The sequence below is a fragment of the Azospirillum sp. OGB3 genome, assembly GCF_014192915.1.
Lineage (GTDB): Bacteria > Pseudomonadota > Alphaproteobacteria > Azospirillales > Azospirillaceae > Azospirillum.
Genome location: NZ_JACHYN010000014.1, coordinates 1 through 56,030, shown reverse-complemented (window position 1 = coordinate 56,030; position 56,030 = coordinate 1). Strand labels below are relative to the sequence as shown.

49 protein-coding genes (1 of these 49 running past the window's edge) are annotated in these 56,030 nt (G+C 69.9%); 21 read left to right on the top strand and 28 right to left on the bottom strand.

All coding sequences use genetic code 11. The features are described from left to right. From FHW79_RS23520 to FHW79_RS23495, 6 genes are all read right to left on the bottom strand, one after another. Positions 1–2,589: the 5' portion of a formate dehydrogenase subunit alpha gene (locus tag FHW79_RS23520; protein WP_183181145.1), read on the bottom strand. The gene continues 330 nt to the left of window position 1, outside the view; only the first 2,589 of its 2,919 coding nucleotides appear in the window; its start codon is at positions 2,587–2,589; its stop codon lies beyond the left edge, outside the window. Positions 2,590–2,620: 31 nt separating this feature from the next. Next, on the bottom strand, positions 2,621–2,830 hold the full coding sequence (locus FHW79_RS23515; RefSeq protein ID WP_183181144.1) for a twin-arginine translocation signal domain-containing protein: 210 nt from the start codon (positions 2,828–2,830) through the stop codon (positions 2,621–2,623). Further along, entirely contained in the window at positions 2,820–3,500 is a 681-nt protein-coding gene (locus tag FHW79_RS23510; protein WP_183181143.1) for a molecular chaperone TorD family protein, read from the bottom strand. The genes FHW79_RS23515 and FHW79_RS23510 overlap by 11 nt, the downstream gene beginning before the upstream one ends. Positions 3,501–3,634: 134 nt before the next feature. Beyond that, entirely contained in the window at positions 3,635–4,213 is a 579-nt protein-coding gene (locus tag FHW79_RS23505) for a DUF3306 domain-containing protein (protein ID WP_183181142.1), read from the bottom strand. Further along, on the bottom strand, positions 4,206–4,730 hold the full coding sequence (locus tag FHW79_RS23500) for a DUF3305 domain-containing protein (protein ID WP_183181141.1): 525 nt from the start codon (positions 4,728–4,730) through the stop codon (positions 4,206–4,208). Before FHW79_RS23500 ends, FHW79_RS23505 begins: the two co-directional genes overlap by 8 nt. After that, on the bottom strand, positions 4,727–5,332 hold the full coding sequence (locus FHW79_RS23495; protein WP_183181140.1) for a biotin/lipoate--protein ligase family protein: 606 nt from the start codon (positions 5,330–5,332) through the stop codon (positions 4,727–4,729). The genes FHW79_RS23500 and FHW79_RS23495 overlap by 4 nt, the downstream gene beginning before the upstream one ends. A 94-nt stretch (positions 5,333–5,426) precedes the next feature. Between FHW79_RS23495 and FHW79_RS23490 the strand changes: the two genes are divergently transcribed. The 4 genes from FHW79_RS23490 to nadC all read left to right on the top strand — a co-directional run bounded on the left by FHW79_RS23490 (position 5,427) and on the right by nadC (position 9,536). Next, positions 5,427–5,789: a hypothetical protein gene (locus FHW79_RS23490; protein WP_183181139.1), complete on the top strand. Its 363-nt coding sequence runs from the start codon at positions 5,427–5,429 to the stop codon at positions 5,787–5,789. A gap of 101 nt (positions 5,790–5,890) precedes the next feature. Beyond that, a complete protein-coding gene (gene nadA, locus FHW79_RS23485) occupies positions 5,891–6,901 on the top strand; it encodes a quinolinate synthase NadA (protein ID WP_183181138.1) in 1,011 nt (336 codons plus the stop codon). 194 nt (positions 6,902–7,095) lie between these two features. Further along, positions 7,096–8,718 carry an L-aspartate oxidase gene (locus FHW79_RS23480; protein WP_183181137.1) on the top strand — a complete coding sequence of 541 codons (1,623 nt, stop codon included), beginning with the start codon at positions 7,096–7,098 and terminating at the stop codon, positions 8,716–8,718. After that, positions 8,703–9,536, top strand: coding sequence for a carboxylating nicotinate-nucleotide diphosphorylase (gene nadC / locus FHW79_RS23475; RefSeq protein ID WP_183181136.1), 834 nt, complete (start codon positions 8,703–8,705; stop codon positions 9,534–9,536). Before FHW79_RS23480 ends, nadC begins: the two co-directional genes overlap by 16 nt. A 51-nt stretch (positions 9,537–9,587) precedes the next feature. On the opposite strand, the gene FHW79_RS23470 is transcribed toward nadC, so the two are convergent. The 6 genes from FHW79_RS23470 to uraD all read right to left on the bottom strand — a co-directional run bounded on the left by FHW79_RS23470 (position 9,588) and on the right by uraD (position 15,369). After that, complete coding sequence (locus FHW79_RS23470) at positions 9,588–9,755, bottom strand: hypothetical protein (RefSeq protein WP_183181135.1); 168 nt, start codon at positions 9,753–9,755, stop codon at positions 9,588–9,590. Beyond that, positions 9,752–11,020 carry a UDP-galactopyranose mutase gene (gene glf, locus FHW79_RS23465; protein WP_183181134.1) on the bottom strand — a complete coding sequence of 423 codons (1,269 nt, stop codon included), beginning with the start codon at positions 11,018–11,020 and terminating at the stop codon, positions 9,752–9,754. Before glf ends, FHW79_RS23470 begins: the two co-directional genes overlap by 4 nt. A 157-nt stretch (positions 11,021–11,177) precedes the next feature. Beyond that, complete coding sequence (locus tag FHW79_RS23460; protein WP_183181133.1) at positions 11,178–12,221, bottom strand: GMP reductase; 1,044 nt, start codon at positions 12,219–12,221, stop codon at positions 11,178–11,180. Between the two features lie 153 nt (positions 12,222–12,374). Continuing rightward, on the bottom strand, positions 12,375–13,622 hold the full coding sequence (locus tag FHW79_RS23455; RefSeq protein WP_183181132.1) for a M20/M25/M40 family metallo-hydrolase: 1,248 nt from the start codon (positions 13,620–13,622) through the stop codon (positions 12,375–12,377). Beyond that, positions 13,619–14,875, bottom strand: a complete 1,257-nt coding sequence (locus tag FHW79_RS23450; protein ID WP_183181131.1) for an allantoate amidohydrolase — start codon at positions 14,873–14,875, stop codon at positions 13,619–13,621. Before FHW79_RS23450 ends, FHW79_RS23455 begins: the two co-directional genes overlap by 4 nt. Continuing rightward, positions 14,872–15,369, bottom strand: a complete 498-nt coding sequence (gene uraD, locus FHW79_RS23445) for a 2-oxo-4-hydroxy-4-carboxy-5-ureidoimidazoline decarboxylase (protein ID WP_247884569.1) — start codon at positions 15,367–15,369, stop codon at positions 14,872–14,874. The genes FHW79_RS23450 and uraD overlap by 4 nt, the downstream gene beginning before the upstream one ends. A 178-nt stretch (positions 15,370–15,547) precedes the next feature. On the opposite strand from uraD, the gene uraH reads away from it, so the two are divergent. Then, positions 15,548–15,910 carry a hydroxyisourate hydrolase gene (uraH, locus tag FHW79_RS23440; RefSeq protein WP_183181129.1) on the top strand — a complete coding sequence of 121 codons (363 nt, stop codon included), beginning with the start codon at positions 15,548–15,550 and terminating at the stop codon, positions 15,908–15,910. Here the strand turns inward: uraH and FHW79_RS23435 are convergent. Next, entirely contained in the window at positions 15,895–17,085 is a 1,191-nt protein-coding gene (locus FHW79_RS23435; RefSeq protein WP_183181128.1) for a urate hydroxylase PuuD, read from the bottom strand. The genes uraH and FHW79_RS23435 overlap by 16 nt on opposite strands. A 147-nt stretch (positions 17,086–17,232) precedes the next feature. Here FHW79_RS23435 and FHW79_RS23430 point away from each other — a divergent pair, with 147 nt between their 5' ends. The 4 genes from FHW79_RS23430 to FHW79_RS23415 all read left to right on the top strand — a co-directional run bounded on the left by FHW79_RS23430 (position 17,233) and on the right by FHW79_RS23415 (position 21,704). Then, entirely contained in the window at positions 17,233–18,168 is a 936-nt protein-coding gene (locus FHW79_RS23430; RefSeq protein WP_183181127.1) for a LysR family transcriptional regulator, read from the top strand. Between the two features lie 87 nt (positions 18,169–18,255). Beyond that, the gene (locus tag FHW79_RS23425; protein WP_183181126.1) at positions 18,256–19,380 is read left to right on the top strand and encodes a LacI family DNA-binding transcriptional regulator; all 1,125 of its coding nucleotides are present in this window, start codon (positions 18,256–18,258) and stop codon (positions 19,378–19,380) included. A 99-nt stretch (positions 19,381–19,479) separates the two neighbouring features. Then, complete coding sequence (gene uvrC, locus FHW79_RS23420) at positions 19,480–21,324, top strand: excinuclease ABC subunit UvrC (RefSeq protein ID WP_183181125.1); 1,845 nt, start codon at positions 19,480–19,482, stop codon at positions 21,322–21,324. Positions 21,325–21,473: 149 nt separating this feature from the next. Continuing rightward, positions 21,474–21,704 (top strand): hypothetical protein, encoded by a 231-nt coding sequence (locus FHW79_RS23415; RefSeq protein ID WP_236778257.1) that lies wholly within the window; start codon positions 21,474–21,476, stop codon positions 21,702–21,704. Between the two features lie 97 nt (positions 21,705–21,801). On the opposite strand, the gene FHW79_RS23410 is transcribed toward FHW79_RS23415, so the two are convergent. The 3 genes from FHW79_RS23410 to FHW79_RS23400 form a co-directional block, all read right to left on the bottom strand. Next, positions 21,802–22,026 carry a hypothetical protein gene (locus tag FHW79_RS23410; RefSeq protein WP_247884568.1) on the bottom strand — a complete coding sequence of 75 codons (225 nt, stop codon included), beginning with the start codon at positions 22,024–22,026 and terminating at the stop codon, positions 21,802–21,804. Positions 22,027–22,073: 47 nt separating this feature from the next. Continuing rightward, positions 22,074–22,268 carry a hypothetical protein gene (locus tag FHW79_RS23405; protein ID WP_183181124.1) on the bottom strand — a complete coding sequence of 65 codons (195 nt, stop codon included), beginning with the start codon at positions 22,266–22,268 and terminating at the stop codon, positions 22,074–22,076. Positions 22,269–22,514: 246 nt separating this feature from the next. Then, a complete protein-coding gene (locus FHW79_RS23400) occupies positions 22,515–23,066 on the bottom strand; it encodes a DUF882 domain-containing protein (RefSeq protein ID WP_183181123.1) in 552 nt (183 codons plus the stop codon). A gap of 578 nt (positions 23,067–23,644) precedes the next feature. Here FHW79_RS23400 and FHW79_RS23395 point away from each other — a divergent pair. Continuing rightward, positions 23,645–25,462 carry a hypothetical protein gene (locus FHW79_RS23395; RefSeq protein ID WP_247884567.1) on the top strand — a complete coding sequence of 606 codons (1,818 nt, stop codon included), beginning with the start codon at positions 23,645–23,647 and terminating at the stop codon, positions 25,460–25,462. 46 nt (positions 25,463–25,508) lie between these two features. On the opposite strand, the gene FHW79_RS23390 is transcribed toward FHW79_RS23395, so the two are convergent. Further along, positions 25,509–25,697 (bottom strand): hypothetical protein, encoded by a 189-nt coding sequence (locus FHW79_RS23390; RefSeq protein WP_183181122.1) that lies wholly within the window; start codon positions 25,695–25,697, stop codon positions 25,509–25,511. 62 nt (positions 25,698–25,759) lie between these two features. Beyond that, the gene (locus FHW79_RS23385; protein WP_183181121.1) at positions 25,760–25,945 is read right to left on the bottom strand and encodes a hypothetical protein; all 186 of its coding nucleotides are present in this window, start codon (positions 25,943–25,945) and stop codon (positions 25,760–25,762) included. 402 nt (positions 25,946–26,347) lie between these two features. Between FHW79_RS23385 and FHW79_RS23380 the strand changes: the two genes are divergently transcribed. Next, entirely contained in the window at positions 26,348–28,339 is a 1,992-nt protein-coding gene (locus FHW79_RS23380; protein WP_348984259.1) for a YgiQ family radical SAM protein, read from the top strand. A gap of 161 nt (positions 28,340–28,500) precedes the next feature. Here FHW79_RS23380 and FHW79_RS32845 read toward each other — a convergent pair whose 3' ends face one another. Then, complete coding sequence (locus FHW79_RS32845) at positions 28,501–28,800, bottom strand: hypothetical protein (RefSeq protein WP_247884566.1); 300 nt, start codon at positions 28,798–28,800, stop codon at positions 28,501–28,503. 453 nt (positions 28,801–29,253) lie between these two features. On the opposite strand from FHW79_RS32845, the gene FHW79_RS23370 reads away from it, so the two are divergent. After that, positions 29,254–30,033: an NlpC/P60 family protein gene (locus FHW79_RS23370; RefSeq protein ID WP_183181118.1), complete on the top strand. Its 780-nt coding sequence runs from the start codon at positions 29,254–29,256 to the stop codon at positions 30,031–30,033. Here FHW79_RS23370 and cobA read toward each other — a convergent pair. The 4 genes from cobA to nirB all read right to left on the bottom strand — a co-directional run bounded on the left by cobA (position 29,956) and on the right by nirB (position 36,485). Further along, entirely contained in the window at positions 29,956–30,888 is a 933-nt protein-coding gene (gene cobA / locus FHW79_RS23365) for a uroporphyrinogen-III C-methyltransferase (RefSeq protein ID WP_348984253.1), read from the bottom strand. The two genes, FHW79_RS23370 and cobA, sit on opposite strands and share 78 nt — an antisense overlap. Next, complete coding sequence (locus FHW79_RS23360; RefSeq protein ID WP_348984252.1) at positions 30,863–33,457, bottom strand: molybdopterin-dependent oxidoreductase; 2,595 nt, start codon at positions 33,455–33,457, stop codon at positions 30,863–30,865. The genes cobA and FHW79_RS23360 overlap by 26 nt, the downstream gene beginning before the upstream one ends. 199 nt (positions 33,458–33,656) lie before the next feature. Next, positions 33,657–34,013: a nitrite reductase small subunit NirD gene (nirD, locus tag FHW79_RS23355; protein ID WP_035677835.1), complete on the bottom strand. Its 357-nt coding sequence runs from the start codon at positions 34,011–34,013 to the stop codon at positions 33,657–33,659. A 6-nt stretch (positions 34,014–34,019) separates the two neighbouring features. After that, positions 34,020–36,485, bottom strand: a complete 2,466-nt coding sequence (nirB, locus tag FHW79_RS23350; protein ID WP_183181115.1) for a nitrite reductase large subunit NirB — start codon at positions 36,483–36,485, stop codon at positions 34,020–34,022. A gap of 645 nt (positions 36,486–37,130) precedes the next feature. On the opposite strand from nirB, the gene FHW79_RS23345 reads away from it, so the two are divergent. From FHW79_RS23345 to FHW79_RS23330, 4 genes are all read left to right on the top strand, one after another. Then, complete coding sequence (locus FHW79_RS23345) at positions 37,131–38,519, top strand: CmpA/NrtA family ABC transporter substrate-binding protein (protein ID WP_183181114.1); 1,389 nt, start codon at positions 37,131–37,133, stop codon at positions 38,517–38,519. A gap of 170 nt (positions 38,520–38,689) precedes the next feature. Beyond that, entirely contained in the window at positions 38,690–39,781 is a 1,092-nt protein-coding gene (locus FHW79_RS23340) for an ABC transporter permease (protein WP_183181113.1), read from the top strand. Between the two features lie 13 nt (positions 39,782–39,794). Next, positions 39,795–41,459: a nitrate ABC transporter ATP-binding protein gene (locus FHW79_RS23335; RefSeq protein WP_183181112.1), complete on the top strand. Its 1,665-nt coding sequence runs from the start codon at positions 39,795–39,797 to the stop codon at positions 41,457–41,459. 75 nt (positions 41,460–41,534) lie between these two features. Continuing rightward, positions 41,535–42,125, top strand: coding sequence for an ANTAR domain-containing protein (locus FHW79_RS23330; RefSeq protein WP_183181111.1), 591 nt, complete (start codon positions 41,535–41,537; stop codon positions 42,123–42,125). A 194-nt stretch (positions 42,126–42,319) separates the two neighbouring features. Here the strand turns inward: FHW79_RS23330 and FHW79_RS23325 are convergent, their stop codons facing one another. Continuing rightward, positions 42,320–42,718, bottom strand: a complete 399-nt coding sequence (locus FHW79_RS23325; RefSeq protein ID WP_183181110.1) for a RidA family protein — start codon at positions 42,716–42,718, stop codon at positions 42,320–42,322. A gap of 102 nt (positions 42,719–42,820) precedes the next feature. Here FHW79_RS23325 and FHW79_RS23320 point away from each other — a divergent pair, with 102 nt between their 5' ends. The 3 genes from FHW79_RS23320 (at position 42,821) to FHW79_RS23310 (ending at position 45,113) form a co-directional block, all read left to right on the top strand. Beyond that, on the top strand, positions 42,821–43,729 hold the full coding sequence (locus tag FHW79_RS23320; RefSeq protein ID WP_183181109.1) for a LysR family transcriptional regulator: 909 nt from the start codon (positions 42,821–42,823) through the stop codon (positions 43,727–43,729). 78 nt (positions 43,730–43,807) lie between these two features. After that, positions 43,808–44,524 carry a YoaK family protein gene (locus tag FHW79_RS23315; protein ID WP_183181108.1) on the top strand — a complete coding sequence of 239 codons (717 nt, stop codon included), beginning with the start codon at positions 43,808–43,810 and terminating at the stop codon, positions 44,522–44,524. 52 nt (positions 44,525–44,576) lie between these two features. Next, entirely contained in the window at positions 44,577–45,113 is a 537-nt protein-coding gene (locus tag FHW79_RS23310) for a mismatch-specific DNA-glycosylase (RefSeq protein ID WP_183181107.1), read from the top strand. 40 nt (positions 45,114–45,153) lie between these two features. On the opposite strand, the gene FHW79_RS23305 is transcribed toward FHW79_RS23310, so the two are convergent. Together FHW79_RS23305 and FHW79_RS23300 are read right to left on the bottom strand one after the other, a co-directional pair. Beyond that, a complete protein-coding gene (locus tag FHW79_RS23305; protein WP_109069209.1) occupies positions 45,154–46,035 on the bottom strand; it encodes a ParB/RepB/Spo0J family partition protein in 882 nt (293 codons plus the stop codon). Further along, entirely contained in the window at positions 46,025–47,044 is a 1,020-nt protein-coding gene (locus FHW79_RS23300; protein WP_145678675.1) for an AAA family ATPase, read from the bottom strand. Before FHW79_RS23300 ends, FHW79_RS23305 begins: the two co-directional genes overlap by 11 nt. 1,080 nt (positions 47,045–48,124) lie before the next feature. On the opposite strand from FHW79_RS23300, the gene FHW79_RS23295 reads away from it, so the two are divergent. Both FHW79_RS23295 and FHW79_RS33330 read left to right on the top strand, forming a co-directional pair. Beyond that, positions 48,125–49,096: a replication protein RepA gene (locus FHW79_RS23295; RefSeq protein ID WP_014197970.1), complete on the top strand. Its 972-nt coding sequence runs from the start codon at positions 48,125–48,127 to the stop codon at positions 49,094–49,096. Positions 49,097–49,241: 145 nt separating this feature from the next. After that, positions 49,242–50,477, top strand: a complete 1,236-nt coding sequence (locus tag FHW79_RS33330; protein WP_183181106.1) for a trypsin-like peptidase domain-containing protein — start codon at positions 49,242–49,244, stop codon at positions 50,475–50,477. 106 nt (positions 50,478–50,583) lie between these two features. Here FHW79_RS33330 and FHW79_RS23285 read toward each other — a convergent pair whose 3' ends face one another. Together FHW79_RS23285 and FHW79_RS23280 are read right to left on the bottom strand one after the other, a co-directional pair. Beyond that, entirely contained in the window at positions 50,584–54,351 is a 3,768-nt protein-coding gene (locus tag FHW79_RS23285) for an AAA family ATPase (protein ID WP_183181245.1), read from the bottom strand. Beyond that, positions 54,351–55,607, bottom strand: a complete 1,257-nt coding sequence (locus FHW79_RS23280) for an exonuclease SbcCD subunit D C-terminal domain-containing protein (RefSeq protein ID WP_183181105.1) — start codon at positions 55,605–55,607, stop codon at positions 54,351–54,353. The genes FHW79_RS23285 and FHW79_RS23280 overlap by 1 nt, the downstream gene beginning before the upstream one ends. Between the last annotated feature and the right edge of the window lie 423 nt (positions 55,608–56,030).

The window sequence follows — 56,030 nt, the reverse complement described above, 5'->3', positions numbered from 1 at the left end:
CAGCTCGGCCAGCCAGGGGTTGGAGCGGGTCTCCTCGCCGCCGCCCTCATACTCGACCAGCCGTCCGGAGGTCAGGATGAAGGGGAAGCGCTGGCGGATGTCGCTGTCCGCGATCTTGAACTGGAGCGAGCGGGCGAGCTGCGGCAGGCGGTAGTCGCGCCGGTCCTCGATCGCCGGATACTCCTTCACCAGCTCCGGCCGCGGCGAGTAGATCGGCTCGCGGTGCAGCGGCACCGGGTCGGGCAGGTTCCAGGCGACGGCGCGCGCCTTGGCGTTGCCGTGCGGCACGCAGCCGTGCTTCATCGCGACGCGGATGATGCCCATGGACAGGTCGGTCTGCCAGCTCACCTCGTCCACCTTGTCGCCGCCGATGGCCTGGATGACGCGCATCTCCTCCGCCGTCAGGTCCTTGTCCCAGCCCAGCTTGCGCAGCATCGCCATGGTGAATTCGGGATAGCCGTCCTCGATCTCCGACCCCTTGGAGTAGGAGCCGTCGGCGAGCAGGCTGACGCCGTTGCGCTCCACCCCGAAGCGGGCGCGGAAGACGCCGCCGCCCTCCATCACATGCTTGGAAGTGTCGTAGAGGACGGCGCAGCCGGGGTGGCGAAGCTCCGGATGGCCCCAGCAGGGCCAGGGCAGGCCGTAATACTCGCCCTTCAGCGGGCCGCTGGTCGCCTGCATGGTGATCTTGTCGAAGTCGGCCTGATGCTTCATGTGCATCTTCAGCCGCTCCGGCGACTGGCCGGTGTAGCCGGTGGACAGGCAGCCGCGGTTGATCTCGCGCAGAATGTCCTCCGGCACCGGGCGGGTCTCCTCCACCGTGATGTGCTTGAACATCTCGTCGGCGAAGCCGAACTTGCGGGCCAGCAGATAGATGATCGTGTAGTCGTCCTTGGACTCGAAGATCGGCTCCACGACCTTCTCGCCCCACTGCATCGACCGGTTGGAGCAGGTGCGCGAACCGTCCGTCTCGAACTGGGTGCAGGCCGGCAGGATGTAGGTGCCGTTCCGGCGCTCCTTGAAGGCGGCGAAGGTGGTCGGGTGCGGGTCGGCGATGACGAGCAGGGACAGCTGCTCCAGCCCCTTCAGCATCTCCGGCATCCGGGTCACGGTGTTGCCGCCGTGGCCGAAGACGACCATCGCCTTCAGCGGCGACGGCTGCTGGATCTCCTCCGGCTTGTAGGTGACGCCGTCGAACCAGCGGGTGGTCGGGATGCCCTTGGCCTCCATCAGCTCCTTTGAGGAGAAGCGGGCCTTCATCCAGTCGTAATCGACGTCCCAGACGCGGCAGAAATGCTTCCACGCCCCCTCGGCCAGCCCGTAGTAGGAGGGCAGCGTGGAGACGTCGAGCCCGAAGTCGGTGGCGCCCTGCACGTTGCAGTGGCCGCGGTAGATGTTCGCCCCGCCGCCGGCCGTGCCGATGTTGCCCAGCGCCAGTTGCAGGATCGACAGGGCGCGGACGTTGGCGGTGCCGGTGGTCTTCTGGGTGATGCCCATGCACCAGATGACGGTGGACGGCCGGTTCTTCGCCAGCGCCTCCGCCACGCGGTAGAGCTGCTCGCCGGGCACGCCGCTGACCCGCTCCACCGTGGCGGGGTCCCACTTCTTCACCTCGGCGCGGATCTCGTCCATGCCGTAGACGCGCTGGCGGATGTATTCCTTGTCCTCCCAGCCGTTCTCGAAGATGTGCCAGAGGATGCCCCAGGTGACCGGGATGTCGGTGCCGGGGCGGATGCGCACATAGTCGGTGGCGTGGGCGGCGGTGCGGGTGAAGCGCGGATCGATGACGATGAAGGGCGCGCGGTTGTGCTCCTTCCCGCGCAGCATGTGCGGCAGCGAGACGGGGTGGGCCTCCGCCGGGTTGCCGCCGATGATCAGCAGCGCCTTGGAATTCTGGATGTCGTTGTAGCTGTTGGTCATCGCGCCGTAGCCCCAGGTGTTCGCCACCCCGGCGACCGTGGTGCTGTGGCAGATGCGCGCCTGATGATCGACGTTGTTGGTTCCCCAGAAGGCCGCCAGCTTGCGGAACAGATAGGCCCCCTCGTTGGAGAATTTGGCGGAGCCGAGCCAGAAGGTGGCGTCCGGCCCGGACTGCTCGCGGATCTCCAGCAGCTTGGTCCCGATCTCCTCGATGGCCTGGTCCCAGGAGATGCGCTGCCACTGGCCATCCACCAGCTTCATCGGGTATTTCACCCGCCGCTCGCCCTTGGTCAGCTCGCGCACCGAGGCGCCCTTCGCGCAATGCGCGCCCTGGCTGATCGGGCTTTCCCAGCCCGGCTCCTGCCCGGTCCACACGCCGTTCTGCACCTCCGCGATCACCGTGCAGCCGACGGAGCAGTGGGTGCAGACGTTCTTGCGGGTGACGACCTCGACGTTGGGCAGGGTCGGCCCGGCCTCGGCCTTCTGGATCATCGCGGCGGGCAGCGCACCCAGCGCCGCCATGCCCCCGGCGGCGAGGCCGGAGGTTTTCAGGAAGCCGCGGCGGTCGACGGTTTCTCCCAGCCCGGCGGTGCCCGCGGACAGTCCGTTCAGGCGGCGGGACAGGGAGGCGCGGGTGGCGGCGGTTCCGGCGTTGCGCTTGACGAGCATGGGGCGGCCCTTTGGATAAGAAACGTCGCGGTCAGAGTCGGTTCAGCGCGTAGAAACGCTTCACATGTTCGGTCTCGCGGTAGCGGGACTTCACCTGCTCCTGCCGCGATTCCATCGCTTCCGCCGGAGCGGCGCGCAGGGTCGCGGCCGCGGCGGCGGCCCCCGCCGCACCGAGCCCGAGGCCCTTCAGCAGGCTGCGGCGTTCCAGCCCGGTTTTCTTCTGGCTGTCATCACGGTGCATGGATCGTGCCCTCCCGCTGGTCGGCCCCGCGCGGCGCGCCCGAAGGGGCGGACGCGATCATCGCGAAGGCGTTGGTCTCGATGTCCAGGAACAGCCGCCCGAAGGTGCCCAGGGGCCGGTAGAGGTGCGCCGCCGACGCCTCCTCCAGGTCCTGGAAGAAGCGCCCCGCCCAGGGGGCGAGGTGGCGCTCAAAGAAGCGCTTCTGGAGCGGCAGGTCCGGCTCGCCGTCCGCCGTTCCGACGGTTCCGGCGGCCAGCGCGCCCATGATCTCGGCGATGGCGGCGATGTGGTCTTCGGGCTCGCTGACGCCGGGGGCGCGCTCGATGCCCAGCGCCTGCATGTCCTCGCGCAGGCGGGCGAGCGGCCGGTCGATCAGGAAGCCGGTGCGGTAGTAGGAGGCGAAGGGAACCAGCTCGCCGCGCGTCACCCCGAGGAACAGTTCATGGTACTCGCGCTCGGCCCGGCGTTCGCCGTCCGGGTCGTCGGCGAGCGTACGGGCGCGTACGGCCAGATCGCTGATGGCCCGCCCCAGCGGCGAGCCGTCGCCGGCCAGCGCGCCGATCGTGCCCAGCAGGTCTCGCGACGGCGGACGCGCCAACAGGTGGGCCAGCAGGCCGTACGCCTGCGCCCGCAGCCGATCCGCGTCGTCGATGATGGCCGTTTCCGCCATTCCCTTGCCCCGCTTCGCCTTTTCCGTGGCCGGTTAAGGTCCGGCTCATCAGCGACAACAGCGGGATTGCTCAAAGGTTGCGCAGTCCAGGCGGGGTGGTGGGGTTGTCTTCGTGCTTGGGTGCTGCCCCCACCCTAACCCTCCCCCGCTTTCGCAGGGGAGGGGACTGCCGCCGCTTCGCAATCATCCCCCTCCCCTGCGCAGCGGGGGAGGGCCGGGGTGGGGGCAAGTGCATCCTCCCCCTCAACCTCATCCACCCCAGCAACCACCACCTCCTCCGCCTTCTCCTCCTCCGGCGGTTTCTCATCGGTGGCGATGCGGTCCAGCAGGTCGGCGATGCGGTCGGTGTCGAGCAGCTTGCCGTAACCGGGGGCGTTGCAGTCCCAATCATACTCGGCGAAGCCGCGGAAGCCCGCGATCACCGGGTCGCTGGTCCAAGCCTTGCGCAGGGCCAGCCGTTTCAGCTCCTGCGGGACGTTGCTCGCGAGAAAGCCGGTGTAGTCGCTGTCCGCGCCCAGGCTCTCCACCGGCGGCAGGCTCTCCGGGTCGAAGGGTTCCGGCGGCGGAACGGCGGCGGCCTGCGGCTTCACCACCGCATCCCGCTCCGCCTGCGGCTCGGGGGTTTCGACGGGAAGCGCGCGCGCCTCCTGCTTGCGGCGGGACCAGCGGGACAGGAAGCCTTCGGACCCGTCCTCCACGGCACGGTCATCCATGGCGCCGATCCTTTCCAGACTGAGCAACGGGGGCGCGGCGGGCCAGCGCCTCCGGGTCGGCGCGGTCGCGCTGGCGCTTGTAGAAGGGCCGTTCGGTGTGGTGGCGGGCGACGAAATCGCGCATCCACGCCGCGAGATCGGGCGGCAGGGGAATCGCTTCGATCAGGTCGTCACCCGCGTCGGAATGGGCGTCGACCTCGCCGGGATCGACGGTGACGGCGAGCAGCCGCAGCCCCGGTTCCTCTGCGCAACGGCGCAGGATGACGTAGAGCATCGGGTGGCCGCCCTTCAGATTCTCGACATAGTTCTCCGTTTCGCCGGGATGGAGCACGATCTCCGCCGCACCCGCGTAATAGCCGGTGCGCTCACCGTCCTGCGCCAGCACGGTCCAGGGCGCGCGGTCGGGCAGCGCCGGCAGGGCACCGGTCACCCGCCAGCGCGCGTCCACCCACGGGTTGTCGATGCGCTGGCGCTCCACCGTGATGCCGACGCCGCGCCGTTCGGCCTGTCCGGTCATGGCCGCGTCTCCTCTGCCTTGCGGACCAGCCGCTGTTCCCAGACCCGCCGCACCGGCTCGAAGCCCGCATCCATCCAGCGGTCGATCCAGGTCAGGAGATGCCGGGTGAAGCTCTCCAGCACCGCCACGGCGTCGGTGTCGCCGAAACCCTCCTCGCGCAGCGCCGTGCGGTCGGGGTGGCGCCCCGGGTCGGGATCGTCCGGATCGCCGAGAACCTCCAGCTCCGCGCCGACCACGGCCCAGGCGGGAAGCCCGTCCTCGGCGCCGGGGCCCAGCGCGACGGTCACGCCGCCGGCCACCGCGCCGTTCAGCAGCAGGCGGCCCGCGCCATCGAAGCGGATGGTCTGGTTTGGCGGCCCCAGCGCCTCCAGCGCGTCGGCCAGCGCGACCAGGGTGACGGCGGCGAGGCCGTCGCCGGCGTCCGGCCGGTCGGGAACCAGCACCACCGCCACATCCAGCCGGTCGCGCCGGCCGTTGTGGACAAGCGTGCCAGGCGCCGCCCCCTCCGCGGCGAAGCGGCGGGCGGTGGCGAGGGGGCCGTCCGCCTCGGCGGGCCAAGGCCGGAAAATGGGCGGCAGGGTTGGGGTATCGGTCGGGTCCATACCCCTGATAACGCGTGAACGGGAGGGTTGGTGCCAACGCCTGTTGGTGGGTGGGACGGCCTTGTCCCCCCTTTGCCCAGAGGAGTCCGCCACCTTGCTCGCCGCTTTCATGTCCACCGGCCTCATTTCCTCCGGTCTGATCGCCGGTCTGCTGATGACCGGCAACGTCATCGCCCAGGAAGCCACCAAGGAGTCGCTGTCCAACGACATCAAGGTGCAGCAGAGCCAGGAGCCGCCGCCCAACCAGCAGGGTGTCCGCGCGCCCAAGGCCACCACCAGCGGGGAAACCCAGGGGGCGGAGCTTCAGCAGGCCCTGGCCGACGTCCGCCGGGCGCCGCCCGACCTCCAGGGCAACCCGGTGCCGCGGCCGAACCAATGGGCCAGCGAGCCCGACATGGGGCACGAGCCGACCCGCTCCGAGAACCCCTCGGACCTGAGCAGCCAGGAAGCCAAGTAGGACGAATCACCGACGTTCCGCGCAACGCACTCTTTTCTTCTTGATATGCTCTGATCGAGCATTTATGGTTTTGCTCACAACGAGCATTAAAGGACTGCGCCATGCGCGACACCGCCGGCCTTGCCTACACGCCCGACATCGCCGCGGCGACGCAGCCGATCTACGAGCGCCTGAAGCGCGTGATGCCCGCCGTCGAATGGCCGTTCCACGCCCCGCTGGTCCATGAGATCAACCGCCTGAAGCGCGAGCGCAACGCGGTGATCCTCGCCCACAACTACCAGACGCCGGAGATCTTCCACGGCGTAGCCGACATCGTCGGCGACAGCCTGGCGCTGGCCGCGCGGGCGACCGAGACCGACGCCGACGTGATCGTGCTCGCCGGCGTGCATTTCATGGCGGAGACGGCGAAGCTGCTGAACCCGGCCAAGACGGTGCTGATCCCCGACACCGGGGCGGGCTGCTCGCTGGCCGAATCGATCACCGCCGCCGACGTGCGGCTGCTGCGCGAGCGCTATCCGGGCGTGCCGGTGGTCGCCTACGTCAACACCTCGGCCGACGTGAAGGCGGAGGTGGACATCTGCTGCACCTCCGGCAACGCGGTGGAGGTGGTGGAATCGCTGGGCGCGCCGCGCGTCATCATGCTGCCCGACGAGTATCTGGCGAAATACGTCGCCACCCAGACCAGTGTCGAGATCATCGCCTGGAAGGGCCATTGCGAGGTGCACGAGCGGTTCACCGGCGACGAGATCCGCGAGTTCCGCGGACGCTTCGACGAGCTGATCGTCATCGCCCACCCGGAATGCCCGCCCGACGTCCTGGAGGCGGCGGACTTCGTCGGCTCCACCGCCCGCATGGTTGATTTCGTGACGGACCGCCGCCCGCCGCGCGTGCTGATGGTCACCGAATGCTCGATGAGCGACAACGTCGCCGCCGCCTCGCCGGAGACGGAGTTCGTGCGGCCCTGCAACCTGTGCCCGCATATGAAGAAGATCACGCTGGCGAACATCCTGCACAGCCTGCGCACGCTGGAACCGCAGGTGACCATCGCGCCGGAGGTGGCCGACCGCGCCCGCCGTTCGGTGGAACGGATGCTGGCGGTGAAGCCGCGCTGATCCTCCATCGTCCATCCCCTCTCCCGTCCCGGGAGAGGGTGGCCCGCAGGGCCGGGTGAGGGTCGCGCGAGGATCAGGGCGCTGATCCTTGCCGGTACCCTCACCCTCCCGCCGCGTCGCGGCGGGCCCCTCCCTCTCCCGGGACGGGAGAGGGGATGCTCTCGTCATAATTCCCTCTCGTCGGGAGGCTTTCCATGCCCACCCCTTACACGGTCCGCGATTCGGAGGTGGTCGTCATCGGCTCCGGCATGGCTGGGCTGACCGCCGCCCTGCATCTGGCGCCGCGCGCCGTCACGCTGCTGACCAAGACCCCGGACCTGCCGGGCGGCTCCAGCAACCACGCCCAGGGCGGCATTGCCGCCGCCATCGGTCCCGGCGACGGGCCGGAGGCGCACGCCGCCGACACGGTGGCCGCCGGCGCCGGCTTCGTCGACGCGAACCGCGCCCTGCTGCTGACCCGCGAGGGGGCGGAGCGGGTGCGGGCACTGCTTCTCGCCGGGCTGCCCTTCGACCGCGCCGCCGACGGCGCGCCCCTGCTGGGGCGGGAGGCGGCGCACGGGGCGGCGCGCATCGTCCATGCCGGCGGCGACGCCACCGGGGCGACCCTGGTCGCCGCCCTGGCCGAGCGGGTGCGCGCCACCCCGTCGATCCGGGTGGAGAGCAACGCCTTCGCCGTCGATCTGGCGGTGCGCCATGGGCGGGTCTGCGGCGTGCTGGCCTGCCATTCCGAAGGCTGGGTGTTCCACCGCGCGCCGCGCGTGGTGCTGGCGACCGGCGGGGTCGGCGGGGCCTACGCCCGCACCACCAACCCGCCGGAGGCGACCGGCGACGGGTTGGCGCTGGCCGCGCGGGCCGGGGCGCTGCTCGCCGACGTGGAGTTCGTGCAGTTCCACCCCACGGCGCTCGCCGTGGACGCCGACCCTGCCCCCCTGCTGACCGAGGCGTTGCGCGGCGCCGGAGCGGTGCTGCTCGACCGCCGCGGCACCCGCTTCATGGCGGCGGAGCACCCGCTGGCCGAACTGGCCCCGCGCGACGTCGTGGCCCGCGCCATCGGCGCCCGCGTCGCGGCGGGCGAGCCGGTGCGGCTGGATCTGCGTCCGGCGCTGGCCGGCAAGCCGGACGGTTTTCCCACCGTGCTGGCGCTCTGCGCCGCCCATGGGCTGGACCCGTGGCAGGAGCCGGTGCCGGTCGCCCCGGCGGCGCATTACCACATGGGCGGGGTGGTCACCGATTCGGCCGGGCGGACCAGCCTGGACGGGCTGTGGGCCTGCGGCGAGGCCGCCTGCACCGGCGTCCACGGCGCCAACCGGCTGGCCAGCAATTCCCTGCTGGAGGCGCTGGTGTTCGGTGCGCGGGTGGCCCGCGACGTGGCCGGGCGGGACCTGCCACCCCTGCCGCCTTTCGCCCTGCCCGATGCCCCGGCCGTCGCCGGGGAGATCGGGGCCGGCCTGCTCGACGCCATCACCGATGAATCCCGCCGCACGCTCTACCAGGGCGCCGGGCTGGTGCGCGACGGGGTGGGGCTGTGGACCGCCCGGCGCAAGCTGGACCGGCTCGCCGTGGCGCTCGACGCGCTGTGCGGCGGCGGCCCGGCGGACCTCGCCGCCGTCCGCCGCTGGGGCGAGACGCGCAACCGCCTGCTGGCCGGGCGGCTGATCGTCCACGCAGCACTCGCCCGCAGCGAAAGCCGCGGGGCGCATTTCCGCACCGACTTCCCGCAGGAGGACCCGGCGGCGCAGCGCCATCGCTTCACCCTCACCGATCTGACCGGGGCCGCCGCCCCGCTTTCCGGAGACGCCGCATGCTCCATCCTCTGACCTATGAACCGATCGTCCGCGCCGCTCTGGCGGAGGACCTCGGGCGGGCCGGCGACATCACGACCGACAGCATCGTCCCGGCGGACGCCGTGGCGACGGCGCGGGTGGCCGCGCGCAAGGACGGGCGAGTCGCCGGGCTGGAGGTCGCCCTGTCCGCCTTCCGCATGCTCGACCCGGCGGCGGAGCTGCGGGTGGAGCATGGCGACGGCGCCGACGTGGCCCCCGGCGCCACCATCGCCACCGTGACGGCCCGCGCCCGCGCCCTGCTGACGGCGGAGCGCACGGCGCTGAACCTCCTGGGCCGCCTGTCCGGCATCGCCACCGCCACCCGCGCGCTGGTGCGTGAGGTCGAGGGGACCCGCGCCCGCATCGTCTGCACCCGCAAGACCACCCCCGGCCTGCGAGTCCTTGAAAAGCAGGCGGTGCGGCTGGGCGGCGGCTTCAACCACCGCTTCGGGCTCGACGACGCGGTGCTGGTCAAGGACAACCACATCGCCGTGGCCGGCGGCATCCGCCCGGCGGTCGAGCGCGTCCGCGCCGCCATCGGCCACATGGTGAAAGTGGAGGTCGAGGTGGACACTCTGGCACAGTTGGAGGAACTGCTGACCCTGCCGGTCGACGTCGTCCTGCTCGACAACATGGACCCGCAGACGCTGCGCCGCGCCGTCGCCATGGTCGACGGCCGCATGGTGACGGAGGCGTCGGGCAACGTCACCCTGTCCACCGTGCGGGCCATCGCGGAGGCGGGCGTGGACATGATCTCGGTCGGCTGGTTGACCCACAGCGCGCCGAACCTGGACGTCGGGCTGGACATGTAAGGGACTGAATGGGGAGGGGACGCGCTGTCCCCTCCTCCCGAAACGCAGCCCTCAATGACCCATGAAGTTCCGGTGCTGCACCGTGTTGTCCTCGCTCAGCCGGACCGAGGGGGCGGCGAAAGTCTCGTCGGCGGTGCGGCCCAGCGTGCCTTCCAGGATCACGCTGGCGCCGATGGCGAGGACGACGGCGGCGGCCAGGGCCATTCCGAACGCTTTCATGACGCTTCCCTCCTGCTGTGGACCGGAGCGGACGATGGTGCGGCCGGCGAAGCGGCGCCGATCCCGGAAATGCCGCGCGCACCCTCCGCCACGGCGCCCTCGGCCTTGGCGATGCGGGTGTAGAGCGCCAGCGCCTGCGCCACCACCTGATCCATGTTGTAGTAGCGGTAGGTCGCCAGCCGCCCGACGAAATGGACGTTCGGCGTCGCGTCGGCCAGCTCCTGGTACTTGCGGTACAAGGCGGCGTTCTCCGCGCGGGGGATCGGATAGTAGGGGTCGCCCTCCGCCGACGGGTATTCGTAGGTCAGGCTGGTCCGCGGGTTCGTCTGGCCGGTCAGGTGCTTGTATTCGGTGATGCGGGTGTGCGGCACCTCCTCGCCGGGGTAGTTCACCACGGCGACGGGCTGGAACCATTCCTGGTCCACCGTCTCGTGCCGGAAGGTCAGGGACCGGTAGGGCAGCTTGCCGAAACGGTACTCGAAATACTCGTCCACCGGGCCCGTGAAGATCAGGTTGCGGTAGCGCGCGTCCTTCACCACGTCGCGGAAATCGACGCCCAGCCGAATGGTGATGTTCGGGTGGTCGAGCATGTTCTCGAACATCCGCGTGTAGCCGTGCAGCGGCATGTTCTGAAAGCTGTCGCCGAAGTAGCGGTCGTCGTCGTTGGTCCGCGTCGGCACCCGCGCCGTCACCGCCTTGTCGAGGTCCGACGGGTCGAGGCCCCATTGCTTGCGGGTGTAGCCGCGGAAGAACTTCTCGTACAGCTCCCGCCCGACCGCGCCGACCACCACGTCCTCCGACGTGCGGACGTCGGCCACCGGTTCCGCGCGGCTCTTGAGGAATTCTGCGACCCCGGCCTCATCGAGGGCCAGCCCGTAGAGCTGGTTGACCGTCGTCCGGTTGATCGGGATCGGGACGAGCTGCCCGTCGACGTGGGCCAGCACCCGGTGCTCGTAGGGGCGCCATTTGGTGAAGCGGGACAGATAGTCCGCCACCGGCTGCGAATTGGTGTGGAAGATGTGCGGGCCGTAGCGATGGATCAGCACGCCCGCGTCGTCATGATGGTCGTAGGCGTTGCCGCCGATGTGCGGGCGCCGGTCGATCAGCAGCACCCGCTTGTCCAGCCCCGCCGCCAGCCGTTCCGCCAGAACGCTGCCGGCGAAACCCGCCCCGACGATCAGGTAATCGAAAACCGCCGGCCCGTCCGTCCGCCCCACATAAGCCGGTCCGGTGGGAGCCGGAGCGGCTCCATCGAAATCACGCATAAGCTCTGCCTTCCTCGTCCCGCCAAAAGGCGGACAAGGGGGGCAAGCCGTCCGGCGCCCCACCCGTCCGCACATCCTGCGAACGGTGGAAGCCGCCGGTGGTTCCGGGCGGGGGCGGTCGAGAAGGAGGTACCGTTGCAGGGTACCTCCTGTGGCATCAGCCTCCGAAGACGGTGTTGAGCTGCGCGCCGACGCGGACGAAGGTGGTCCGCTTCGACACCTCCTTCAGCTTGGTGGCGCCGATGTAGGTCATCATGCTGCGCACGCCGCCCATGATCTCCTGCATCGTGCCGTCGATCGGTCCGCGGTAGGGGACCTCCACGGTCTTGCCCTCCGACGCGCGGTAGGAGGCGACGCCGCCCGCGTACTTGTGCATCGCCGTGTCGGACGACATGCCGTAGAAGGTCATCGCCACCGGCACCTTCCGCCCGTCGCGCTCCTCGTAGCGGATGTCGCCCTCGCACTCGTCGTGGCCAGCCAGCATGCCGCCGAGCATCACAAAGTCCGAACCGGCGCCGTAAGCCTTGGAGATGTCGCCCGGCACCGTGCAGCCGCCGTCGCCGCAGACCTGCCCCTTCAGCCCGTGCGCGGCGTCGGCGCATTCGATGATGGCGGAGAGCTGCGGGTAGCCGACGCCGGTCATCTTGCGGGTGGTGCAGACCGACCCCGGCCCGATCCCGACCTTGATGATGTCGGCCCCGGCGAGCACCAGCGCCTCGGTCATGTCGCCGGTCACCACGTTGCCGGCCATGATGACCATGTCCGGATTCTCCGTCCGCAATCGGCCGATGACCCGCACGAAGCGTTCCGTGTAGCCGTTGGCGACGTCCAGACAGAGCTTGGCCACCGGGGCCTTGGCCTTCACCGCCTGGAACTTGTCGTAGTCGGACTCCGTCGTGCCCAGCGAGTAGAAGACGTTGGCCGTGTCCTCATCGCGGAAGAAGGGGATCAGGGCTTCGGCCGGATAGTGCTTGTGCAGCGCGGTCATCGCGCCGAAGCGCGACAGGGCGCGGGCGACGGCCATGGTGCCGACCACGTCCATGTTGGCCGCGATCAGCGGAAAGCCCGTCCATTCCAGCCCGCTGTGGACGAAGCGGAAGGTCCGCTCGATGTCCACGTCGTTGCGGCTTTCCAGGGTGCTGCGCTTCGGGCGGATCAGCACGTCCTTGAAGTCCAGCTTCAGATCGTTCTCGATGATCACCGGCGGGTCGTCCTTGTCGTTCTCGTCGTTGCGGAGGCGTTATTGCCCCCACCCCGGCCCTCCCCCGCTGCGCAGGGGAGGGAGATTCATGTCCCCTCCCCTGCGTCAGCGGGGGAGGGTTAGGGAGGGGGCAAGGTCAGCACCAGTGCAGCCTCACCCCTCGCCCAGCACCTCCAACAGCGACAGCGCCACAACCTCCGTCGCCTTGAACAGGTCGGACAGCGGCAGGCGCTCGTCGGCGCGGTGGGCGTTGGCCTCCTCGATGGTGTGGGGGCCGGCGCCGAACAGGGCGATGGGCACGCCCGCGTCGGAGTAATGGCGCGCGTCGGTGTAGAGCGGCACGCCCTTGGTCTCCACCGGCTCGCCCATGACGCGGCTGGCGTGGGCGCAGAGGACGGCGGCCAGCCGGTCGGTGCCGGGCAGCGGGGTCAGCGGGCGGGCCAGCAGGATGCGGCGGACCTCGACGCGGGCCTTCGGGAAGGTCGTGGCCGCGTCGGCGATGACCGCGCGCAACGTCTCCTCCACCGTTTCCGGCGCCTCCTCCGGAATCATCCGGCGGTCGAGGCGCAGGGTCACGCGGTCCGGGACGACGTTGGTGTTGATGCCGCCCTTGATGAGGCCCACCGTCAACTGCGGCGAGCCGATGCCCCCCACCGCCGACACGGTGCCGGCGTAACCCTTGCGGTGTTCGTAAAGCGCGCCGAGGATCGCCGTCGTCGCCTCCAGCGCGTCGATGCCGGTCATCGGCAGGGCGGCGTGGGCGGACTTGCCGGTGACCTCGACCTCCAGATGCAGACAGCCGTTGTGCGCGGTGACGACGCCGTAGCTGAATCCCGCGGCGATGGCGAAGTCCGGCTTGGTCAGCCCCTCGTCCAGCAGCCATTTCGGCCCGATCTCGCCGCCGGCCTCCTCGTCGTAGGTCAGGTGCAGCTCCACCGTGCCGCGCGCCAGCCCGGCCTTCTCAAGCGCCAGCAGCGCGTAGGTGTAGGTGACGAAGTCGGATTTCGAGACGGCGACGCCGCGCCCGTACATCCAGCCGTCCACCACCTCCGCCCCGTAGGGGTCGCGGGTCCAGCCCTCGCCCGGCGGCACCACGTCGCCGTGGGCGTTCAGCGCCACGGTCGGCCCGTCGCCGAAGCGGCGGCGCACGATCAGGTTGGTGGCGGAGATCATGCCGTTGGCCTGCACCAGCTCCGCCGGAACCGGGTGGCGCTCCACCGTCAGCCCCATGGCCTCCAGCAGCGCGGCGGCCCGCTCGGCGTGGGGGGCGCAGTCGCCGGCCGGGTTGTCGGAGGGCACCTTGACCAGTTCGGCCAGGAAGCGGACCTGCGCGTCGCGGGTCTGCTCCAGGAACGCGCGGGCGGCCTGTTGGGCAATGTTGGTCCGGACGGTGTCGGTCATGCTGTCGGGGTCTCGTGCTCGAAGTGGCGGATGATGTCCAAGAGGATCCGCACCGACAGGTCGGCGTCCTCCGCGGTGATGGATTCGGCGGGGTTGTGGCTGATGCCGCCCTTGCAGCGGACGAACAGCATGCCCATCGGCAGCACGCCGGCGAAGGCCATGGCGTCGTGTCCGGCGCCGCTGGGCAGCGACAGGGGGCGGACGCCGGCGCGGACCACCGCGGCCTCGATCTGCCGCCGGATGCCGGGGGAGCAGGGGGCGGCGGCGGCGTCGTGGGTGGTCTCCACCGCCAGCTCCACGCCGCGGCGTGCGGCGATGCCCTTGAAGCCGGCGAGGATGGCGGCGCAGGCGTCCCGCCGCACGGCGTCCTCCGGCGCGCGGACGTCGAGGGTGAAAGCAACCTCACCAGGGATGACGTTGACGGCGCCCGGCTTCGCCTCGATCCGGCCCACCGTCGCCACCAATCCGGCTTCGGGGGCCCCGGCGTCCGAGGCCGCGGCCACCCGCTCCGCCGCCAGGGTCATCTCGGCGGCGGCGGCCAGCGCGTCGCGGCGCAGCGCCATGGGCACCGTGCCGGCATGGCCGGCCATGCCGCGCAGCCGGACGGCGAAGCGCGTGGCGCCGTTGATGGCCGTGACGATGCCGACCGGCAACCCTTCCGCCTCCAGCACCGGCCCCTGTTCGATGTGGACCTCCAGGAAGGCCAGCGCCTCCCCCGGCTTGCGAGCCGCCGCGGCGATGGCCTCGGGGTCGCCGCCGAAGGCGCGCAGCGCGTCGGCCATGCGCACGCCGTCGCGGTCGCGCGTCTCCAGCGCCGCCCGGTCGAAGCGGCCCGCGACGGCGCGGCTGCCGGTCAGCGTCACGGGGAAGCGCACCCCCTCCTCGTCGCCGAAGCCCAGCACCTCGATGGCGAAGGGCAGCCGCTCGCCGCGCCGGTCCAGCTCCGCCACCGCGGCGACGGCGGCGAGCACGCCCAGGTTCCCGTCATACCGGCCGGCGTTGCGCACCGTGTCGATGTGCGAGCCGATCAGCAGGGCCGGCGCGCCCGGCACGGTCCCCTCGTAGCGGCCGACCACCGTGCCCGCCGGGTCGAGCCGGGCGTTCATCCCGGCCTTGCCCATCAGCTCCATCAGCCAGTCCGCGGCGGCGCGGTGCTGGGTCGTCAGGAACAGGCGGGTCAGCAGCCCCGGCTCCTCTGTGAAGCCGGCGAAGGCGTCCAGCCGCGCCATCAGGTCCGCGCCGAACGCCGTCATGGCCCGATGTCCTTGGGCAGCAGGTCCTTCAGGCGCAGCCAGGTGATGCGCTCGACCTGGGCCAGCGCCGTGGCGAACTCCTCCTCCGGGCCGTTGGACAGGCGGGTTTCGAACGCCTCCAGGATGTCGGCGCGGCTGCGCCCCTTGACCGCCAGGATGAAGGGGAAGCCGAAGCGCGCCTTGTAGGCGTCGTTCAGCTCGGTGAAGCGGGCGAACTCCTCGGGCGTGCAGCGGTCCAGCCCGGCGCTGGCCTGCTCCGCCGTGCTGTCGGCGGTCAGTTCGCCGCGCAGCGCCAGCCGGCCCGCCAGATCGGGGTGAGCGTTCAGCAGCGCCAGCTTCCGGCCATGGTCGGCGGCGCGCAGGACGGCGACCATGGCGGTGTGCAAGCCTTCCGCATCGTCAGGCAGGTCTCCGGCATCCCAGGCGCCTTCGGCGACCCAGGGCGAATGTTCGAACACGCCGCCGAATCGGGCGACGAAACTTGCACGGTCCATCTCGCTCGGTCGCATCCCGGCCTTCCCTGATCGGTCCTCTGTCCCGCAGCATAACCGCAATCGCCGAGGTCCGCTTTCGCGATCCGTTTGAAAGTCTTTTTGCCCAGCCCCCGTTCGGACCGCGCGGCGGTGCGGTATAAGGTGTCCTTGCGGCATTCCACGGCGAGGAGAGAGACCCATGTCCGGAAGCGGGCGCCTGACCACCCATGTTCTCGACACGACACACGGACGGCCCGGCGCCGGGATCGCCGTCACCCTCTACCGCATCGACGGGGAGCGGCGGGAGCGGTTGACCCAAACCCGCACCAACGCCGACGGGCGCTGCGACGCGCCGCTCCTCGCTGGGGCCGACCTGACGCCGGGCGTCTACGAGCTGGTGTTCGAGGCCGGCGACTATTTCCGCGCCTCCGGCCTGGAGATGACGGAGCCCGCCTTCCTCGACGTGGTGCCGATCCGCTTCGGCGTCGCCAACGCGGACCAGCATTATCACGTGCCGCTGCTCGTCTCCCCTTACAGCTACTCGACCTACCGGGGCAGCTGATCGGTCCAGGCGGCGAGCAGGCGGCGCTCCTCCGGCGTGATCCCGGTGACGTTGCCGGGGGGCATCGCGTCGGACAGCGCCGCCCAGGTCCGGATCTGCGGCGCATGGCGGCTGATCGCCTCCGCGCTGTCCAGCGTCACGCCGCGCGGCGGCACGCCGATCCCCTCCCACACCGGCTGCGCCGCGTGGCACATGGAGCAGCGGGACAGCACCACCTCCGCCACCTGCGCGAATTCGACCCTGGCCGGTGCGGCAGCGGCGCTCCCGGTTCGCGTGCCGGCGGCGCTCAAACCGATGATGACGGCGACGCCCGCGGCGGCCACCGCCCAGGTCCACCAGGGCGTCGGCTTGCCGGCGTGGCGGCTGTTGAAGAAGTGGCGGATCACCGCCCCGACCACCAGCACCACGGCGACGATCACCCAGCTGTAGCGCGTGCCGAAGGCCAGCGGGTAGTGGTTGGAGATCATCAGGAAGACGACCGGCAGCGTCAGGTAATTGTTGTGCAGCGAGCGCTGCTTGGCCTGCTTGCCCAGCGCCGGGTCGGGCACCTGCCCCGCCTTCATGGCGGCCACGGCCTTGGTCTGGTTGGGGATGATGATGCGGAAGACGTTGGCCGACATCATCGTGCCGATCAGCGCGCCGACATGCAGCATCGCCGCCCGCCCGCTGAAGACATGGCTGAGGCCCCAGGCGACCAGAACCAGGAAGACGAAGCCCGCCGCCGCCAGCTTCACGTCGTCCTTGCCCAGCGGCGACTTGCACAGCCGGTCATAGACGTGCCAGCCCAGCCCCAGGGCGCCCAGGCTGAGCAGCACCGCGCCCCACCAGGGAATGTCCAGCACCGCCGGGTCGATCATGTAGAGCGTGGCGCCGTGGTAGTAGAGCACCGACAGCAGCGCGAAACCGCTGAGCCAGGTGGCGTAGGCTTCCCATTTGAACCAGGTCAGCTTCTCCGGCAGCTCCGGCGGGGCGACCGTGTATTTCATCATGTTGTAGAAGCCGCCGCCGTGGACCTGCCACGCCTCCCCCGCCACGCCGTTGGGCAGACCGTCACGCCGCCGCAGCGACAGGTCGAGGTGGATGAAGTAGAAGCTCGACCCGATCCAGGCGATGGCCGTGATGACGTGCAGCCAGCGCACCAGAAAGTTGACCCATTCCCAGACGATCGGCTCCATGCGTCGCGGCCTCTTCCGTTCGGTGATCCCCACCCTGAACTCTACGGTTGCCGCAGCGCAGCGGGGAAGCGGATGCGTGCGCCAGCACTTTCAAAAAAAACGGAAAGGTGGGAAGATTCCCCATGGGGTGTGGGGAAAGGGCCAAGCGTGGCGCTGCTGGAGAACATGCGGGTGTTCGTGCGGGTGGTGGAGCTGGGCAGCCTGTCCGCCGCCGGGCGCAGCCTGCGCCTGTCGCCCGCCGTGGTCAGCCACCGGCTGCAAAGCCTGGAGGAGCATCTGAACGCCCGCCTGCTCAACCGCACCACCCGGCAGGTGCAGTTCACCGAGGCCGGAAAGGTCTTCTTCGAACACTGCCTGGAGGTGCTGGAGGCGGCGGAGCGGGCGGAGAGCAGCGTCGGCGCCATCGGCGGGGCGCCGGTGGGCAGCCTGCGGGTGACGGCGCCGCTGGGCTTCGGGCGGCGCATCCTGGCCCCGATGGTGCCGCGTTTCCACGCCGCCTATCCCCAGGTGGACCTGCGGTTGCGTCTGTCCGACCATCTGCTGGACCTGCTGCGCGAGGCGACCGACGTCGCCATCCGCATGGCGCCGCTGAAGGACTCCAGCTTCGTCGCGCGCAAGATTGCCGATCTGCCCCGCGTGCTCTGCGCCGCGCCGTCCTATCTGGAGCGGCGGGGCGTGCCGGCCCGGCCGGAGGAGCTGCTGTCCCACCACTGCCTGCTGCTGCGCTTTCCCGGCTCTCAGCAGTTCCAGTGGACGCTGAACACGCCGCAAGGCCCGATGACCCTGCCGGTGTCCGGCCAGTTCGACGCCGACGACGGCGACGTGCTGACCGGCTGGGCGCTGGCCGGGGAAGGGATCGTGCTGAAGCCGCTGTGGGAGGTGGCCGACCATCTGCGCCGCGGGGCCTTGCGCGTCGTCCTGCCGCACTGCCCGCCGGAGCCGGTGACGCTCGCCGTGCTCTACCCCCACCGCAACCTGCTGCCCGCGAAGATCCGCGTCTTCATCGACTTCTTCGCGGAGCAGGCGCGCGCCACCCTGGCGGATACGGACATGGTTGGAGCGGAACCGTATGCCGCGCCCTGACCGTTCCCGCTTTTCCCCCGCTTTTCCGACGGCGTGCTATGATGCCGCCACGCCGCGCGGCGGGGTTCGCCGCAGGGAAGGACGAGAATGACCGCACAGCCGCCCGCCAAGCCGATCCCGCCGAAGCCCGCCAAGCCCATCCGCAAGAAGACCCGCCGCGCCACGGAACGGCTGACCATGACGGACGTGGCCAACGCCGCCGGCGTGTCGCCCAGCACCGTCTCGCTCTATCTGCGCAAGCCGGAGGCGGTGTCTGAGGAGTTGGCGACCCGCGTGCGGACGGTGATCGACCAGCTCGGCTACGTGCCCAACCTCGTGGCGGGCAGCCTCGCCGCGGCGAAGAGCCGGACGGTGGGGGTGATCCTGCCCTCCATCACCAACTCCTTCTTCGCTGAGACCTACAACACGCTGCAAAGCGCCTTCCAGACCGCCCATTACCAGACCCTGCTGGGCGTCAGCGAGTTCGATCCGGAGCGGGAGGAGGAGCTGATCCGCGCCTTCCTCGCCTGGTCGCCCGCCGCGGTGGTGGTCACCGGGCTGCACCACACCGAGCGGACGCGCGCCATGCTGCGCTCCTCCGGCGTGCCGGTGGTGGAGATGTGGGACATCCCCTCCACCCAGACCCCGGCGGTGGACATGACGGTCGGCTTCTCCCACTTCGAGGTGGGGCGCCGGCAGGCCGGCCACCTCTACGACCAGGGCAGCCGCAAGGTCGCCTACATCGGCGCCGCGGTGCATCAGGACATGCGCGTGCGCAGCCGCACCGACGGCTATGAGGACGAGGTGCGCCGTCGCGGCCTGCACGAGCCGATCGCCTTCACCGCCCCCGACACCGCTTCCACCCCCGTCGGCATCTGGCTGATCGACGAGGTGTTCGCGCTGCATCCGGACATCGACGGGGTGGTCTGCTCCAACGACGCCATGGCGCTGGGCGTTCTGTTCGAGGCGAACCGGCGCGGGCTGAGCGTGCCCGACGATCTGGCGGTGATCGGCTTCGGCGATCTGACCTTCAGCGCCGCCTGCCTGCCGCCGCTGTCCACCGTCCGCCCGCCGCAGCGCGAGATCGGGGAGCTGGCCGCCGGCCAGATCCTGGCCCGGCTGAACGGCACGACGGTGGCCCAGCCGCATCATGGGCTGGATTGCGAGCTGGTCGTCCGCGACAGCACCCGCCCCGACGCCGATGCGGGCGTGGAGCGGCAAAGGGCGGGGTGACTCCTGGTCTGAAGGACAGGACTGACGATTGTCCCTTGTCCATGGTTCGTTCCCCTGCTTCCTTCCGCGCCATCGTGATCAACACACCGGATTCGTGTGATGGATGGAGCCGCGGCGATCCGCGCCACCCTGCCGACGCTGCCGGACACGCCCGGCGTCTATCGGATGATCGGGGCGGACGGTCGCATCCTGTATGTCGGCAAGGCGAAGAACTTGAAACGCCGGGTGGCCAGCTACACCCGGACCGATGGGCTGCCCAATCGCACCCGCCGCATGGTGGCGCTGACCCGCTCCATGGAGTTCGTCACCACCCACACCGAGGCGGAGGCCCTCCTGCTGGAGGCGAACCTGATCCGCCGCCTGCTGCCGCCCTTCAACGTGCTGGTGAAGGACGACCGCTCCTTCTCCTACATCGCGCTCGGCGAGGGTCACGAGTTCCCCAGGCTGATGCACCACCGCGGCAGCGCCGATCGGCACGGGAAGAAACGCGACCTGTTCGGACCCTACGCCTCCCCCGCCCTCGTCGGCATGACCATCGGGGCGTTGCAGCGCGCCTTCCTGCTGCGCAACTGCGACGACGCCACCTTCACCGCGCGCACGCGGCCCTGCCTCCAGCACCAGATCAAGCGCTGTTCCGCCCCCTGCGTCGGCCGCGTCACGGCGGAAGAGTACGCAGCCCAAATGCAGGGCGTGCGCGACGTGCTGACCGGGCGCAGCGCCGCCGTCCAGGCGGAATTCGCCCGCCACATGATGGATTGCTCCGACCGGCTGGCCTATGAGGACGCCGCCCGCTGGCGCGACCGCATCCGCGCCCTGACCGCCCTGCAAAGCCGCCAGGACATCAATCTGGAAGGCGTGCTGGAGGACGCCGACGTGCTGGCCGTCCACGCCGAGGGCGGGACCGCCTGCGTCCAGGCCTTCTTCTTCCGCGGCGGGCGCAACCAGGGCACCCGCGCCTTCTTCCCCCGGCACGACGGGGAGGAGGAGCCCGCCGCGATCCTCGCCGCCTTCGCCGCGCAACTCTACGAAGGGACGCCGCCGCCGCGCCACCTGCTGCTCAGCCACGCCATCGCGGAGCGCGCCCTGCTGGCCGAGGCGCTGACGTTGGCCGCCGGGCGGCGGGTCGAGGTGGAGGTTCCCCAGCGCGGCCCAAAGCGCCGCGTCGTCGAGCACGCCCTGACCAACGCGCGCGAGGCCCATGGCCGCCGCATGGCCGAACGCTCCGCCCAGGGCAAGCTGCTGGCCGGGGTGGCGCGCGTCTTCGGATTGCCGAAAACACCGGCCCGTATCGAAATCTACGACAACTCGCACATCCAGGGGGCCTTCCCGGTCGGCGCGATGGTGGTCGCCGGGCCGGAGGGCATCCAGCGCAACGCGGGGCGCCGCTTCCACATCAAGGACCCCGCCGCGGCCGGCGACGACTGCGCGATGCTGCGCGACGTGCTGACCCGCCGCTTCGGGCGCGCGCTGCGCGAGGACCCGCAGCGCAGCGGTGGCCAATGGCCGGATCTGGTGCTGATCGACGGGGGCTTGGGCCAGTTGAACGCCGCCCGCGCGGTGCTGGACGGGCTGGGCGTGGCGGGCGTTCCGCTGGCCGCCATCGCCAAGGGTCCGGACCGCGACGCCGGGCGCGAGCGCTTCTTCCTGCCGGACCGCGAGCCCTTCCGGCTGGAGCCCAACGACCCGGTGCTGTACTTCCTGCAACGGCTGCGCGACGAGGCCCACCGGACGGCCATCGACGCCCACCGCACCCGCCGCCTGAAGGCGATGGACCACACCCGCATCGACGGCATCCCCGGAGTCGGCCCGTCGCGCAAGAAGGCCCTGCTGCATCATTTCGGCAGCTCCACCGCGGTGGCCTCGGCGGGGCTGAAGGATCTGGAGGCGGCTCCCGGCATCAGCGCGGCGCTGGCCCGGCGGGTGTTCGAGCATTTTCATGGGTAGGGGATGAGTGGCCGCGGTTGCCCCCACCCCGGCCGAATTATTCCAGAGACACCGATGCAGCCGCCGCTCATCAGTCCTGCGTTTGCGCGGTTTTTGGTTAGTGCTTCCTTAACCCGACGGGATCATGGTCCGCCCACCGCAAACAGAGCATGCACGCAGGGCGCCTGACCATGGGCCAGAAGACCATCAAGTTCTCCGACAAGAACGGCTACCGCGACGTCGAACTCGACAGCCTGCCGCGCAACGTGCGCGCCGCCGTCACCGACATGGCCGCGAAGAACCCCGTCGCCAGCATCATCGTCGACCAGACGGGCATGCTGTACCGCATTCATCTGACCGAGCCGGCGAACGTCTATCTGGACGTGCTCTCGGTCGCCTGAACCACAGCACATCCCATAAGGAAACGGCCCATAAGGAAACGGCGGCGCACCCGATGCGCCGCCGTTTCCATTTCAGCGTGCCGCCACGAGCGTCTCGTCACTCCGGCAGAACGGTGAGGGTCTCGTCCAAAGCCGCGCGCGGAACCGTCGACCCGAAACCGGACAGGATCGCGCGGGCGTGCCCCGGCGCCAGACCGGTCATCCGGGCCAGATCGCCGGCGTCCAGCCCCTGCTGTTCGGCGGCGTGGCGGATGCGGGTGATCGCGTCGCGTTTCTCCGTGCGGTCCATGGCGCTGCTCCGTTTGCGGACGTGGTGGGTCATGCGGTCCTCCTGTGCCGGCGGACGGGGAGAGGCGGGTTTGCGGCTCCTCAGTGCGGGCGGCCCTCCAGGCGGCGCAGCGCGCGGTCGAGCGTGCTCACGGGCATCATGAACACGGTGCCGTCCAGAACCGCCCGGACATCCTCGATGTCCAGGCCGGTCGCCGCAGCGACGCCCCGCTCGTCCAGGCCGCGGTCTTCGGCGATCACGGCGATCCAGCCCGCCAGCGTGCGGGCTTGGGCCATCCGGGCGGGGTCCGTCAACGGGTGACGGCGCGCCGATAGGCTGCGGCCCCGAGAGTCCGCAAGGTCGGTTGGGGTTAGCATGGGCTCCTCCCAAAGAGCATCGGCCAATCATACGGCCTTCTTTTTCGGGCTATGGTGCGCTTCCTCCGTCCTGCGCACAATCCATCCATCGGCGCAATGCCCTTCGCCCGATGCCCCCTGGCAAAAGGTTCTGCGACGAAAAGTCCCTATTCCGCGCCGCCACGCTCAGGCTCCAATCCATCGCCGCGTCGGCCCGGTGTCGACATGGACAAAGTTCCGCTTCGCGTAGCAGCCCGCCCCGCCGTCGCCGAAGGACAGGGCGCAGCGGTAGAGATCCACCGCGCGCCGCCCCTGCAGGCGCAGGTCGACCGCGCGCCCCTGCAGATGCAGGCTGCCCGTGGCCGCCCCCTTCACGCGGCGGTTGGTTTCCTTGGAGCGGAAGGCCGACAGCACTTCGAACGGATGCTGGCTGTCCAGCTTCTCCTGCATTTCCGAGAGGCGGTTCAGCAGGGCGAGGTCGATGCGGTGGCAGTCGTCGCTGCGGTGATCGCGCAGAACCCAGTCGATGCGGGCCATCGCCTCCGCGACCGGGCGTCCCTCGGCCCAATAGACGCCGTCGAAGCTCTCCCCCGTCAGGCAATTGTAGATTCGCAGCGTGCGCTCCGGCGCCGGCTCCCACGCTGCGGCGCTGCGGCTGTTGCAGACACCGACCGCCACGGCGGCCCCCAGCCCGAAGATGCCGCGGCGCGTCAGGGCGGCGGCGGCGGACTGGGCCATCGGGGATTTCGGAGACGATGCTTGAAGGTGGGAAGCGGGAGAGCGATGGGAAGACGCGTTCAGGGACGGCAAAAAAGACGAAGACAGAAAAGGCATGGAACCACCGGTGCGTTGCGTTACCGAAGCCGTGAACAGGGAAAACCGGAAAATGTCGGCACGCCCTGATGACGGCGGGACCAACGGCGGGGGTTGCGCGTCGGTGGGCCTGGCGTGCCGCGGGAACGGGAAGGGCCTTCAGCGATTGTTCGGACCCTTCCCTGTCGAGTCCCCTGTCCGGCGGCGGGATAACCGGCCGAAGCGCCGCCCGTTCCGCCGCGGCGGGTAGCATACGGTAGTTTACGCCCCGTTCGGCGGGGGTGGTCTCCGCCGCCTTCGGCCGCGCCGCCTCCCCCTTTCGGGTGAGCACCCCACCCCAACGAACAGAGATCGCGGCGGACTTCGGGAATAACGCCCGGCCTAAAAGCACAGGGCTAATGGACATCCGTTTTTCCCGATGGAAGAATGCCGGCAACACATCGACCCACCCCTTTTGAGAAGGAACGCCCGTCGTCTTTCTCAATATTCGGGAGACGTCACGAATGACCGAGGAAACTCCGCCCGCGCAGAGGTGGGAACTGGATGATCGTGCCGTCAGGACGCAACTTGAGCGGATTTTGGCGAGCGAGCATTTCGACGCGTCGGAGCGCAACCGCCGTTTCCTGCGCTATGTGGTCGAGGAGTGCCTGGACGGACGGGCGCAGCAGATCAAGGCCTACTGCATCGCCGTCAGCGTCTTCAACCGCGAGCCGAGCTTCGACCCGCAGTCCGATCCCATCGTGCGGCTGGAGGCCGGGCGGCTGCGCCGCAGCCTGGATCACTACTATCTGACCGCCGGCCGCGACGACCCGATCCGCATCGTCGTGCCGAAGGGCGGCTACGCTCCCCGCTTCGAGCGGATGTGCGGCGAACCGCCCCCTGCCCTGCCCGGCTCGTGGGCCGTTCCGACGGTGGGCGCACAGCGGAGCGCCCTGTCCCCGCGCATCGCCGCGCTGGCCGCCGTGGTCCTGATCGCGGTCGGGCTGGCCGGCCTGCTGGTCGGCCGGACCCTCGCCACGCCCGCCGACATGGAGGAGGCGCTGGCCCTCGGCCCCCATCCGATCGTAGCCAGCGCGGAGCCGATGGAGACGGAACCGCCGGCGGCCCCGTTCGCAGGCATATCCGCGCCCGCGTCCGCAACGAGCAACGCACCCCTGACCCTCATCGTCGGCCCCTTCCGCACCACCGGCCAATCGGCGGAGGACGCGGCCATCGCCGCCATGCTGACAGACGAGATCGCCGGAGGACTCGCCAACCGCACCGACCTGCCGGTGCGGATCGACCCGCCATCGACCGCCGCGGCACCCCACCAGGGACTCCGCCTGTCGGGAAGTCTTCAGGGACATGACGCGTCGGTTCGCTTGGTCGTGCATCTGACCGACCTCGCCACCGGGACGGTGCTGTGGTCCAGCAGCCTGGACCGCCCGGCGGGACCGCAGGGCTTTCCGACTCCGCAGTCCCTGGCAAATGGCATCATCGAGCCGCTCACCGCCGCGCAAGGCCCCCTTCTGCCGATTGCCACCGCGCGTCTGCGCGCCAAGCCGGCCGCCAGCCTGTCACCGCGCGAGTGCGCCACCCTCGCCTCTGGGCGGCATGAGATCCCTCCGGCCGAGCGGACCGCCCTGAGCGGTTGCCTGACCTCCGCGGCCAGCGCGCTGGCGACCGGCGCCGGCGAGGCCGCCCGGCTATGGTCGGCGCTGTCCCTGCTGCAGTCCGACGCCTATCGGGTGGAACGGAACGACGCCGCCTTGGACGACGCTTTGGCTGCCGCCCTGCGCGCCACCGAACTGGAACCAGCCGCGTTGCGACCTTTGACGGCGCTCTACACCGCCTACTGCCTGCGCGGTCAATACGCTGCCTGCTTCGCCGCCGGGCAGCGCGCCCTCCGGGCGTCCCCCGGAAACGCCCATGTGCTGGGCGACCTCGGCCTGTGGCATGTCGAAGCCGGGCAATCCGCGAAGGGCCTCCCCCTGCTGGAGCAGGCGATGGAGCGCGACCCCGCCCAGCGGGAACGGCTTCTGCCCGCCTACAGCCTCGCCCTCCAGCGCCATGGGCACCCGGACAGCACGAAGCTGGAATTCGAGGTGACAGCCGCCGCCCCGGCGCAGGCCGCCCTGGCCGTCGCCTTCGTGGAGATGGGGCGCATGGACGAGGCCAAGGCGGCGGCGACGCGGGCCCTGGCGGCGGACCCCGATTTCGCCCGCCGGATCGCACGGGAGCAGCGCATCCAACCCCTGCCGCCGGCTCTGGACGCGGCCATCCGCAGCAGCTATGCCATGGTCGGATTGGCCGCGCCCGCGGGCGAGAGCGTCACCCGATAGCTCTCATACGACGTCGTATGATGAAACCGACGACGCGCCCAAGGCGTCAGCCGGTGCCCGGCTGGACGGACCCGTCATCCTCTTCGGCCCGCCGCCGCAGCTCGTCGGATGTGGTTCCGGCGGGCACGGCGTCCTGCAGCGTCCCGTCGCCGGGCGTCTTGCTCTTGTCCTCCAACGGCGAGTCCTTGCCCGGCCCCGCGTTGGGAGGGGTGTCCGGTGTCTTCTCTTCAGCCATGGCGAACCTCCGCTTTGTTGTGGTTCCAGCAAACAACGCCCTGGGCGCCCGCGGGGTCCACGTCACGGCCGGGGTGCGCTGTCCGGAGAGTCGTCGGTGTCCGGCGCCTTATCCTTTCTGGTTTCGGCACCCGGCCCTTCGATGTTCTGGAAGCCCATCTTCTCCTCGTCGAGGGCGGGGTCGGCGCGGGTGTTCCTGATGTCGAGCGGCTCGTCGCACTGGTCGCCGTAGCGTTTGTCGGTGCTCATGATCAGCTCCTGCTTATGGGTGACGGCTTGCGTCTCCGCCCCTCCCAACAGGACACCGGCATGGCCGTTGCGACAGCCCCCTTGCCGACGGCGACCCGGCTGCACACATCACGGCGTCATAATCGCGTATAAAGTTGACCCGGACGGTCAGGCAATCCTTGACCGCGCCGCGGCACTTCCGTAGGGACTCGCGCGGTGGACCATGCCGGACAAGACCGGTATGAAACCGGCACCCGACCATCAAGCACCCCGCCCCGGCAGCGCCCCAACGCACCGGCGGCCCGAACGGAGAGCGTCATGCTCAACGAAGCCACGCCCACCGTTGCCGTTCCGGCGGCGCGGGACATCTTCTCCCTCCCCCGGCACCGGACGGAGGCCCGGCGCCCCGCGCCCTTCCTGCCGATGACGCGGGCGGAGATGGACCGGCTGGGCTGGGATTCCTGCGACATCGTCGTGGTGACGGGCGACGCCTATGTCGACCACCCCAGCTTCGGCATGGCGATCATCGGGCGGCTGCTGGAGGCCCAGGGCTTCCGCGTCGGCATCATCGCCCAGCCGGACTGGAGCAGCGCCGAGCCGTTCAAGGCGCTGGGCAAGCCGAACCTGTTCTTCGGGGTGACCGGCGGCAACATGGACTCGATGGTGAACCACTACACCTCGGACCGCCGCCTGCGTCACAACGACAGCTACACTCCCAACGACGAGGGCGGCAAGCGGCCCGACCGCGCGGTGATCGTCTACAGCCAGCGCTGCCGCGAAACCTACAAGGACGTGCCCATCGTGCTCGGCGGCATCGAGGCGAGCCTCCGCCGCATCGCCCAGTACGATCATTGGAGCGAGAAGGTCCGCCGCTCCGTCCTCGTGGATTCCAAGGCGGACATCCTGTGCTACGGCAACGCGGAGCGCGCGATCATCGACGTCGCCCACCGCATCGCCGCCGGGGAGAAGGCGCGGGAGATCGATGATGTCCGCGGCACCTCCATCATCCGCAGCCGCGTGCCGGACGGCTGGACCGTCATCGACAGCAGCAGCATCGACGAGCTGACCCCCGCCGCGCCGCGCGCCGCCGGGGCCGACCGCACCGTGGTCCGCCTGCCCTCCTTCGAGCAGGTCAGCGCCGACAAGGTGCTCTACGCCCACGCCTCGCGCGTGCTGCACCAGGAGAGCAACCCCGGCAACGCCCGCGCGCTGGTGCAGCGGCACGGCGACCGCGAGGTCTGGCTGACCACGCCGCCGATCCCGCTGACCACGGCGGAGATGGACGGGGTCTACGGCCTGCCCTACGCCCGAGCACCCCACCCGGCCTACGGCGACGCGCGCATCCCGGCCTGGGAGATGATCCGCTTCTCGGTGAACATCATGCGCGGCTGCTTCGGCGGCTGCTCCTTCTGCTCGATCACCGAGCATGAGGGGCGCATCATCCAGAGCCGGTCGGAGGGGTCGATCCTCAAGGAGATCGAGGAGATCCGCGACAAGGTGAAGGGCTTCACCGGCGTCATCTCCGACATGGGCGGGCCGACCGCCAACATGTACCGCATGGCCTGCAAGGACCCGGAGATCGAGAAGGTCTGCCGCCGCCCGTCCTGCGTCTTCCCGGACATCTGCAAGAATCTGAACACCGACCATAGCGACCTGATCCAGCTCTACCGCAAGGCGCGCGCCATCCCCGGCGTGAAGAAGATCAACATCGCGTCGGGCCTGCGCTACGACCTCGCCGTCCGCAGCCCGGAGTATGTGAAGGAGCTGGTGACCCACCATGTCGGCGGTTACCTGAAGATCGCGCCGGAGCACACCGAGCCCGGCCCGCTGTCCAAGATGATGAAGCCGGGCATCGGCACCTACGACCGCTTCAAGGAGATGTTCGAGAAGGCGGCCAAGGCGGCGGGCAAGAAGCTCTACCTGATCCCCTACTTCATCGCCGCCCACCCCGGCACCAGCGACGAGGACATGATGAACCTCGCCCTGTGGCTGAAGCGGAACGGCTTCAAGGCCGATCAGGTGCAGACCTACCTGCCCTCCCCCATGGCGCTCGCCACGGCGATGTACCACAGCGACCGCAACCCGCTGCGCCCGATCCGCCGCGAGGGGTCGGAGACGGTGTTCTCCGCCAAGGGGCTGAAGCAGCGTCGCCTGCACAAGGCCTTCCTGCGCTACCACGACCCGGAGAACTGGCCGGTGCTGCGCGACGCGCTGAAGGCGATGGGCCGCAGCGACCTGATCGGTCCGGGCGAACACCAACTCGTTCCGGCGTGGCAGACGACCGGGGGGATTGGCAAGGCGGACAAATCCGGAGCGGACAGGCCGAAGCCGGGCAAGACCTTCTACACCCAGCAGGCGGGCAAGGGCCGCCGGGCGCCGGCCAAGACCGGCAAACCGGCGGGAAGGGCGAGGTAGCCATTCACTCCCTCTCCCGCCCCGGGAGGAGAGGGAAGGGGCCCACGCGCCAGCGTGGGAAGGGTGAGGGTGCTGCCAAGGATCAGCGCGACGATCCTCGTACGACCCTCACCCGCCCGCTGCGCGGGCACCCTCTCCCGAGGCGGGAGAGGGATAAAGGCTCAGCAGTCGTTGAGCGCCCGGATGCGTTCGATCAGCGCCAGCCCATCGCGCTCGGCCAGGGCGACCTCGGCGGCGCCGTCGCAGGCGCGGCCGCTCACATGGACATAGTGATAGCGCACGCGCACGGCGTCCCGGCCGATGGGCTCCGCGGCCAGCAGGCGGACGGGAACGCGCATGCTGCCGTAGAAGCGGGTCATCGACGCGATGTCGTAGGCGCCGCTGCCTCGCTTCTCGGGAATGACGTAGGTGTTGGCCCGCGCGGCGTCCGCCTGTCCCAAGGCATCGTAGAAGGCACGCACCGCCGCGACCCCGTCGGTCGGCTGGGGGCGCGGCGTGGGCGGATGGATTTGGGCCGGGTCAGCGCTCGCGGCGGGCTGCGGGATGGGCGCAGGGTTGGCTGCGGGCTGACCCGGCCGGACCACCGTGGCCGCCGGGGACGGCTGCGGTGGAACGGGGACCGGCGGGGCAGGGGGCTGCTCCACCGCCGGAGACGGAGCCGGAGAGGGAATGGGAGTCGGTACGAGCCGCAGGGGACCTTGTGTGGCCATTTGGGGGGCCGTCTGCGAGGCGGCCGCACCGGCCAGCAGACATGCCCCTGTCGCCGCCGCGAGCCCCAGACGCCTCACACGGTTGCCCATCGCCCTCTCCTGTCGAAAAGCGTCAGATCCATAGCAAATCCCCGGTTGCCGGAGGATTGTCCGGAACGGTCCTCTGGCTTGCATTCCGGCGGAGCGGCCTCTAGCGTGACCGGCATGACCGATGCACAGACCACCCCGATCCGCCGGCTCGCCGCCCCGCAGGCCGTTCTCCTGGAACAGCCGAGGCACGGCGTCCCGCAAACCAGCGAGATGCTGTTCGGTGAAACATGTACGCCGCTCGACCGGGATGGCGACTGGGTGAAGGTGGAAAACCGCACCGACGGCCATGTCGGCTGGCTTCCCCCCGGCACGGACCTGACGGAGCCGGTCGCCCCGACCCATCGCGTGTCCGGCCGCGTGGCGAACCTTCACCCCGAGCCCACCCACAAGGCGGTGCCGGTGGCGGCGCTGAGCTTCGGCAGCCTCGTCACGGTGGCGGAGCAAGCCGAGAACGGATGGGTCCGGCTCGACAACGGCCTATGGACCTTCGGCAAGCGGCTGGAGCCGGTGTCCGTGCCGCTGAATCGCGTTCCGGTGGAGACGGCGCTGCGCTTCCTGGAGACGCCCTATGTCTGGGGCGGACGGAGCGCCTTCGGCATCGATTGCTCCGGCCTCGTCCAGGTGGCGCTGAGGACGGCCGGGATCACCACCCACCACAGCAGCGGGATGCAGCGCAACGACGATCGATTGGGGCCGATGCTGTCCACAGACGGGCAGGGGATGGATTACCGCCGCGGTGACATCGTGTTCTTCCCGGGCCATGTCGGGATCATGCTGGACGGCACCACGCTGCTGCACGCCACCGTCTTCACCATGTCAGTCGTGACCGAACCCCTGGCCGACGTGGCCGACCGCGCCGAGGGCATCACCGGCGTGCGCCGCCCGCTCCTCTAACGCCCAGCCGATCAGGAGCAGCGTCGGGCCGTCGCCCGCCGCCACGCCCCGCTCAGCCATGGCACCCAGCGTCGTGCGGTGGTGGCGCTCGTCGGGGCGGCAGCCGTTCTCCACCGCCAGCACCGGCGTGTCGGGGGACAGGCCGCCAGCGGTCAGGCCGCGCCCGACGCGGCGGGCGGCCTCGCGGCCCATGTAGATCGCCAGCGTGCCCTTGGGATCGGCCAGCCGCGCCCAGTCCGGCTCCGTCGCGTCGCCCTCGCGGGCGTGGGCGGTGACGAAGGTGACGGCGCGCGACACGCCGCGCTTGGTCAGCGACAGCCCGGCGCTGGACGCGCAGCCGAGCGCCGCGGTGATGCCGGGGATCACCGACACGCTGATTCCGACACGCTCCAGATGCTCGATCTCCTCGCCGGCCCGGCCGAAGATCATCGGGTCGCCCCCCTTCAGCCGGACGGTGCGCCGCCCGGTGCGGGCCTGCGCCTCGATCAGGGCGTTGATGGCCTCCTGCGAGTGGGAGTGCTGGCCCGACCGCTTGCCGACGCAGATCAACTCCGCCCCCGGCGGCGCCAGGGCGAGGATGTCCGTCCCGACGAGATGGTCGTAGAGGATCACCTCCGCCTGAGAAATTGCCCGCGCCGCCGCGATGGTCAGCAGATCGGGGTCCCCCGGCCCGGCGCCGACCAGCGTGACGTGGGGCGTCCGTTTGCCCGCCTCCGGGATGGCGCGGGCGACGCGGCGGGCCGTGCGCGGACGCAGCGCGGAGCCCATCGCGGCGCGCAGGGCGACGATGAAGTTGATACGTTTGCCTCCGGACCGCGAGACAAGACCGTCAAGCCACATGGCAGCGCTGGGCATCGGCAAGGATCTCCTTGAGTTCGGGAAGGCAGGAGCCGCAGTTGGTCCCGGCCCGCAGGGCCGCTCCGACCTCCTGGACCGTGGTCAGGCCTTGGCTTTGGATGGCGGCGATCAGGCGGTTGACGCCGACGCCGAAGCAGGAACAGACCGTCCGCCCCTCGTCGGCTGTGGGAACCGGCGACCGGCCGGAGAGCAGGGCGCGGCGGGCGGGACCGTCCAGCGCCTCCGCCGACAGCAGATCGACCAGCCAGCCCCGGCTGGGCAGGGCGCCGGAGGTGGACAGGAACAGGCAGGCCTCCAGCCGGTCGTGGGTGACCCAGGCGCGGCGCAGCACGCCGCGGGCCGCGTCGCTGTAATCGACGGTCGCCCCGGCGAAGCCGAACTCCAGCGCGTCCGGAGCGGGCAGGGCGCCCTCGCCGGCCAGTTCGATCAGGTGGCCGCCGGGGACCGCGCGGCGCGTCCAGTAGCCGCCATGGGCGGGCTCCACCGCGTCGCGGGCGACCAGGAAGCCGGTCCAGGCGGCGGGGTAGGGAACGACCGTCACCGGCATCCGCTTCAGGTCCGGCTGGCCCGACAGCGGGTCCACGGCCAGATCGTCCACCAGCCGCCCGACGACGCAGGAGGCGGTGAAGCGGTCGGTCCAGTGCATGGGCAGGAAGGCTTCCCCCACCCGCTGGGCCTCGGTGACTCGCAGCCGGGCCAGCGCCATGCCGACGGGGGTGGACAGGCTGACCAGGGCGCCGTCGGTCAGGCCGTGCGCCGCCGCGTCCTGCGGGTGAAGGTCCAGGCAGGGTTCCGGCGCGTGGGCGGAGAGGCGCGGCGACAGGCCGGTGCGCGTCATGGTGTGCCACTGGTCGCGCAGGCGGCCGGTGTTCAACATCAGCGAACCCCGCTCCACGCTGCGGGGCAGGGGACGGGACATGACCGGGGTGAAACGCGCCCGCCCGTCGTCGGTGAAGAAGCGCCCATCGGTGTAGAGACGGCGCGTCGGCTCCCCGCCAACCCGCCGCGGCCAGGGGGCGGGGGCCAGCGTTTCAAATTCAGCGTCGGACAGCCCGGCAAGGCCGCCGATGTCGAAGGCGCGTGCGCCGCCGTTCTCGAAGGCGGAGAGGGCGGCGTGCTCGCGGAAAACGTCGGCGGGCGTCTCGTAGGGGAAGGCGGCGGCATGGCCCATCGCGCGGGCGACCTGGGTGACGATCCACCAATCGGGCCGCGCCGTGCCCGCCAGAGGACGGAAGGCCCGCTGCCGGGAGATGGTGCGGTCGGAGTTGGTGACGGTGCCGTCCTTCTCGCTCCACCCGGCGGCGGGCAGGCGGATGTGGGCCAGCCGCGCCGTGTCGGTGTCGGCGATGCAGTCGGAGACGATGACGGTTTCACATTTGGCCAGCGCGCGGCGGACGCGGGCGGCGTCGGGCATGCTGACCGCCGGGTTGGTCGCCATCACCCAGACGGCGCGGACCGTGCCCTGCTCCACCGCGCGGAACAGGTCCACCGCCTTCAGGCCGGGCTTGTCCGCCACGCGCGGCGCGTTCCAGAAGCGGCGCAGCCGGTCCACCGACTCCGGCTCGAACCCCATATGGGCGGCGAGCTGGTTGGCGAGCCCGCCGACCTCCCGACCGCCCATCGCGTTGGGCTGCCCGGTGACGGAGAAGGGACCCATCCCCGGCGCGCCGATCCGCCCGGTCAGGAAATGGACGTTCAGGATGGCGTTGACGGTGTCCGTCCCCTGGGAGGACTGGTTCACCCCCTGGGAGTAAACGGTGACCGTGCGGCGGACCGTTGCGACTTCAGCGTAAAAGGCCTCGATGTCGGCCAGCGGCAGACCGCAGCGGGCGGCGACATGGGCGGGGGAGGGGGCGTCGGCGCGGGCGGCCTCCAGCGCCTTCGCCAATCCGGCGGTGTGCTCCGCGACGAAACGGGCGTCCAGAACGCCGTTGTCGGCGAGATGGACGAGCAGCCCGTTGAACAGCAGGGCGTCGGTGCCGGGGCGGATGGGCAGGTGCCGGTCGGCCCCGTCCACCGCGGCGGCGCGGCGCGGGTCGATGACGACGATGCGGGTGCCGCGCGTCCGCTTGGCCGCCAGCAGCCGCTGGTTCAGGATCGGGTGGCACCAGGCGAGGTTGGAGCCGACCAGGACGACCAGATCGGCTTCGTCCAGGTCCTCGTAGGTCACCGGCACCGCGTCCGCGCCGAAGCCGCGCTTGTGGCCGGCCACGCTGGAGGCCATGCAGAGGCGCGAGTTGGTGTCGATGTTCGCGGTGCCGAGAAAGCCCTTCGCCAGCTTGTTGACGGCGTAATAGTCCTCGGTCAGCAATTGGCCGGAGACGTAGAAGGCCACCGAGTCCGGCCCGTGCCTGGCGATGGTGTCGGACAGGCGCGTCGCGACGGCGGCGATGGCCTCGTCCCAGGCGACGCGCCGCCCGTCCACCTGCGGGTGGAGCAGCCGTTCGCCGAGGCCCAGCGTGTCGGGCAGGTTGGTGCCCTTGGAGCAGAGCTTCCCCCGGTTGGCCGGGTGGTCGGGGTCGCCGGCCACGCTGACGGTGCCGTCGGCGGAGATGGAGGCCAGCACGCCGCAGCCGACGCCGCAATAAGGGCAGGTGGTGCGGACAACACCCCTCTCCCGCCTCGGGAGAGGGTGCCCGCGCAGCGGGCGGGTGAGGGTCGCGCGAGGATCGAGGCGCTGATCCTCGGCAGTACCCTCACCCTCCCACGCTGGCGCGTGGGTCCCTCCCTCTCCCGGGGCGGGAGAGGGGGAATAAGGCCTTCCCTCACCCATGGCCGCACCCTCCGCGGCCCGGACGGAAGGCCGCCAGCCCGAGTTGCACCGCGCCGTCGACCACCCGCACCGGGCAATGGCCGGCGCAGCCCTCGTCGGGACCGACCGCCTCGCCGCTGGCGAGGTCGATCACCCAGCTGTGCAGCGGGCAGGTCACCCGCGCCCCGTGGACGATGCCCTGCGACAGCGGGCCGCCGGCATGCGGGCAGCGGTCCTCCAGCGCGTAGACCTCGTCCGCCACGGTGCGGAACAGGGCGATGTCGCCGAAATCGGTCCGCACGACGCGGGAGCCCTGGCGGGGAATGTCCTCGACCGAGCCGACGGTGATCCAGGAAATGCTCTGATCCATGTGTCGTTACCCCACCTGTGCGAGCGGCGCGAATTCGTGACGGTCCACCGACCCGCTGGCGCGCTCGGCCCAGGGATCGTCCTGCGAAAAGCTCTGGGAGAAGAGGAAGCGGGCGTTGAGCGCCGCGCGGCCTTCCGCGTCGTCGACCAGCCGGCGCTTGATGTGGTCCAGCCCGACGCGCTCCAGCCACGGGGCGGTGCGCTCCAGGTAGCGGGCCTCCTCACGGTAGAGCTGCATGTAGGCGCCGGTGTATTCCAGCACCTCCGCCTCGGTCTCCACCTTCACCAGCAGGTCGCAGGCCCGGACATGCATGCCGCCGTTGCCGCCGACATGCAGCTCGTAGCCGCTGTCCACGCAGACGACGCCCAGGTCCTTGATGGTCGCCTCCGCGCAATTGCGCGGGCAGCCGGAAACAGCCAGCTTCACCTTGTGCGGGGTCCAGGTGCCCCAGGTCATCCGTTCCAGCTTGACGCCGAGGCCCGTGCTGTCCTGCGTGCCGAAGCGGCACCATTCCGAGCCGACGCAGGTCTTCACCGTGCGCAGCCCCTTGGCGTAGGCGTGGCCGGACACCATGCCGGCGGCGTTCAGGTCCGCCCACACCGCGGGCAGGTCCTCCTTCTTCACGCCGAACAGGTCGATGCGCTGGCCGCCGGTGACCTTCACCGTGGGGATGGCGAACTTGTCCACCACGTCGGCGATGGCGCGCAGTTCCTTGGCGCTGGTCAGCCCGCCCCACATGCGCGGGACGACGGAATAAGTGCCGTCCTTCTGGATGTTGGCGTGGACGCGCTCGTTGATGTAACGGGACCGGCTGTCGTCCTTGTATTCGCCCGGCCATTCGCACAGCAGGTAGTAGTTCAGCGCCGGGCGGCAATGGTGGCAGCCGTCGGGGGTGCGCCATTCCAGCCGCTGCATCACATCGGGAATGGACTTCAGGTCCAGTGCGGTGATGGCCCGGCGCACCTCGTCGTGGGTGCGGTCGGTGCATTTGCACATCGGCTTGGCCTTCGCCTCGCCCGCGTAGCCGTCGCCCAGCGTCAAGGCCAGAAGCTGCTCCACCTGACCGGTGCAGCTTCCGCAGGAGGCCGAGGCTTTGGTATGAGCCCGCACCTCGTCCAGGTTGGACAGGCCCTTCTCGGTGATCGCCGTGACGATGGTGCCCTTGCACACGCCGTTGCAGCCGCAGATCTCCGCACTGTCGGGGAGCGCCGCAACGGCGGCCTTAGGGTTTGCCGCCCCCTCGCCTCCGAAGCTCTGGCCGAAGATGAGGGTGTCGCGGACCGGCGCCACCTCGGTCCCGTCTTTCAGCATCTGGAAGTACCAGCCGCCGTCCTTGGTGTCGCCGTAGAGCACGGCGCCGAGGATGCGGTTCTCCTTGACCACCACACGCTTGTAGACGCCGCGGGCGGCGTCGCGGAACACGATGTCCTCGCAGTCCTTGCCGCCGGTGAAGTCGCCCGCCGAGAAGACGTCCACCCCCGTCACCTTCAGCTTGGTCGAGGTGACGGAGCCGGTGTAGGCGGCCTCGGTGCCCCCGGCCAGTTGGGCGGCGGCGACCTTGGCCATCTCGAACAGCGGGGCGACGAGGCCGTAGGTCTGGCCGCGGTGCTCCACGCATTCGCCTACCGACAGGATCGCCGGGTCGGAGGTGGTCATGGTGTCGTCCACCTGGATGCCGCGCCCACAGGCCAGCCCCGCCGCCTTGCCCAGCGCCGTGTTCGGGCGGATGCCCACCGCCATGACCACCAGATCGGCCGGAAGCTCCTGCCCGTTTTTCAGGCGAACCGCGGAAACTTTCTCGTTGCCCACAATTTCAGCAGTGTCGGCGCCGGTCAGCACGGCGATGCCGCGACGCTCCAGCTCGTGCCGCAACAGCGCCCCGGCGGAGCGGTCGAGCTGCCGTTCCATCAGCGTGTCCATCAGGTGCAGGACGGTGACGTCCATGCCCTTGACCTTCAGCCCGTTGGCCGCCTCCAGCCCGAGCAGGCCGCCGCCGATGACCACGGCGCGCCCGCCCCGGGCCGCCGCCTCCAGCATCGTGTCGACATCGGCGAGGTCGCGGAAGCCGACGACGCCGGGCAGGGTGGAGCCGGGAACCGGGATGATGAAGGGGGTGGAGCCGGTGGCGATCAGCAGCTTGTCGTAGGGCACGGTCAGGCCGGACATCGCCGTGACGGTGCGGTTCGCCCGGTCGATCACCTCCACCCGGTCGCCGGTCAACAGATTGATTCCGTTGGTCTCGTACCAGTCGCGTCCATTCAGGACGATCTGCTCGAAGGTCTTCTCCCCGGCCAGCACAGGGGAGAGCATGATGCGGTTGTAGTTGGGGTGCGGCTCGACGCCGAAGACGGTGATGTCGTAACGGTCCGGCGCCTTGGCCAGCAGCTCCTCCAGCGTGCGGATACCGGCCATGCCGTTGCCGACGACGACCAGCCGTTCGCGCGGAGTGGATGGATTGGTGTGCGTGCTCATGCTGTGTGCCCTCTTGCGAGGCCGCGAGGCCGAAAAGAAAAAGGCGCCCGAAGCCCTGGGACTCCCGCGGGAAATCCAGGGTTTCGGACGCCGTTGTCCGGGTGGTTCGCCGTCGAACCGGCCATGGCGCCGTTGCCCTGGCCCTGATCTGCCCGTCCTTCTGGCAAGCCGCGTGCCAACACCGGCACCAAGGTATGAGAAAGGGACCGGAATGGCGGATTTCCGCCATTTTTGCGGCCCCGCCTCCGCTGGCGGATGGCGGGAGTGTCAGGACTCGAACACGCGCTTTTGTCCTGGTTCGAACAAAAAGCGGTCCGAAAGCCGACAAATTGTGCAATGCGTCACCACCAAGGTACTAGCACAAACAATAGGCAATTCGCGTCAAAGCCGCAGAAACAAAGACCTTCGGCTCTGTTTGGACGCTCATTCAGCCTTTGGCATGGACCTTGCGAGAGGAACGGCGGGACGCGCCAACGGCGGTGCGTCCATCCCATACGCCCAAGGTTGGGCCCCTCGGCACCGTCGCTGACCCGGTTCGACAGCCCTTCATGGCTGGAGAGCCCTCAACGGCGCGTCGCCGGTGGGGCGTTGGATCGAGGTCGGGCGTGCCGCGGGGTTCCAGGAACGAGAGATGGAGCGACCGACGTGATCCGACTTCCCGCCTCCCACCGCACCGCCCTGCTGTCCGCCGCCGCCACACTGGCGCTGATGCTCGGGTCCGCCCAGGCCGCTCCGCTCGACGTGGAGAAGGACCAGCTCAAGCTGGGCTTCATCAAGCTGACCGACATGGCGCCGCTCGCCATCGCCGTGGAGAAGGGCTTCTTCGAGGACGAAGGCCTGTCGGTGACGCTGGAGCCGCAGGCCAACTGGAAGGTGCTGCTCGACCGCGTCATCTCCGGCGAACTGGACGGCGCCCACATGCTGGCCGGCCAGCCGCTGGGCGCCACCATCGGCTTCGGCACCCAGGCCAACGTCGTCACCGCTTTCTCGATGGACCTGAACGGCAACGGCATCACCCTGTCCAACGAGGTGTGGGAGCGGATGAAGCCCAACCTGCCCAAGGGGCCGGACGGCAAGCCGCTGCACCCGATCAAGGCCGACGCGCTGAAGCCGGTCATCGCCCAGTACCGGGCGGAGGGCAAGCCCTTCACCATGGGCATGGTCTTCCCGGTCTCCACCCACAATTACGAGCTTCGCTACTGGCTGGCCGCCGGCGGCATCAACCCCGGCTACTACGCCCCCAACGACGTGTCGGGGCAGATCCAGGCCGACGCCCTGCTGTCGGTCACCCCGCCGCCGCAGATGCCGGCGACGCTGGAGGCCGGAACCATCTTCGGCTACAGCGTCGGCGAGCCGTGGAACCAGCAGGCGGTGATGAAGGGCATCGGCGTGCCGGTCATCACCGACACCGAGATCTGGAAGAACAACCCGGAGAAGGTCTTCGGCGTCACCGAGGGCTGGGCCGCCAAGAATCCCAAGACCCATCTGGCGCTGGTCAAGGCGCTGATCCGCGCCGCCATGTGGCTGGACGAGAACGACAACGCCAACCGCGCCGAGGCGGTGAAGATCCTGGCGAAGTCGGAGTATGTGGGGGCCGACGCCAAGGTCATCGCCAACTCGATGACCGGCACCTTCGAGTATGAGAAGGGCGACAAGCGGGCGGTTCCCGACTTCAACGTCTTCTTCCGCTACAACGCCACCTATCCCTTCTACTCCGACGCCGTCTGGTACCTGACGCAGATGCGCCGCTGGGGCCAGATCGCCGAGGCCAAGCCGGACTCCTGGTACGACGAGACCGCCCGCAAGGTCTACAAGCCGGAGATCTACCTGAAGGCCGCGCGGCTGCTGGTGGAGGAGGGCAAGGCCAAGGAGGCCGATTTCCCCTGGACCAGCGACGGCTACAAGCCGCTGGACGAGGGCTTCATCGACGGCATCGCCTACGACGGCCGCAAGCCCAACGAGTATCTGACCAAGCTGCCCATCGGCCTGAAGGGCGGGCAGGCGGTGCAGGGCGGTCAGCTGGTCGGCGGTTGAGACTGCGGACTATCGATACTCGCGCCCGAATTCCGCGCAGAGGCTGCGACGGGCCCCCACCCTAACCCTCCCCCGCTTCGCAGGGGAGGGGACAGACACCCTCCCCCGCCCAGCGGGGGAGGGCTGGGGTGGGGGCATCGGCGCCCCGCGCCAAACAGAAAGATCACCCTATGACCAGCGTGACCGAAGCCTCCACCCTCTCCACCGCCGAGGCGATGCGCGCCCGGCGCAAGGCCCGCCTCGCCCACGCGCTCAACCGCACCGCCGCGACATTGCAGATCGTCGGGCTCGGTTGGCTCAGCCCGCTGCTCCGCATGGCCGCCGGGGACAGCCCGCGCCAGCAGGGGCGGGAGCTGTGGCAGCAGATGGGCGTGCCGCTGACCGCCCTGATGCTGTTCCTCGCCGCCTGGGCGTGGCTGGCCCCACAGGTGAACACCAGCCTGGGCGCCATCCCCGGCCCGGCCCAGGTGTGGGAGCAGGTGGGCGTTCTCCACGCCGACCATCAGGCCGAACGCGCCAAGGAGGCCGCCTTCTACGACCGGCAGGCCAAGCGCAACGCCGAATTGCTGGCGAAGGACCCGGCGGCCGAGGTGAAGACCCGGCCCTACGCCGGCAAGCCGACCTATCTGGACCAGATCGTCACCAGCCTGAAGACGGTCTTCACCGGCTTCCTGCTCGGCGCGCTGGTGGCGGTGCCGCTGGGGGTGGCCTGCGGCCTGTCGCGCACGGTCAACGCGGCGATGAACCCGCTGATCCAGATCTTCAAGCCGGTGTCGCCGCTGGCCTGGCTGCCGCTGGTCACCATGGTGGTCAGCGCCACCGTGTCGAGCGACAACCCGACCTTCGAGAAGTCCTTCCTCACCTCCGCCGTCACGGTCACGCTCTGCTCGCTGTGGCCGACGCTGATCAACACGGCGGTCGGCGTGTCCTCGATCGACAAGGACCTGATGAACGTCGGTAAGGTGCTGCAGCTCTCCGGCCCGACGATGGTGCGCCGGCTCGTGCTGCCCTCGGCGCTGCCCTACATCTTCACCGGCCTGCGGCTGTCGCTGGGCGTGGGCTGGATGGTGCTGATCGCGGCGGAGATGCTGGCCCAGAACCCCGGCCTCGGCAAGTTCGTGTGGGACGAGTTCCAGAACGGCTCCTCCTCCTCGCTCGCCCGCATCATGGTGGCGGTCTTCACCATCGGCCTGATCGGCTTCCTGCTCGACCGCGTCATGCTGGCCTTCCAGGCCGCCGTTTCCCACACCGGCACCCGCTGAGGAGTCCCCGAGCATGGCCATCCTTGAGCTGAAGAACGTCGCGAAGTCCTACGGCGGGACCGAGGTGCTGCGCGGCATCGACCTGTCCATCGCGGAGGGCGAGTTCGTCGCCATCGTCGGCTTCTCCGGCGCCGGCAAGACCACGCTGGTCAACCTGATGGGCGGGCTGGCCGCCCCGGACGCGGGCGAGGTGCTGTTCCGCGGCGCGCCGGTGCGCGGGCCGGGGGCGGAGCGCGGCGTCGTGTTCCAGAACTACTCGCTGATGCCCTGGCTCAGCGTGAAGGACAACGTGGCGCTGGCCGTGGACGCCGTGCACAAGGGCAAGCCGTCGGCGGAGCGCGGCGTGCTCACCCGCCGGGCGGTGGAGACGGTGGGGCTGGGCCACGCCACCGACCGCCGCCCCAAGGAGCTGTCGGGCGGCATGCGCCAGCGCGTCGGCTTCGCCCGCGCGCTTGCCATGAGCCCGGAGATGCTGCTGCTCGACGAGCCGCTGTCGGCGCTGGACGCGCTGACCCGCGCCAAGCTCCAGGACGAGATCGAGGCGATCTGGCGCAAGGACCGCAAGACCGTCGTCCTCATCACCAACGACGTGGACGAGGCGATCCTGCTGGCCGACCGCATCATCCCGCTGACGCCGGGTCCGGGGGCGACGCTCGGCCCGGCCTTCGCGGTGGACCTGCCGCGCCCGCGCGACCGCACCGCCGTGAACCACGACCCGGACTTCAAGCGCCTGCGCGCCGAGGTCACGGCGTGGCTGATGGAGGCCGGGGCCAGCCGCGCCGCCGTCGCGGTGGACGAGAGCCTGACCCTTCCGGCGGCGACGCCGATCACCGCCGCCCCGCCACCCAAGGCCTATCTTGCCGGGCAGCCCGGCGGCCTGTCCGACGACCGCTACGTCGAGTTCAGCCGGGTCACCAAGACCTTCGCCACGCCGAAGGGGCCGCTGACCGTGGTGGACGGCTTCGACCTGAAGATGCGCAAGGGGGAGTTCATCTCCCTGATCGGCCATTCGGGCTGCGGCAAGTCCACCGTGCTGTCGATGGTCGCCGGGCTGGCCGACGTCTCCAGCGGCGGCATCGTTCTGGACGGCCGGGAGGTCGACGGCGCCGGCCCCGACCGGGCGGTGGTCTTCCAGGCACCCAGCCTGTTCCCCTGGCTGACCGCGCTGGAGAACGTCATGCTGGGAGTCGACCGCGTCTACCCGCAGGCCGGCCGGGGCGAGCGCAACGACATCGCCCGCTACTACCTGTCGCGGGTCGGGCTGGGCGACGCCATGCACAAGAAGGCGGCGGAGCTGTCCAACGGCATGAAGCAGCGCGTCGGCATCGCGCGGGCCTTCGCCCTGTCGCCGAAGCTGCTGCTGCTGGACGAGCCCTTCGGGATGCTGGACAGCCTGACCCGCTGGGAGCTTCAGGAGGTGCTGATGGAGGTGTGGGCGCGCACCCAGGTCACCGCCATCTGCGTCACCCACGACGTTGACGAGGCGATCCTGCTGGCCGACCGTGTGGTGATGATGTCCAACGGCCCGAACGCCCGCATCGGCCACATCCTGGAGGTGGACATCCCCCACCCCCGGACCCGGCAGGCCCTGCTGGAGCACCCCCGCTACTACGCCTACCGGGAGGAGCTTCTGAACTTCCTGGAAGGCGGGCACCACGGCACGGTGAAGGCGGCGTGACGAGGGCGGTGCGAATGGGGCGGTGCGAATGGGGCGGTGTGAATGGGGTGGCGTGACGGGGAGGGCGGAGCGGCGATGGCGGACAAACCCCTGACCATTCTGGTGGCCGGCCCCGACGCCGACGCCACGCGTCCGGTGGAGAACGGCTTGGCCGGGGCGGGGGGCCGCGACCGGATCACCGTGGTCCATGGCTTCGCCGACCTGCCGGCCCGCGTCGCCGCGCTGGCCCCGGACGCGGTCGTCGCTGTTTTGGAAACATCGGCCCCTGCGACGCTGGACGGCGTCTTCCGGCTGGCACGGTCGGGAGCCTGCGCCGTCGTCCTGTTCGCCGACAAAGCGCCGCCGGGGGCGGCGGCACAGGCGGCGGAGGCCGGGGTGGCCGCCTTTGTCCTGGACGGGCTGCACCCCGCCCGCGTGCGGCCGATCCTGGAAACCGCGCTGGCGCGATTCGCTGCTTTTGAAACGCTGAAACGCGAACGCGACGAGGCGCGCACGCAGCTCGCCGACCGCAAGCTGATCGAGCGGGCGAAGGGCATCCTGATGCAGCAGAAGTCCCTGACCGAGGAGGCGGCCTACAACGCGTTGCGGAAGGCCGCCATGAAGCAGGGCCGCCGCATCGCCGACATCGCGCAAAGCGTCATCACCGCCGCCCAGATCGAGCTGTGAGGCGTTTCAAATCAAGCGCTTCGGGCAAAGATGATACTGAATCGCCAATTCACTTCCTAGACTGAGAGGTCAGCAATTGGGCGATCCGGCGACGGTGTGTTCCCTCAACAATGCCAAAGCTTGCGAGTCGCGGCAAGCCATCCAACGAGCGCGACGCATGGCGTGATGAGAAGGACGTTGCCGCCCATGCCGGATCAAGCGACCTGCGGAACCCGGGCGATCACCTTGATCTCGAAGTCAAAGCCGGCGAGCCACGTCACGCCGACCGCGGTCCAGGTGGGATAGGGCTTGTGTGGAAACATCCGGTCCTTGACGGACAATACGGTCTCGAATTGGGCCTCCGGATCGGTGTGGAACGTCGTCACGTCCACGATGTCGTCGAAGGTGGCACCAGCCGCCTTCAGAACCCCGCGCAGATTGTCGAAGGCAAGCTGAACCTGCTTCGCGAAGTCGGGCTCGGGCGAGCCGTCCTCACGGCCGCCAACCTGTCCGGAGACGAAGAGCAGATCGCCGGACCGGATGGCGGCGGAGTAGCGATGGATTTTGTAGAGGGCCTGTCGGCCGGCAGGAAAAATGGCGTCGCGCTTGGACATTGGTGTCTCCCGTTCAGATCGGAACTGACGACGGAGATAGCAGTCCAGAGACTGCGTGATTAGACGTTGAAATCGGCACGGGCTGATGCAGAATCACCATGAATGACCCGCCCCTCCCTGAATGACCTCAGCGCCTTCGTGGCGGTTGCCACCCACCGCAGCTTTCGCCGCGCGGCGGATGAACTTGGAACGGCGCCCTCCACGCTGAGCCACGCGATGCGCGGGCTTGAGGAGCGGCTGGGCGTGCGCCTTCTCAACCGCACGACCCGCAGCGTCGCGCCGACCGAAGCGGGGATCGAACTGCTCGGCCGCCTGAACGTCGCGCTGACGTCCCTTGATGAAGCGCTCGACGCCGTTACCGCCTTCCGCGGCAGCGTCGTTGGCAAAGTCAGGGTCAACGCGCCGCGCGTGGCTGCCGCGGCTCTCGTCCGCGACGTTCTCCCGCGCATGATCGAGCGGCATCCCGACGTGACGGTGGACATCGTCGTCGAGGGGCGGTTGATCGACATCGTCTCCGGCGGCTTCGACGCCGGAGTCCGCCTGATCGACTCCATCCCGAAGGACATGATCGCGGTGCCCCTCCCGGACCCGATCGGGTTCATCTGCGTCGCTTCCCCCACCTATCTCGACCGCGCCGGAGAGCCGGCGACGCCGGACGATCTCCAGCGCCATCGCTGCATCGGCCACCGCCTGCCGGGCGGCCGGCTTTACCAGTGGGAGTTCGAGCGCGCCGGGCAGAATTTGACGGTCGATACCAACGGACCGCTGGTGCTCGACGACGAGGAGCTGATGGTGGAGGCCGCCGCGCAGGGCCTGGGAATCGCCTACGTGGCGAACTGGGCCGCCGAAGCGGCTCTTGTGGAAGGGCGGTTGCGGGCCGTGCTGCCCGCCTGGATGCACAAGCCGGAGCGAGCGGCGGTTTACTACCCCGGGCACCGCGCCGTGCCGCCGGCCCTGCGGGCGTTCCTCGACGTCGTCAAGACCATGCCGGTCGGTGCGGGAACGCATTGATGACCCCACAAACCAGCGGGTCCCCGGCGCTTGCGGTCGCCACTATGATGGCCCCCCGTTTGGTTGAGGGAGTTGGGGATGCTGGTCCGGCAGGGTGAACATCGCGGCGTGTCGGCGGACCGCAGTCTGGCCTGGTCGCTGGCCGGCATCGCCGGCGCCGTCAACGCCGCGGGCTTCTACGCCGCCGGCCTCTATTCCTCGCACATGACCGGCACCGTCTCGACCATGGCGGATCATCTGGCGCTGGGCGAGATGGGCGCCTTCGGCATGGCGCTGGCGATCGTTGCGACCTTCATCGCCGGGGCCATGGTGTCGGCGATGCTCATCAACGCCGGGCAGCGGCGCGGCCTGTCGGCGATCTACGCCTACAGCGTCTGCCTCGAAGCCCTGCTGCTCGCCGGGCTCGGCGCCGCCGACGTCTGGCTGCACGAGCTTCGCGGCGCCGCGCTGGTCATGGGGTTGAGCTTCCTGATGGGGTTGCAGAACGCCATCGTCACGCGCATCTCCAACGCCCGCGTCCGCACCACCCACGTCACCGGCATGATCACCGACATCGGGATCGAACTGGGCAACCTGATCGACGACCTCTACCACCGCAACGGCCGGGATCGCGTCCGGGTGACGCTCGACAAGCTGAAGACGCACCTGCCGACCGTCGGGTCCTTTTTCCTGGGCGGCGTTCTGGGGGTTCTCGGCTACAGCGCCTGGGGGGCCATGCTGTTCGTGACGCTGGCGGTCATCCTCGCCGGCTTCGCCGCCCCGGTGATCCTCGCCGAATGGCGGACGGCGGAGTAGAAGCGTTTCAAATTCAGCGTTGCCGGACGCCCTTTTCCACTGTTGACGCAATATGACCGATTCCGAAGGCCCGATCCCCGACATCATCGCCCCCGGCCTGGACGTCCTGTTCGTCGGATTCAACCCCGGAACGCGCTCCGGCCGGCTCGGCCACAATTACGCGGGGCCGGGCAACCAATTCTGGAAATTGCTGGCGGAGGCCGGCCTGACGCCGCGCCGGCTGCGCCCGGAGGAGGACCGGCTGTTGCCGGAGTTCGGGCTGGGCTCCACCAACCTCGTGGCGCGGGCGACGCCGAGCGCCGCCGATCTCAGCCGGGCGGAGTTGCGCGGCGGCGTGCCGCGGCTGCGCGCCCTGATCGCGGCGTTCCGGCCGCGGGTGATCGCCTATACGGGGAAGGGGGTCTATCTTGCCGCCTCCGATCGCGTCCGGGCGGAGTGGGGCGTGCAGCCGGACAGCCTGTTCGATGGTCCGGTGGACGTCGTGCTGCCGTCGCCCAGCGGACTCGCCCGCCTGCCCTTCGCGGAAAAGCTGCGCTGGTTTTGCGAGGTCAAGCGGGTCATCGACGCTGAAGTTGACACCCGCCGCTGACGTCAGCGGGTGTCCGTTACAAATTCAGCGTTGCTGACGGTCAGGCCAGCAGCTCGTCGAGAAGGGCGTGAAGGCGGCGCAGCTCCTGCCATTGCGCCTCGCTGAGCTGCTTGCGGTGCGCCCGCAGCTCCCCGGCGTCGACGGCGGAAAAGTCCTTGGCGATGCGCTGGACGGCGGAGACGAACCGCACCGCCGGGGCGGGCTGAACCTTCGCCGCCGCTGCGGAATCCGGTTCGCCGCCGCCCATCTGGGCGCGCTTGGCCTCGCGCAATGCCTTGACCGTGCCGCCGTCCTTGATGGTGTCCCACAGCTTCCTCTGCAGGACCGGATCGTCCACCGCGGCGATCTCCGTCAGGATGCTTTTCGGGACGGAGCGGTGACGCGTTTCAAATTCAGCGACGATATCGGCCGGCAGACGCAGAAGCGACAGGGTGCGCGTCACCTCCGCCTGGCTGCGCCCGATCACCTGCCCCAGCGCCTCGTGCGTGTAGTCGTGCCGCTCGATCAGCCGGGCGAAGGCGCGGGCCAGCTCCATGGCATCGAGGTCGACGCGCTGGATGTTCTCGATCAGCGCCAGCTCGTCCGGATCGCCGTCGGTGACGATGGCGAAGATGGTCTGGCGCCCGGCCAGCCCGCAGGCGCGCAAACGCCGCTCACCCGCGATCAGCCGGTAATCGCCGTCGCCGAGATCCTGCACGAGGACCGGTTGCTTCAGCCCGTGGCGGGCGATGGAGTTCGCCAGCTCCTGAAGCGACTGGTCGTCGAAATGGCGGCGCGGCTGATCGGGATTGGGGTGCACCCGGTCGAGATCGACCTCGATCAGCCGCGGGAAATCCGCGGACAGCCCGAACAGCGCGTCCCCGCCGCGCTGCGCCGCCTTGTCGAAAATGCGGGTGCTGGTCCGTTCGAGTTTACGAGACATGGGCGTCTTCCGCAGTCTGGAGGTGGGCGGCCAGTTCACGCGCCAGTTCGCCGTAGGCCTGGACGCTGTTGGAATTCGGGTCGGCCTCGATGGCCGGGCGGCCGGCGCCCGACGCCTGGGCGAACAGGGTGGCGCGCGGCACCGCGTTCAGAACGCGGGTGCGCCCCTCGTAATGCTCCTGAATCTCGCGCAGGCTGGCCTGATCTTGCGTCAAGCGCGACGAGAACATGGTCGGCAGGATGCCGAAGATGTTCAGCGACGGGTTCGAGCGGCGGCGAATCTTGGCGATGGTCTCCAGCAGCAACGGCACGCCGAGCCCGGCGAACACCTCCGTCTGCACGGGGATCAGCACGAGATCGCTGGCCGCCAGCGCGTTGATGGTGAGAAGGCCGAGGTTGGGCGGGCAGTCGATCACGATGACGTCGTAACGGTTCCGCACCTCCGCCAGCTTCTCCTTGAGCACCAGCGAGTTGTCCGGCTCCGCCACCAGCTCGGTCTCCGCCGCGGCCAGCCCGATGCTGGACGGGGCGAGCATGACGGCGCCGCCGCACACCGGCTGGAGGATGCTGTCGAAGGACGCCCCGCCGCGCACCACATTATAGATGCCCTTGCGCTGGGTTTCGATCTCGCCAGGGTCGAGCCCCATATGGACGGTGGCGTTGCCCTGGGGATCGCTATCGAGAAGCATCACCTTCAGGCCCAGCGTGGACAGCGCGTAGGACAGGTTGACCGCCGTCGTCGTCTTGCCGACGCCGCCCTTCTGATTCGCCACGGCCACCACGGCGCGCTGCATCTTGGGCATGCCGGTGTTCTGCGGCACGGCGGCCATGCCGCCCTGGCCGGCCAGGAACCCGGCGACCTGCTGGGGGATGCGCTCCGCCCCACTTTCCCACCGGCTGATCCGGGAACGGTCGTAACGGCGGTTCAGTGCGCCGTTGAGCCAAGTCGCGAAGCTCAACTGGTCCTCGGCGCGCCGTTCGCGGATGGCGCGCAGTTCTTCCCCGTTCATCGGGCCTCCGGCTTTCCCTGTGTGTGGTCCTTTCTTGCAAAATTTGACGCAACTGGTCAAGCCGGAGCGCGCCAAATTGCGTCAAATGGCGGTGGGAGGAGGGGTCATGCGACGTCGTATGGGACTATGGTCATAGAATCTGATGGCTTCTACCGGCCTCTGCGAGCGGCGGAAAACCATTCCGGAGGCGAATCGATCCGGACCCCGTCAAGCCCATTTTCCAAAGCGTTACCAATTCAGCGTTGGTAGCGGGGAGTGGTTTCGATTCGGCCCTTGAATCGCCTGGAGTCCGCTGTTTCAAATTCAGCGTCGTATGCCGATTCGTCGGTTTGCGCTGGCGTTACAAGATCTGCGCGAGACTCGCCGAGTCGGCTAAGCCCTGGAAAGCCTTGGGTTTCCGAGTCGAATGTTACCAATTCAGCGTTGGACCCGAGTCGCCTTTGTATCAAATTCAGCGTCGGGTTTGGTTGACAGTTGACGGTCCTGGCCTGGAACCCTTGACCAGGGGTGATGCTCGCCCCGGTGGAGGATGGGGGTCCGGATCACCCTCGAATGCCCGGTTGGCGATTCTCCGCCCCTGCCGACGTTGCGTTTTCAGCGAAGGGGGTCGCGCCAGCACCCGCGCAACCGGTCTAACCGGAGAATCCTATAGGGACTCATATAGGACATGGTTGCGAGTTCAGCGTGGATAACCGCCTTTCGTGACTCGTCTTCAGCGTGGACGAGCGAGTCCCCGTTGCGACTTCGGCGTGCCCGCCGTTGCGGAATCAGCGAGCCGATCCGGCCGGTTTCGCCCGCTGCGATTCCAACTCAGCGTGGACAAGCCCGTCCGGCTGTGGACAAGCGGCTGTCCGGCCCTGGGCGCTCCGTTGGCGACGCTGATTTTGAAACGTTGGCTCGGCGGTTGCCGGCATGGCAGGGGGGGCCAGGCAGCAAAAGGCCGCTTCGCTGAAGTTGAGTCGGAATCTGCAGCTTCCGTTGCAACTTCAGCGATTCGTGGGATGGACGCGCTTCACAGCCACCACATTTTGTGTTTTCTGAAATGACAGGAACGTGACCGAACGAGGCCGGAGGGGTCCCATGGCGAAAATCCACGAGCAGCTTACCCTGGAGGGATTCGAGGCGGTTCTTGCCCGCACCGAAGACCCCAAGGAGCGCCGCCGTGTGATGATGGCCCATGAAGCGCTGTCCAACGAGATGGACGCGATCGGCTATCTCCACGCCGGCTTCTGCCAGGCCTCGCTGCCGCACCGCAAGCCCAAGGACGAGACCGCCCCCTGGGTGCGCAACAACGGCAAATACCAGCTCGTTGTCCGTCCCGGCATCCTGCCGCTGCGCGACGGCACGGTTCTGGACGTCGGCGTTCCCTACGGGGCCAAGGCGCGCCTGATCATGATCTACCTGCAGACCGAGGCCCGCAAGACGCGCAGCGCCCACGTCGATCTGGGGCCGAGCATGAGCGCGTGGCTGCGCCGTCTCGGGCTGGCCCCGACGGGCGGCGAGCGCGGCAACTACAAGCCGGTGCGCGAGCAGGTGCTGCGGATCGCCCGTAGCGAGTTCACCCTACGCACCACCACCGGCCCCTCGACGGCGGAGATCTCCGACCAGCGCCTGATCGACGGCATCAAGCTGTGGCGGGACGAGGAGGACACGCCCGACCTGTTCCGCACCGGCGGCGAGTGGGTGCGCTTCGTCCGCCTGACCCAGAGCTTCTTCGAGCATCTGATGGAACACGCGGTCCCGCTCGACGAGCACGCCATCGCCAAGCTGAAGAACTCCGCTCTGGCGCTCGACGCCTATGTGTGGCTGGTTCACCGCCTGCACCGGCTGGACAAGCAGACGGTGGTTCCCTGGCACGCCCTGTCGCAGCATTTCGGTTCGGTCAGCGAACACCGCGTCCTCGCCTTCCGCCTGAAAGAGGCCTTGAAGGACGTGATGGCCGTCTATCCCGACGCGAACATCGAACCGACGTCCAAGGGACTCGTCCTGCGTCCGTCGGCGCCGGCCGTGCCGTCGAACAAGCACCTCGTCCTGCGCCCGGTCCGCGGCTGAGGGGTTGCGGTCGTGTGTCGGGGACGGATTCAACCGCGGATGCACTGTGCACCGTTGAAAGACACCGGCAAGACGTGACATTGTCCACTGGTTGCAGCCGTCCGCCGCGATTCCCGCAACGGATGCCGCGAAAGGACCGGTTCCAATGTCGTACAGGGTTGATGACGATCTCTACCCGGCGCGCGCCGTGGTCTCGATCGAAGCCACGTGGGGAAGCCGGACATACGTCGGCTCGGGCTTCCTCGTCGGCCGCAACGACGTCGTCACCGCGTCCCACGTCGTCTACAACGCCGCTCTCGGCGGCAAGCCGAGCAGCCTGAAGATCTACCCGTCCTACAATCCCAGCAAGTCGGACAACGTCGCCTACGGCGTCGCCAAATCCCAGTTCTTCACCAATTTCGACCCGGATTCGGACGGCAAGCTCTTCACCGGCGACTTCTACCGGAACACCCAGAGCGGATCGGAGATCGACGTCGCCCTGCTCACCCTGTCCCAACCCATCGGCGACACCTACGGCTATTTCGGGATCGACTGGGCCTACGGCGGCGGCCCGGCCAATGTCCTAGGCTATCCCACCAAGTACGGGCGTTACGAGACCTTCGACAGCGGCAGCATCCGCCGGTCGAGCGTCGATTCGGTCTACTACGTGAACGGCGACCTGGAGATCAATCCCGGGAATTCCGGAGGGCCGATCTACTACAGTTCCGGAGAGAAGGTTCTTGCCGTCGGCGTCGTGTCGACCGCCGTCGGGGCCACCGCGCTTGGCGGCCACGCCTATTGGCTCAAGGACGCCCTGACGGCCAACGACTCCTACATCTCGAACGCCCCGCCGGCCCCCGAATCGGAGCGGCGCGCCGTGGTGAGCGACGGCACGTCCAGCCGCGAGGTGCAGATGGAGATCTATGTCGGCCCGGTCGTCACGGTGAAGAACCTCTTTCTCGGCACCAAGACCATCGAGATCATCGTCGGCAGCGACGTTGGCGATTTCTTCAACCTGGGCGGCGGTGACGACGCGGCGGACGGCAAAGGCGGCGACGACGTTCTGGATGGCGGCACGGGCTCGAACTTCCTGACCGGAGGGGCCGGCACCGACACCTTCTTCCTGGACGGGCGTGGTGGAGGCGTGACCTGGTCCACCATCACCGATTTCGAACCGAACGAGTGGGCCACCGCCTGGGGATGGAAGGAGGGGGTGTCGACGCTCACCTGGGCATCCATGGCGGGCGCCGAGGGGTTCAAGGGTGCCACGGCGCACATCGACTTCGACGGCAACGGCACCATCGACGGCAGCATCACCTTCACCGGAAAAGCCGTCGGTTCGGTCATCACCATGCCGGGGCAGGTCGGTGCCGACAGCTATCTGGCCTTCCGTCTGGCCTGACGCCTCTTCACCACGGAGACACAAGACCATGGAGAGGGCTTATCTCCGTGTCTCGATGACCCCGTGGTGATTCAAGGCCGGCTGGAACGCCTTGCGCTGAAACGCCTTACAAGGGCAACAGCAATTCCCGCGTCGCCGCGTCCGGCGACGGCGCCCCCAGCGTCCCGCGGGTCACGGTCACGGCGCTGCGCCCTCCCCCCTGCGGAGTGACGCGCACCTGCACGCCGATCCGCTCCACCAGCGCCGGAACATGGCTGATGACGCCGACTTGCCGCCCGGTGGCCTGAAGGGCCTCCAGGCAGGACAGCGCCAGATCCAGGCTGCCGGGGTCCAGCGTGCCGAACCCCTCGTCGATGAACAGCGTGCCGATTCCGCCGCCGCCCCCGCCCCCCGCCATGGCCGACAGGCCGAGCGCCAGGGCCAGCGACACCAGGAACATCTCACCGCCGGACAGGCTGTGCACCCCGCGCCGCTCGTCGCCCATCTCGCCGTCCACCACCTGGATCTCCAGGTCGGCCCCGCCGACCCGCTCCAGCCGGTAACGGCGGGCGAGTTCCGCCAGATAGCGGTTCGCTTGCACAAGAAGCAGGTCCAGACTGAGGCTCTGGGCGAAGTTGCGCAGCTTCCGCCCGTCGGCGGAGCCGATGAGCTGCGCCATGGTCGCCCACAGCCCCTGCGCCCTGCGCTGCGCCTCCACCCGGTCGAGTACGGCGGCGAGGCGCCCCCGGTTCTCCGTGTCGGCGCGCAGCCGGGCCTGGGCCTCACCCAGCCGGTCGCGGGCCTCCTGAAGGCGCCGTCCCCTCTCGGCGACGGCCCCGCCGGCCTCCTCGGCGTCGAGGGCGGGGTGTCCGGCGGCGTGATGCTCCTGCCGCGTCCGCGTCCGCTCCGCCGCCCGAAGCGCGTCCTCGCGCCGCGCCGACTCGAGGGCGGCCAAAGCCCGCTCCTCCCCGGCCAGCCAGTCCTCGTCCCGGACCAGATGGGCGCGCGCCGCCTCCACGGTTACGCCGCAGCGCTCTGCCGCGGCGGCCAGGGCGTCGGCCGCGCGCTCCGCCTCGGCGGCGCAGCGGCGGGCGGTGTCGCCGCGCGTGGCGACGGTCTGCTCCGCCCCCGACAGGCGGGCCGCCGCGTCCTGCCGGGCGACGGTGGCCTGTTCGACCAGGGCCTCGGTTCGCCGGCAGGCTTCGGTCAGCTCCTTCTTCACCGCGGCCACCGCCCGTCCGCCCAACAGGGATGCCCGCGCCGTGCGCCGATCCTCCAGCGCTGCGGCCAACCCCTCGCACCGCCGCCGCGCCGCCTGCTCGGCCTGCCGCGCCCCCTCCAGCTCCGCCGCCTTGGCGCCGGCTTGACGCTCCAGGGTCTCCACGTCGCGCAGGGCCTGGGCCAATCCCTCACGCTGGCGCAGAACCTCGGCGACCCGCCTGCCGGTGCTCTCGCGGAATCCGTCGGGATCGCTGTCCAGCGCGTTGCTCCAGTCGATCAGCCCGGCGAAAGGCTGGGCCAGCTCCGCCCGTGCCGCGGCCCGCGTGTCCGCCGCCTGATCGCGTCGCGCCACGGCCAGGGATTCGGCGTGGCGGGCGGCGTCCCGCTGGCGGCTCCGCGCCTCGATCGCCCGCTCCGCCTCGGTCAGCGCCGCGTCCCGCTCCCGGCAGGTCTGCACCGCGGCGTCGATCCGCGCCTTATGGTCCAGCGCCCCGGCCTCGGCACGCCCGGCCTCCGCCAGTTCCGCGTCCACGCCGGCCAGCCGCCGGGTGACGGTCTCCATGTCCGGTTCGGCGGGCAGCCCGAAGGCCGTCGCCCGCTCCGCCCAGCGCTCCGCCACGGTCGCCCGCTCCGCCACCAGGGCGGCCAGCCGTCCATCCAGAGCCGTCGCGCGTTCGCGCGCCGCCTTCGCCGCGGCGCTGTGAGCGCCGTGCTCCGTGGCCAGCCCGGTCACTTCGGCGCGCAGGGCGGCGACGTGGCGCTCCTGATCCTCGGCCAGTCGGTCGAGCGGGGTGTGCCCGCCTCCCCAGGGATGCTCCGTGGCGCCGCAGACCGGGCAGGACTCGCCCTCCGCCAGTTGAGCGCGCAGCGACGCGACATCCTCGCTGCGGGCGAGACGCAGGCGGTGCAGGGTGGCGTCCGCCTCCGTCAACGCCTCCCGGCGTTGCTCCAGCCGTGCTTTCGCCGCTGCCGCACGGGCCTCCCCGTCCGCAGCCGCCGTGCGCTGCTGCTCCCGTTCCGTCTCGGCCCCCGCGGCGTCGGCGGCCAGCCTTGCGGTCCGCTCCGCCAGCTGTGTCAAAGCCGCCAGCCCATCACGCCGTTCCGCAAGCGCCGTGCGGCGCCCGCGCAGGGCATCCAGCGACTCCACCGCCTCGGCCTTCAACGCGGACAGCGCCAGTTCCGCCGCATCCCGCCGCGCGGCGGCGTCCCGCCGGACGGCGGAGAGGCGGTCCAACTCCGCCTCGTGGGCCATTGCCTCCGTGGCGGCACGGCCGGCTTCCGCCTCCGCTTCCCGCACGGCTCTTGCCGAATCGCGGTGACGCAGCAGCAGCGCATCCCAGCGCGCCCACTGGTCGGCAACCGGCAACAGCGCCGCTTGGCCAGCCAGCCAGCCCTCCCGATCCGCCGAATCGGTGCGGGCCTGTTCAAGTGCCGTCCGGATGGCGCTCCAGTTCTCCCCGATACCCTTGGCGCCAGCCTCAGCCGTTGCGGCGTCGGCGAGCGCTGAAACCTGTTGGCCGGCCAACGCGGCGATCTCGGCGTCCAGGGCGGCGGCCCGCTCCAACTCCGGTTCGGCGGCGTCGATGGCGCCGCGGGCCGTCTCGTAGGCGCCGCGCACCTCGCGATGGCGCGCCTCGGCCTGGACCAGCCGGTCCTGCGCCTCGGTCACCGCGGCCTGGGTCCGGACCAGAGCCTCCCCGGCTTCCGACGCCGCCGCGGCGCAGCGGTCCGCTTCGCTCAACCGCGTCCGCAAGGGCTGGAGACGGCGCAGCAGCGCGGCCTCCTCCCGTCGCGCCGCGGCCTCCTGCCAGACCTTCTCGGCCCGCAAACTCGCCGCGGTGGCGTCGGTTTCCGCCTTGGCCAGCCGGGCGTCCTGCTCATGCCAGGAGACGGCGGCGCGGGCCTCCTCGAACGCCATCTCCTCCCGCCGGACGGCCTCGGCCGCCGCACCGGCCTCGGCGTCCAGGGCGGCGCGCTCGTCGTCGGTCAGCACGCCGATGCCCGCGCATTGCGCCTCCAGCGCCTCCAGCGCCCGCTGCTCCTCCCGGGAGCGCTCGTGCGCGGCGACGGAGATGCGGGAGTAGATCTCGGTCCCGGTCAGCAGCTCCAGCAGGGCGGAGCGCTCCGTGGCCGGGGCCTTGAGGAAATTGGCGAAATCGCCCTGGGCCAGCAGGACGGCGCGGCGGAATTGCTCGAAGCTCAGCCCCAGCCGGGTGGAAATCTCGTCCAGCACGCTGGTCTTGCCGTCGCCCAGCCGCTTGCCGTCGGCCAGCGCGGTCAGGCTCATCGTCTGTTTCTGCAACTGGCCGCGCGCGTTCTGCCGCGCCCGCCGCAGCTCCCAGCGCGCCCGGTAGGCGGCGCCGTCGAGCCCGGCGAAATCCACCTCGGCCCAACCGGACCCGGCGCCGCGGCGCAGGACGCTGCGCACGTCGGTGGTGCTGATGGCGTCGGTGTCGCCGTTGGCGCCCAGCGCCACGCCGCGCCCGTCCGGCAGCCGCGGCATCCGGTCGAACAAGGCGAGGCACAGAGCGTCCAGGATGGTGCTCTTGCCCGCCCCGGTCGGGCCGGTGATGGCGAACAGGCCGGCGTGGCGCAGCGGCCCTCCGGCCAGTTCCACGGCGAAGGTCCCGTCCAGGCTGGCCAGATTGCAGCCGCGAACCGCCAGAATCCGCATCACGCACCCTCCTGAACGGTCGCCACCAGCTCATGAAAGGCGGCGAGCAAGGCCGGTTCCGGGTCGTCCTCATGATGGCGGCGGTAAAGCCGCAGGAACACGTCCTCCGGCGCGAGGTCCGCCAGATCGGCCAGCGGTACGGATTCGGCCAGCGTCTCGCCGCTGCCGGTCAGCCGCAGGGCCAGCTTCACCAGCCGCGCCGGGCGCCCGGCCAGCGCCGCGACCACCTCCTCGCGCAGGGCCGGCCGGGGCGCCGGCAATTCGACCGAGACTTCGACGTATGGCCAAGCCTCGCGCGGCAGGTTCTGGTCCAACTCCAGCGCGGCCAGCGCGGCCAGCGCGTCTTCCGGCGCCGCGAACCGCCCGCCGCCGGGGACGCGCCGGATGGCGACGAAGCGGGGCACCCGCAGCGATTCAAGATTAGCCAGCCGTCCCTCCGCGACGTCGGCCAGCACCACCTGATGCGGGTAGGGCTCCTCGTCCACCGCCAGCGGGAGGGGGGAGCCGCTGTAGCGCACCGACTCGCGCCTTCCCACCGCCTGCGCCCGATGCAGGTGGCCCAGCGCCACATAGGCCGCGTCCTCCGGGAAGACGTCCACCGGCAGCGCGTGCTGGTTGCCGCCCAGGATCTTGCGCTCGCTGAGTTCGGACAGGGCGCCGTCGCGCATGTAGCAATGGCCGGTGAGGATCAGCGCCTCGCCGGGCCGCAAGGCGCGCCGCCCGGCTTCCGCCGCCTCGGCGTAGACCCGGCGCACCCCTTCGACGAGCGGGTCGACGCCGGCCGCGATCTCCTTCTCGGTCAGCGGCGGCAGGTCGGGGGGGCGAAGGTAGGGCACCGCGACGCAGCGCGCGGCGACCGTCCCGTCGCGGCCGGTCAGCGGGATCACCAACTCCTCCGGTGCGAAGGCGCCATCTTCATCCACCGGCAAGGCGCCGATCACCCGCACCCCCATTTCCGTCAGCAGGGGGGAGGGCGCCTCAAGCCGGCTGCCGCTGTCGTGATTGCCGGCGACCACCACGATGTCCAGCTCTGGGCAGCGCGTCTTGGCCCTGGCCAGGAACCGGTAGAACAGGCCGAGCGCCGGAATCGGCGGATTCTGTCCATCGAAGACATCTCCGGCGATGACCAACGCATCGACGGCCCGCTCTTCGAGCCGGTCGAGAAGCCAGTCAAGGAACCGCGCGTGCTCATGCTCGCGCGCGAAGCCGTGCAGGGTCTGCCCGAGATGCCAGTCGGCGGTGTGAAGAAGGCGCATGGAGGGAAACGGGTCCATCGGAAAGGGGATCGGCATTCTACGAAAGGGCGGCGACGAAGGCGCCGTGTGAAAAAGGCAGCGGGGAAAAATCGCCGGGGGATGAAAAAAGTGCTTGCCACCCCCGGGATACCCCGCATATAAAGCGCCTCCCGACGCGGTGGCCGCCAACGAGGCGCCGACGGGTCGGGAACACAAAAGACAGTCTGGCCCTGGCGGCCCACTCCTCGAAGGGGTTGGGCGCGGGGTGTTGCGGCTCTCCGGGAGCCGCGGGATCTTGGATATCGTTGATACCGTGTTGTGAGAAGGGATGCGCAGGCGGCGGTTTTGACCGTTGGCCGCGGACCGGTTCCGGAGTGGGACTGGCATCGCGGGTCGCTTGAGCATCTCGGTCAAGCAGTAAGAGACGAACAGTTTCGAAGGCTT

Bases quoted from the DNA above. Each gene is read 5' to 3' on its own strand.
- FHW79_RS23515 (WP_183181144.1), bottom strand. From the start codon at position 2,830: ATGCACCGTGATGACAGCCAGAAGAAAACCGGGCTGGAACGCCGCAGC.
- FHW79_RS23510 (WP_183181143.1), bottom strand. From the start codon at position 3,500: ATGGCGGAAACGGCCATCATCGACGACGCGGATCGGCTGCGGGCGCAG.
- FHW79_RS23505 (WP_183181142.1), bottom strand. From the start codon at position 4,213: ATGGATGACCGTGCCGTGGAGGACGGGTCCGAAGGCTTCCTGTCCCGC.
- FHW79_RS23500 (WP_183181141.1), bottom strand. From the start codon at position 4,730: ATGACCGGACAGGCCGAACGGCGCGGCGTCGGCATCACGGTGGAGCGC.
- FHW79_RS23495 (WP_183181140.1), bottom strand. From the start codon at position 5,332: ATGGACCCGACCGATACCCCAACCCTGCCGCCCATTTTCCGGCCTTGG.
- nadA (WP_183181138.1), top strand. From the start codon at position 5,891: ATGCGCGACACCGCCGGCCTTGCCTACACGCCCGACATCGCCGCGGCG.
- FHW79_RS23480 (WP_183181137.1), top strand. From the start codon at position 7,096: ATGCCCACCCCTTACACGGTCCGCGATTCGGAGGTGGTCGTCATCGGC.
- nadC (WP_183181136.1), top strand. From the start codon at position 8,703: ATGCTCCATCCTCTGACCTATGAACCGATCGTCCGCGCCGCTCTGGCG.
- FHW79_RS23470 (WP_183181135.1), bottom strand. From the start codon at position 9,755: ATGAAAGCGTTCGGAATGGCCCTGGCCGCCGCCGTCGTCCTCGCCATC.
- glf (WP_183181134.1), bottom strand. From the start codon at position 11,020: ATGCGTGATTTCGATGGAGCCGCTCCGGCTCCCACCGGACCGGCTTAT.
- FHW79_RS23455 (WP_183181132.1), bottom strand. From the start codon at position 13,622: ATGACCGACACCGTCCGGACCAACATTGCCCAACAGGCCGCCCGCGCG.
- FHW79_RS23450 (WP_183181131.1), bottom strand. From the start codon at position 14,875: ATGACGGCGTTCGGCGCGGACCTGATGGCGCGGCTGGACGCCTTCGCC.
- uraD (WP_247884569.1), bottom strand. From the start codon at position 15,369: ATGGACCGTGCAAGTTTCGTCGCCCGATTCGGCGGCGTGTTCGAACAT.
- uraH (WP_183181129.1), top strand. From the start codon at position 15,548: ATGTCCGGAAGCGGGCGCCTGACCACCCATGTTCTCGACACGACACAC.
- FHW79_RS23435 (WP_183181128.1), bottom strand. From the start codon at position 17,085: ATGGAGCCGATCGTCTGGGAATGGGTCAACTTTCTGGTGCGCTGGCTG.
- FHW79_RS23425 (WP_183181126.1), top strand. From the start codon at position 18,256: ATGACCGCACAGCCGCCCGCCAAGCCGATCCCGCCGAAGCCCGCCAAG.
- uvrC (WP_183181125.1), top strand. From the start codon at position 19,480: ATGGATGGAGCCGCGGCGATCCGCGCCACCCTGCCGACGCTGCCGGAC.
- FHW79_RS23415 (WP_236778257.1), top strand. From the start codon at position 21,474: ATGCACGCAGGGCGCCTGACCATGGGCCAGAAGACCATCAAGTTCTCC.
- FHW79_RS23410 (WP_247884568.1), bottom strand. From the start codon at position 22,026: ATGACCCACCACGTCCGCAAACGGAGCAGCGCCATGGACCGCACGGAG.
- FHW79_RS23405 (WP_183181124.1), bottom strand. From the start codon at position 22,268: ATGGCCCAAGCCCGCACGCTGGCGGGCTGGATCGCCGTGATCGCCGAA.
- FHW79_RS23400 (WP_183181123.1), bottom strand. From the start codon at position 23,066: ATGGCCCAGTCCGCCGCCGCCGCCCTGACGCGCCGCGGCATCTTCGGG.
- FHW79_RS23395 (WP_247884567.1), top strand. From the start codon at position 23,645: ATGACCGAGGAAACTCCGCCCGCGCAGAGGTGGGAACTGGATGATCGT.
- FHW79_RS23390 (WP_183181122.1), bottom strand. From the start codon at position 25,697: ATGGCTGAAGAGAAGACACCGGACACCCCTCCCAACGCGGGGCCGGGC.
- FHW79_RS23385 (WP_183181121.1), bottom strand. From the start codon at position 25,945: ATGAGCACCGACAAACGCTACGGCGACCAGTGCGACGAGCCGCTCGAC.
- FHW79_RS23380 (WP_348984259.1), top strand. From the start codon at position 26,348: ATGACGCGGGCGGAGATGGACCGGCTGGGCTGGGATTCCTGCGACATC.
- FHW79_RS23370 (WP_183181118.1), top strand. From the start codon at position 29,254: ATGACCGATGCACAGACCACCCCGATCCGCCGGCTCGCCGCCCCGCAG.
- cobA (WP_348984253.1), bottom strand. From the start codon at position 30,888: ATGCCCAGCGCTGCCATGTGGCTTGACGGTCTTGTCTCGCGGTCCGGA.
- nirD (WP_035677835.1), bottom strand. From the start codon at position 34,013: ATGGATCAGAGCATTTCCTGGATCACCGTCGGCTCGGTCGAGGACATT.
- nirB (WP_183181115.1), bottom strand. From the start codon at position 36,485: ATGAGCACGCACACCAATCCATCCACTCCGCGCGAACGGCTGGTCGTC.
- FHW79_RS23340 (WP_183181113.1), top strand. From the start codon at position 38,690: ATGACCAGCGTGACCGAAGCCTCCACCCTCTCCACCGCCGAGGCGATG.
- FHW79_RS23335 (WP_183181112.1), top strand. From the start codon at position 39,795: ATGGCCATCCTTGAGCTGAAGAACGTCGCGAAGTCCTACGGCGGGACC.
- FHW79_RS23330 (WP_183181111.1), top strand. From the start codon at position 41,535: ATGGCGGACAAACCCCTGACCATTCTGGTGGCCGGCCCCGACGCCGAC.
- FHW79_RS23325 (WP_183181110.1), bottom strand. From the start codon at position 42,718: ATGTCCAAGCGCGACGCCATTTTTCCTGCCGGCCGACAGGCCCTCTAC.
- FHW79_RS23320 (WP_183181109.1), top strand. From the start codon at position 42,821: ATGACCCGCCCCTCCCTGAATGACCTCAGCGCCTTCGTGGCGGTTGCC.
- FHW79_RS23315 (WP_183181108.1), top strand. From the start codon at position 43,808: ATGCTGGTCCGGCAGGGTGAACATCGCGGCGTGTCGGCGGACCGCAGT.
- FHW79_RS23310 (WP_183181107.1), top strand. From the start codon at position 44,577: ATGACCGATTCCGAAGGCCCGATCCCCGACATCATCGCCCCCGGCCTG.
- FHW79_RS23305 (WP_109069209.1), bottom strand. From the start codon at position 46,035: ATGTCTCGTAAACTCGAACGGACCAGCACCCGCATTTTCGACAAGGCG.
- FHW79_RS23300 (WP_145678675.1), bottom strand. From the start codon at position 47,044: ATGAACGGGGAAGAACTGCGCGCCATCCGCGAACGGCGCGCCGAGGAC.
- FHW79_RS23295 (WP_014197970.1), top strand. From the start codon at position 48,125: ATGGCGAAAATCCACGAGCAGCTTACCCTGGAGGGATTCGAGGCGGTT.
- FHW79_RS33330 (WP_183181106.1), top strand. From the start codon at position 49,242: ATGTCGTACAGGGTTGATGACGATCTCTACCCGGCGCGCGCCGTGGTC.
- FHW79_RS23285 (WP_183181245.1), bottom strand. From the start codon at position 54,351: ATGCGGATTCTGGCGGTTCGCGGCTGCAATCTGGCCAGCCTGGACGGG.
- FHW79_RS23280 (WP_183181105.1), bottom strand. From the start codon at position 55,607: ATGCGCCTTCTTCACACCGCCGACTGGCATCTCGGGCAGACCCTGCAC.